The following is a 57671-nucleotide window of genomic DNA, read 5'->3' as shown; positions in this document are numbered from 1 at the left end:
GAACTATTGCGTTGATAAAAATGTTCCGTTGGTGTATGCTTCTTCCGCTGCAACATACGGCGGCGGCGAATTTGGCTACGATGACAATCACGAATTACCGTTCAAGCTAAAGCCGCTGAATCCTTATGGCATATCCAAAAATGAGTTTGACAAATGGGCGATTCAGCAATCGGCACAGCCTCCATTTTGGGCGGGACTTAAATTTTTCAACGTTTACGGACCAAACGAATATCATAAAGCGAGAATGGCAAGCGTAATATTCCATTCCTTCAATCAAATAAAGAAAGATGGAATGGTGAAGCTGTTCAGGTCGCACAGGCCCGACTTTAAAGATGGTCAGCAGCTTCGTGACTTTGTGTACGTTAAAGATGTTATCAAAGTTTGTTATTGGCTTATGCAAAACAAACCTGCATCAGGAATATATAACCTCGGTACAGGGAAAGCAAGAGCATTCGAAGATCTGGTAAAAGCAACATTTGCAGGCATCGACACAAAGCCAGATATTCAGTTCATCGATATGCCTGAAGATATTCGCGACAAATACCAATATTTCACAGAAGCGAATATGCAAAAGCTTTTCGATGCAGGTTACACAGATAAATTTTATTCATTAGAAGAGGGAGTGCAGGATTATGTGAGAAATTATTTATCGCAGGCAAAGTTTTACTAATTTCGCAATCTGAACAAAAACATAGAAAAAGCCATTTCACTAATTTAGTGATGGCTTTTTCTATTATATAAAACCGACACCATGTACAATAAGATAGCAATAATAGGCGGAGGAAACCTGGGCACAGCGATAGCAGAAGGATTATTGAAAAGCGAGTTCTCCAAACCTGCCGACATTACCATCACTCGCAGAAATCTCGCAGAACTGGAAGTCTTAAAAAATAAAGGAGTAAACATTACTTCAGACAACATCGAAGCAGTAAAAAACAGCGATGTTGTAATACTTGCCGTAAAACCTTTCCAAATAAAAGATGTGCTGGACGGCTTTAAAGCAGAATTGGATCCACAAAAACATATATTGGTATCCGTTATCACCGGAATTTTTATAGAGGATATGCAGAATGCCGTTCAGAAAAATGTTCCCCTATTTCGCGCAATGCCGAATACCGCGATCGCGATCCAGGAGAGTATGACATGCATTAGTCATAAGGGGGCAAATAATACCCAGGTTGATTTTATCAAAAACCTTTTTGAGAAATTGGGCAAAGTCGCAATGATCGACGAAAAGCTAATGGATGCCGCTACCGTGCTGGGTGCCTGTGGTACTGCTTTTGCAATGAGATATATTCGCGCCAATATCCAGGGAGGCATAGAAATTGGTTTTAGTGCAGCAACAGCCAGTCTTATTGCAGCACAAACTGTAAAAGGAGCGGCGGATCTTCTTCTTTTGAAAGGAGCCCATCCTGAACAGGAAATTGACAAGGTAACCACTCCAAAAGGATGTACGATAGCAGGGTTAAATGAAATGGAGCACCAGGGATTCAGCTCATCGCTCATTAGGGGAATCGTTACCAGTTACAATAAAATATTGAATAGTTAACGAACAATTAGTGGTATAAGTTGTTGATATGTAAAATACTATGAAGGAAGCCTTCTTTTTGTTTAAAAAGAAGCCATAATTTTGATTTTAGGATTTTAATGAATACTTTAGTGTGATAGGGAATCCTTGTCCTGTCTAAAACGATTTGCTGGCCGATTGTAGAATTATAAATTCCCTTTGTATGCAAAAAAGAAACTTACCGGCCTTACTTCTATTGGGTGAATTAGTTCTGATTACTGTGATGCACGTCGTAAAGCATAATCAGCAAAGTAATAAAGATCGTTCTACTATGATTTTCGAACAAAACGAAAATCCTTCCTCCTCCGTACAAATAAATCAAAACGTAGTTTATCGCTTAAATCGCGAATAGTGGTGGGTGAAAGCCTAATGACTACTGTTTCCCGTTAATGTTAGTTTTGCTTTTTCTGGTATTGCTGCTACTTTTTTCAAATTGTAGTCGTAGCCTACAATGCCCGTTTTAGCAATGGCAACAACAATATTTTTGCCCTGGTGTTCTTTTTCTATTTTATAAAAGATGTCGAATGATACTCTTGTGAATTCATCTGCGCAAACCTGGATATTCAACCTGTCGCCGTAGAAGCCCTCGGCTTTGTATTCAATCGCTACATCGCCCATAATAATGCCGATTCCTTCAAGATTAAGTTCGGAATATCCGTAGTGTTGTAAGAAGCGAACCCTCGCTTCGTGTAGTAATGAAAGTATGGTGTCGTTGCCAACATGGCCACCATAATTGAGATCTGAAATACGTATGTCTATAGACGTGGAGAAAGTAAATGTCTTTGGTAAATCAATTTTAATTCGCGCCATAGATTCAAAGGTAGTGAATAGCGCTTTTTAATTTTCTTTTATCAGGTCCTTGAGATTTAAAATATCCATCCCGTTGAATGCATTGGGTGCATAACCTGCTTGAACAACTTTGGTTCTCCATTCACTAAACTTCTTTTCCATTACTGTATTCTCAATAATCGTATTTTGTCCATCAGAGTTCGACGCTACTGCATAGTTGTGACTATGCATTGCATTGAAAATTTTCAAGGACATTTTTCTCAGTTCACCATTTGGTCCAAGCACTGTAATGTAGTTCCCGTTCAGAACAAATTTAGAAGCCAGTTCTGACAAAGAGTTCTTAATGTTTGAGGATGTTATCTGGACTGTAGGTTTTGAAGCTACAAAGTCGACATCAGCAGTCTCAGCGTTTTTATTCTGAATGTTTGAAGTGTGTACTGATCGCAACAATTTATTCAATGCAAGATGCTTAACAGATTTTTCATTGTCATCATCGGAGCTATCATCCGCTTCGACGATTGGTGGATTATTTGTTATTTGCTGATGAGGAACAGTGGGAAGATTATTGCTTTTGGTAGCAGTAGCCAGGCTTGTTTCTTTTTTGTTAGCGTTAAAGAAAAGAATGCCCAATGTAGATACGACGATCAAAATAGCCGCTGCTGCTGACCACCTGAATGTTGTATTAATTTTTCTAACAGGAACTTCTTTTTGAGGAAGATCTCTTTCAAGGCCTGCAACTATTTTGTTGAAGATGCCAGGCGGGGGAGTGACTTCGTAACCGGATAATTTTTCTGATGTGTTTTTATAAGAGGTGGATTCATCAAGATCCGCAGCGATCCTGTCCCACAATCCTTTTGGGGGAGTGGCTTCAAATTGCTGCATTTTATTTCTTAGTAGGTCAGACATGTTTTTTTAATCAAGCTTTTTTTCTTCCAGAAGGCCCTTCACTCTCTTTTGTAACAGCATTTTTGCTCTTGCCAACTGAGATTTACTTGTGCCCTCACTAATTTGTAACAAATCACCAATTTCCTTGTGCGAGAATCCTTCAACCACATATAGGTTAAAAACAGTCCGGTAACCTGGTGATAATTCTTGAATAAGCTGAACAATATCTTTTTCGGCTAAATTATCCAATGCATTTGCAGAATAATCCTCTATTGTTCTTTCCTCATTTTCGGTAATACTGTTCAGATATACCTTTTTTCGGAAATGTTCAATGCATGTGTTTACAAAAACCCTTCGCATCCATCCCTCAAACGACCCTTCTCCTCTGAATTTTTGTAAATTCTTAAATACTTTAATAAATCCTTCCTGCAAAAGATCGGCTGCGTCGTCGGCATTTGAGGCGTATCGGAGACAAATGGCGTACATCTTTGGAGAGAATTTTTGATACAAAGCCTCCTGTGAACGCCTATTATCCATAAGACACCCCTGAATTAAGTCGTATTCTGATATATTTTGGTTGCTTTCCGACAAATCTTTTTTATTTTCCAGGATAAAAATTTGTAATTATTTGTAATTCAGTAGTAAAACTATCTAATATTCAGTTTGTTTAAAAATAAAACTAATTTTTCTGTCGCTTTTTTGCGATGGCTGAATGCATTCTTTTCCTCCATTGACATTTCTGCAAAAGTTCGGGTTGCGCCAGTTGGTACAAACACAGAATCATAGCCAAATCCATTGCTACCCGTTGGCGAAAAAATAATCTCGCCCTCGCATATTCCTTCAAAAAGATGTTGTTCTTTGTTGATTATTAAAGAAATAACGGTTCGGAATTGCGCTTTTCTGTTGTTTTCATTACCGAGCTTGAAAAGAAGCTTCTCAATATTCTTGTTAAAATCCTTTACATCACCCGCATACCTTGCACTCTTGACACCGGGTTCGCCGTTCAATGCTTCTACCTCAAGACCAGTGTCCTCACTAAAACAATCTGTATTTGTTAATTTGTAAATCGTGGAAGATTTTTCAACGGCATTTTCCTCTAAAGTATCATGCGGTTCCGGGATGTCTATATCAATGCCCGCTTGTTTAAGTGAAATAACATCGAACTCGTTACCTATAATATATTGAATTTCATCAACTTTATGCTGATTGTTAGTAGCAAAAATAAGCTTCATATCAATGTTGATTAGATATTTAAGAGTTGTTTCAGGCTGTTCCAAAGTCTGCCTTTAAGCACTTTTCCATCAGGAGTATTTTGGTTCAGCAGCTCAAGTTTTGGCGCATTGATCAGATTTATGCCATTTTTATTGGTTATTTCAAAAAAAGCAGAAGTTCTAAAATCAGCGTGGATCTGAGATTCTTCACCAAAAGTAATAATGTACTTCGGCTGAAGCTGCCCGATATTACTGAAATTAACCTCCTGGGAATTACAGTTCACTATGGCAACATCTCCAAGATTTAACTGGCAGGCTTTCAAAATGTTTCCCAGAAACTCAAGTTGCGCTTCCGGTAGGTAGACCTCGTTTGCATAGCAAGCCAGTATTAGAAATTGCTTGAGATTTTTGCCTAAAAATTGAATGGGTTTGTCAATTATTGGAGCCGGTTCGGATGGTTGGGCAATTTTGGGAATGGCCGAATAATCTTCCACCAAGTGCCTTCTGTAAAGGTCTGCGACTAAAAATCCCGGTAATTGTACGTTGTTAAAACTCATTGTCTTGTATTTTGGCAACCCCAAACTTTGTTCGTTTCTTTGCACAAATGTAAATGAATATGATTGCCGCACATACAATACCGGTTACAAAAGTTGACGCGAGTAAATTACCTGGTGTAAAGCTTGAAAATGTTCCATTTGGCAAGTATTCCACGGATTATATGTTGGAAGCTGATTACGTCGATGGCGAATGGAAAAATGTGGAAATTAAACCATATCAACCATTACTGATTGGCCCGGCAAACATGGCTCTACATTACGGTCAGGCAATTTTTGAAGGTATTAAGGCTTACAAAAGCGATAATGGCGAAGTTTTCATATTCCGTCCGTACGACAATTTCAGACGTTTTAACCTTTCAGCTGAGCGTCTTTGTATGCCTGCTGTGCCGGAAGAGATTTTCATTGACGGAATGCGTCAGTTGATAGATCTTGAAAAAGGCTGGATTCCTGCAATGGAAAATCACTCCCTTTACATTCGTCCGTTTATGTTCAGTACTGACGAATCCTTAGGCGTAAAAGCTTCGGAAACATATAAATTCATGATCATTTTAAGCCCAACAGGTCCTTATTATGGCAAACCAATGAAAATTTATGTGGAAGAAAAATATACAAGAGCCGCTCCGGGTGGGGTAGGGTTCTCAAAAAATGCCGGAAACTATGCCGGTAGCCTGTATCCGGCTAAAGTAGCAAAGGATAAAGGTTATGACCAGGTGCTGTGGACAGACGCTTTTGAGCACAAATGGCTGCAGGAAGTGGGAACGATGAACGTTTTCTTTGTAATTGGTGACACGGCTGTGACTCCTTCTCTGGAAGAGGGGACCATTTTGGCCGGCGTTACGCGTGACAGTGTAATTGCCATTTTGAAGGAAATTGGCCTGAAAGTAGAAGAAAGACCAATCAGTATAGACGAGTTGATAAAAGAATACGATGCTGGAAATGTGAAGGATGTGTTTGGAACAGGTACCGCTGCGACTATTTCTCCGATTAAAGAACTGAGATATAAGGACAAGGTAATGACGTTTGACACAGAAAAATGGACAGTTACACCAGAAGTTAAGAAAAGACTGGATGCTATCAGAAGCGGCCAGGCAGAAGACCGTTATAACTGGTTGCTAACTGTTTAATTTCCACATGTTTTCAACACCCAGAAAAATATTTTTAGAAAACAACATTTTTAAATTTGGTATTTAAGGTAATCACTGTTACCTTTGCCGTCCCAAATAAAAAAGGTTATAATGCCTACGATACAACAATTAGTTAGAAAAGGTAGAGAAATTATTAAAGCAAAGAGCAAATCCAGAGCGCTGGATGCATGTCCTCAACGTCGTGGTGTTTGTACACGTGTGTACACTACTACGCCTAAGAAGCCAAACTCAGCTTTACGTAAAGTAGCTAAAGTGCGTTTGACGAATAAAGTAGAAGTTATCGCATATATTCCAGGTGAAGGACACAACCTGCAAGAGCACTCCATCGTGTTGATCCGTGGTGGTCGTGTGAAAGATTTGCCAGGTGTTCGTTACCATATCGTTCGTGGTAGCTTGGATACTGCAGGTGTGAAAGACAGGAAGAAGAGCCGTTCTAAATACGGTACTAAGAAAGAAAAAGCGAAAAAATAATTAATTAATCAAGCTGTTTAAATAGATTTTCCAATGAGGAAAGCGCAAGCCAAAAAATTACCTCTAGCTCCTGATGCTAAGTATAACGACAAACTAGTTACACGTTTTGTTAACAACATCATGTGGCAAGGTAAAAAAAGTGTAGCATTCGAAATTTTTTATGATGCACTTGATAAAGTAGCTAAAATCACTAACGAAGATGGCTACGAAATTTGGAAAAAAGCGTTGTCAAACGTAACTCCAGGGGTTGAAGTAAGAAGCCGTCGTATCGGTGGTGCTACTTTCCAAATTCCTTCTGAGGTTCGTCCTGACAGAAAGATTTCTTTAAGCATCAAATGGCTGGTACGCTTTAGCCGTGAAAGAAACGGTCGTAGCATGGCAGACAAATTGGCTAACGAAATCGTAGCTGCAGCAAAAGGTGAAGGTGGAGCTTTCAAAAAGAAAGAAGATACTCACCGTATGGCTGAAGCTAACAAAGCTTTTTCTCACTTCAAGGTATAAGTTGTATACAAAGCCTTTATATATTGGACCATCGCTTAGAAATAAGCGATGGTTTTTTTGTTTGCCGTATGGCAAGGCTTAGGCACACGGATGACACGTATAGGACTGATTTACACGGATTTTCGTTTGAATTAATGAATAATTGAGTGTCAGGAAAATAGCGAGCTGTCGCTTCCTTGAAAAAAATCAGCGCAAATCAGCCTAATCAGCGTCATCTGCGTGCTAAAAATAAAAAAGCGCCATCGCATTTATCAATGTCTTGGCGCTTTGTGTATTGTCTACAAAATATGTTTAGAAGAGATTAAGCCTCGTCTTCGTTGTCATCATTTGGCATTTCAGGAACGTCAAATGAATCTGGGCCGCTTTCGTCGCTATCATGGGAGATAGGCGTACTAGTTGGTTCCTCCATTGGTGCTGGCGTTGCAATTGGTTCCTCCATTGGTGCCGGAGAAGGTTGAACTTTAGCCGGGACTACTTTTTTAACGGCTTTCTTTGCTGCTTTTTTAGGAGCTGCTTTTTTAACTGGAGCTGCTTTTTTTACCGGCGCTTTTTTCAAAGGCGCTTTTTTAGCCGCTTTTTTTGGAGCTGGAGCTGCTTTTTTAGGCGCCGCTTTTTTCACAACTTTCTTAGGAGCTGCTTTTTTTGCCGCTTTTTTCGGGGCCGCTTTCTTTGCAGCCGCTTTTTTAACTACTTTTTTGATTGCTTTCTTAGGAGCTGCTTTTTTAACTGCCTTTTTAGGAGCCGCTTTCTTCGCAGCTTTTTTTAGAGCTTTTTTAGGTGCGGCTTTTTTGGCAACCTTTTTCGCTGCTTTTTTAGGCGCGGCCTTTTTTGGAGCGGCCTTTTTGGCAACTGCTTTTTTTGCCGGTGCTTTTTTTGCTACCTTTTTTTTAGTGGCCATATTTGTTCGTGATTTTTAGGTGATTTTGATTGACAAAATAAATTTACATTACCCTTTACTAATAACAAATAAATATCTTCAACATTTTCAGGAATTTATAAAAAAAATATCCCTAGTTAATCCACATCTTAAAACTCTGTGCCAATAAATTCATGTGAATTGTATATATAACTTGTGGGGAGCTGTTTTTTTTTACTTCTAAAGCTTTACCTTTGCGCCTCAAATTCGGTTTATTGTTCTTATTTGAAAGTGACGGTAAATCAATAAAAAGACTCAAACTTTTTAACATACAAAAATGGCAGACTTAAGATTTCAAAGAAACTTTGGTATTGCGGCTCACATTGACGCCGGAAAGACCACTACTACAGAGCGTATCTTACGCTACACAGGGATGATCCACAAAATTGGTGAAGTTCACGACGGTGGTGCTACTACCGACTGGATGGAGCAAGAAAAAGAAAGAGGTATCACAATTACCTCTGCTGCGGTAAGTTGCCAGTGGAATTTCCCAACTGATAAAGGTAAAGCTGACGCTAACACTAAAAAATATTACTTCAACATTATCGATACTCCGGGTCACGTGGACTTTACTATAGAAGTTGAGCGTTCCATGCGTGTATTGGATGGTTTGATCGCGTTGTTCAGTGCGGTTGATGGTGTAGAACCTCAATCTGAAACTGTTTGGCGCCAGGCTAACCGTTACAAAGTTCCCCGTATCGGTTTCGTAAATAAAATGGATCGTTCTGGTGCTGACTTCCTTAACGTGGTAAAACAAGTTAAAGAAATGTTGGGTGCTAAAGCTGTTCCATTACAGTTACCAATCGGCGCTGAAGATAATTTCACAGGCGTTGTGGATTTGATTACAATGAAAGGTGTGGTTTGGCACATGGAAACAGAAGGTATGACTTTCGACGAAATCCCTGTACCTGCTGACATGGTTGACGAAGCTAACGAATACAGAGCTGCGCTTGTTGAAGCAGTTGCTGAATACGATGATACTTTGATGGAGAAATTCTTCGAAGATCCAAACTCAATTTCTGAAGCAGAATTGCATGAAGCTATCCGCAAAGCAACGATCGATCTTAGTATCGTTCCTATGATGTGCGGTTCTTCATTCAAAAATAAAGGTGTACAAACTGCATTGGATGCGGTTTGCCGTTACCTGCCAAGCCCGCTTGATATCGACGCTGTAGAAGGTACTAACCCTGACACTGGCGAAGCTATTGTTCGTAGACCAGATGCAAAAGAACCATTTGCTGCATTGGCATTCAAAATCATGACTGACCCATTCGTAGGTCGTCTTGCATTCTTCCGTGCATATAGTGGTCACCTTGATGCAGGTTCTTACGTATTGAACGTACGTAGCGGTAAGAAAGAACGTATCAGCCGTATCATGAAAATGTTTGCTAACAAGCAAAACCCAATCGATTTCATCGAAGCTGGTGATATCGGAGCGGCAGTTGGTTTCAAAGAGATCAAAACTGGTGATACACTTTGTGATGAAGACAACCCAATCGTTCTGGAAAACATGTTCATTCCAGAACCAGTTATCTCCGTAGCTATCGAGCCTAAAACTCAGGCTGACGTTGATAAAATGGGTATGGCTATCGCTAAATTGGTTGAAGAAGATCCAACCTTACGTGTAAGAACAGACGAAGAAACAGGTCAAACAATTTTGAGTGGTATGGGTGAGCTTCACCTTGAGATCATCATTGACCGTATGCGTCGTGAGTTCAAAGTAGAAGTAAACCAGGGTAACCCTCAGGTAGCTTATAAAGAGGCGTTCAAAGCAACTATTGAGCACCGTGAAACATTGAAAAAACAAACCGGTGGTCGTGGTAAATTCGCTGACATCGTGTTTGCTATCGGACCTGCTGATGAAGAGTGGTTAAAAGAAAACCCAGGAAAATCTTACCAGTTCGTAAACGATATCTTTGGTGGATCTATTCCTCGTGAGTTTGTACCAGCTATTCAGAAAGGTTTCGAATCAGCAATGTCTAATGGTGTATTGGCTAACTATCCTGTTGTGGACATGAAAATCCGCGTATTTGATGGTAGCTTCCACCAGGTTGACTCTGATGCTATGTCATTCGAGCTTTGTGCTAAACAAGGTTTCCGTGAAGCAGCAAGAAAAGCAAAACCAACTTTGCTTGAGCCAATCATGAGAGTAGAGGTTGTAACTCCTGACCAATACATGGGTGATGTTACAGGTGACTTGAACCGCCGTCGTGGTATGTTGGAAGGTATGGATAGCCGTAATAACGCACAGGTTATTAAAGCTAAAGTTCCTTTGAGCGAAATGTTCGGTTACGTAACTCAGTTGCGTTCATTGTCTTCTGGTCGTGCGTCTTCTACAATGGAATTCTCACATTACGCACCAGCGCCTAACAACATCGCAGATGAGGTTATCGCAAAAGTGAAAGGTAAAGTAAACGCATAATTTAGCTTCTTACTTATATAGAGCCGTTCCGGAATTCCGGAGCGGCTTTTTTGTTTTTAGTGCTTGTTCTTTAACCGTTGATCATGCTTTAAGAACGCTTAATTAATGAACCGGGTAATTGCATAATATTTTGCTAACATGCTTTATCTTCCATCAAATTTCTTACACTATGCCCCAGCGTTTATTGTTATTGTTTTGGTGCTTGATTATTACGCTTTGCGTTTCTGCGCAGGAAAAAATTACATGGTCTAAAGAAGGCAATAGCTATTATGTGAATGAAGATAATAGCATTGCGAAATATACGTTGCCAGCGGGATCATCTACGGTGATTGTTGATAAAGGAAAATTAATTCCAGCTGGAAAAACAACGGCATTGCACATACGCAGTTTTATTTTTTCAGCGGATGAGAAGAAAGTATTGATCTATACAAATACAAAGAAAGTTTGGAGACAAGATACGAGAGGAGATTACTGGTTGTATGATCTTACAACAGGTTCTTTAAAACAATTGGGAACAGGTTTGCCTGAATCATCTCTAATGTTTGCCAAGTTTTCTCCTGACGGTGGCAAAGTTGCTTACGTAAGCAATTACAATTTGTACGTGGAAGACGCGGTAACAAACAAAGTAAAACAGTTGACACTCGACGGTAGCCGTAAACTGATCAACGGCACATTTGACTGGGCCTATGAAGAAGAGTTTTTCTGCAGAGATGGTTTTCGCTGGGCAGCCGACAGTAAGCAAATTGCTTTCTGGCAAATTAATGCAAAGACGACTTCCGATTATTATATGATCAACAACACGGATTCTATTTATCCGAAAATAGTTCCTGTAGAATATCCGGTTGCAGGTACTCCGCCATCTCCTTACAAAATTGGTGTTGTGAATGTTGAGAATGCACAAACCAAATGGATGGAAATTCCTACTGATACTGTTTTGCAAACTTATGTTCCAAGAATGGAGTGGGCGGCCAACAGTAGTGAATTGATCATTCAGCATTTGAACAGAAAGCAGAATGATAGCAAGTTGTTTATATGCAATGCAACAACTGGAAAATCAAGCTTGATCTACGAGGAAACAGACAAAGCATGGATCGATATTTTGCCTTTGTGGGACGATGATTATGCTTATGGTGGCTGGGATTGGATTAACAGCGGAAAAGAATTTGTGTGGGCCACTGAAAAAGACGGCTGGCGCCACTTGTATCGCATTAGCCGCGATGGCAAAAAGGAAACGCTGATCACTAACGGCAATTATGATGTGATGGATATTGTGCGCATCGATGAAAAAGGAGGTTACGTTTATTTCATGGCATCTCCTGACAATGCCACACAAAAATATTTGTATAGAACCAAGCTGGATGGTAAGGGCAAAGCGGAAAGAGTATCTCCGGCTAATCAACAAGGAACTCATGACTACAACCTTTCTCCTGATGCGAAATTTGCCATGCATAATTTTTCTAACTATTACACAAGGCCTACATCGGAGTGGATCACTTTGCCGGCACATGGAGGCGTCAATGGAAGCAGCGAAGTAAACAATGCTGTTGCTGCAGCAGATAAGAGCCGGTTTCCGTTGCAGTTCTTCAAAATAAAAACTGCGGACAATGTTGAAATGGATGCGTGGATGTTGAAGCCTGAAAACTTCGACAGCACAAAAAAATATCCTGTTGTGTTCCAGGTGTACACAGAACCATGGGGGCAACTTGTGAAGGATGAGTTTGGCACTGGGTACAACTTTTTGTATCGCGGCAATATGGCAAAGGATGGCTACATCTACATTACAATTGACAATAGGGGGACACCCTGTCCAAAAGGGAGAGAATGGAGAAAGTGTGTTTACAGACAAATTGGACAAATCAATATTAACGACCAGGCGATGGCTGCAAAAGAAATTTTGAAATGGCCATTTGTTGATAAAGATCGCGTAGCTGTTTGGGGTTGGAGCGGTGGTGGCTCTGCAACGCTGAACCTGATGTTCCAGCATCCTGAGATTTACAAAACCGGGATAGCCATTGCAGCAGTAGGAAATCAGCTTACATATGACAACATTTACCAGGAACGCTACATGGGGTTGCCACAAGAAAATCGCGAAGATTTCGTGAAAGGTTCACCCATCACATATGCTAAAAATTTGAAAGGAAATTTACTGTACATACATGGAACAGGTGATGATAACGTGCATTACGATAATGCTGAGATGTTGTTGAATGAATTGATCAAATACAATAAGCAATTTCAGTTTATGCCTTATCCAAACCGTACGCACAGTATATCAGAAGGCGAAGGAACCAATCTGCATTTAAGTACATTGTACACGAACTATTTAAGAACAAATTGCCCTCCGGGAGGGAGATAGGAGGTCGAATTTTTAAAGTCCCTGCAGTTATGCGGGGATTTTTTTATGCATGAATAAGTATTTTAAAAATAAAATTTAAAAAAGAATGATTGTTCTTTTATATTTGTATTCCCAATGCGTCTAAAAGATCTAAATAAGGAGTTGCTTATACGGCAGAAGACAGTCGAGCTTGTTGTAAAAGATGGGTTTGATGGTTTGAGTATGCATAAGGTGGCGAAGGCTGCTGGCGTATCAGTTAACACTATTTACCTGAATTTTGAAAATAGGGAAGACCTTATTGTGCAAGTTTACCTTGGTATAGTAAATGAGATGGATGACATGCTGTTGAAGGGTTTTAATGTGGATATGAACTATGCTGAAGGACTGAAACTGCAATGGAAAAACAGATTGGCTTATTGTTTGAAATACCCATTGGAAGCTCAGTTCGCAGAACAATTGCGTAGCACTCCGTTATATCTGAAAGTTATGGACCTACAGGGCAGGAGATTGTCGACAGTTATGCAAAAGTTCTGCGCGAACGCAATTAAGAAAGGGAAGTTGAAGGAGCTGTCAACGGAAGTGTATTGGGCTATAGCTTTTGGTCCATTGTATCAATTAATAAAATTTCACCAGCAAAAGAAAAGCATGAGTGGTAAAAAATTTGCGCTTACTCAGGAAAAATTGGATGAAGCTTTCGATCAGGTGATGATTGCTTTAACACCATAAAATTTTTTTAACCAATAAAAGAATGATTGTTCTTTTATAAATATATCATAATGAAACTGAATCACATTAATCTCACGGTGCCTGATGTAAAAGCCACTGCGGATTTTTTTGAGACATTTTTCTCCTTTACTTGTTTAGAAAAAAAAGGAGATAATGCATTAGCGGTTTTGAAAGGAGAGGACGGATTTGTCCTGGTGATTACTTCTCATTCGTTCAACAGAAACGATATTCACAGCTATCCGGATGCATTTCACGTGGGTTTCCTGGTAAATAGCAAACAAGAGGTTGATTTAAAATATGACCAGTTGCTTTCTTCTGGTTATGCAACGGGGCACGCGCCGAGGAATATGCATGGGTCTTATGGATTTTACTTTAATGCACCGGGGAGTATTCTTGTGGAAATTAGTATGGAGAATAAATAGTAAGCGTATGAAAATAGCTTTGTTTGGCGCAACAGGGCAAGTTGGTAGGGAACTTGCGAAGTTACTTTTAGCAAAAGAAGATTGCTTAAAAGCATTGGTGCGTGATAGCGGCAGAATCGAAGCTGCTAAGAATTTACAATTGATTGAAGGAGATGTTTTGAATGCAGTGGCTGTTGAAGAATGTATCAAAGGGTGTGACGTTGTTTATATTTTGCTAGGCACTCGAGGAAATAAAGCGACCACTGTTTATTCTTCAGGCACGATAAATATTGTCATGGCGATGGAAAAGTTTGGTGTCCGGAGAGTTATTTGCTTGTCTTCTGCAGGAGTGCTTGGCTACGATGGTGGTTTCTTTGGTCGGATAGTTGCGCCGTTAACGCTTTGGCGGCCTTTTAGAGACAAGAGAAGACAGCTTGAAATTTTGTCTGTGACGGCTCTTGATTGGACAATTGTACGACCTACAGAGATCAAGGATAAGCCTGCCGGCGTGCTTGAAGTGAATTATCATAAAATGGGAAAGCCTTCTATTTCCATGAAATCACTTGTGCAATTTTTATATGATCAGATTTTTGCAAAAGACAATATTCACAAGATGCCAATAATTGGAGATTGAAAATTGGAAAGCTAAACTTCATTTTCAATTTTCAACTTTCCGTTTTCAATTAAATTTATCTTTGCGGCTCACCAATTCTCTTTTATGGAAAAGATTTTTTCCTATGCTCATTTGTTGAATTTTACAGAAGCAATATTCAGGCAGATTGGTTGCAGTTCCGACGATGCAACTATTGCAGCAAAAACTTTGTTGAGTGCGGATTTACGTGGAGTTGATTCACATGGTGTGGCGCGTTTGACAGGCTATGTGCGCTTGTGGGAGGCTAAGAGGGTGAATGCAGCACCTGCAATGAAAGTGATTCATGAAACGCCATCCACGGCTGTTGTTGATGGGGATAGCGGTTTGGGACTTGTTGTAGCACCTTATGCGATGAAAGTGGCAATTGAAAAAGCGAAGAATGTGGGAACAGGCTGGGTGAGTGTGCAGAACTCGAATCACTTTGGTATTGCAGGATTTCACGCAATGATGGCGCTGGAGAATGATATGATTGGCATTGCAATGACCAATGCCAGTGCTTTGGTAGCGCCAACCTTTTCAACCGAGCGCATGCTAGGTACAAACCCTATTTGCGTGGCGATTCCTGCGGGAAAAGAGCCTGCATTTGTGGCGGATTTAGCAACTACGACGGCCGCTAACGGTAAGCTCGAAATTTTACAAAGAAAAAATCTGGATGCGCCGACGGGGTGGATCCAGGATAAAGAAGGCAATATTTCTACAGATGCACATGCCTTGAAAAATGGCGGTGCTTTGCTGCCACTCGGCGGTGATCGCGAGCATGGAAGTCATAAAGGCTATGCGCTTGGGGCGGTGGTGGATATTTTCTCGGCCATATTGAGCGGCGCAAACTACGGCCCCTGGGTACCTCCGTTTCCTGCTTATGTGCCAATGCCTGAAAATATGCCGGGTAAAGGGATCGGGCACTTTTTAGGAGCGATGCGCATCGACGCCTTCCGTAAAGCGGACGAATTTAAAGAGCACATGGATAACTGGATACAGCGCTTTAGGAACGCCAAAACAGTGGTGGGTGAACAAAGCGTTTTGATTCCCGGCGATCCGGAAAGAGAGATGGAAAAAGAGCGTTTGGAAACCGGAATTCCATTGTTGCAAGTTGTTGTGGAGGATTTACAAAATTTGGGTAAAAAATTGGGCGTGGAGCTTTAACTTCGCAAACCCGGAGGGAAAGGCAAAAATTAAAAGTAAAAATTAAAAAGTGATCCCCGTCAGTGCGGCTACTTTTTTGACTTTCTAATTTTGACTTTTGACTTCCGACCTCCTGAGAAGAAGCAACAATTTTTTCAACAATATTTTTCACTAAAAAATGGCTAAACTAGCTTTTAGCTTGTTACTAAGAAAATGAAAGTAATGAAATTCGGGGGCACCAGTGTTGGAAAGCCCGAGCGTATGTACCAGGTTGCGGATCTGATCACCCGTGACAATGAATCTAAAATTGTTGTATTGAGTGCTTTGAGCGGAACTACCAACGCATTGGTTGGTATTGGCGATGCTTTGGCCAAGAACAATAAAGAAGATGCGAAGACGCAGATCGACAAGCTGGAAGCTCACTATCATACTTTCATTGCAGAACTGGTGAAAACTCCTGCAGCGCTTGCAAAGGCAAAAGCTATTGTTGGCGAGCATTTCGAGTTTTTGAACATCATCACTAAAATTTCTTTCAACGAAGCGTTGAATAAAGATATCCTTGCGCAGGGTGAATTGTTGAGCACAAAATTGTTCAGCACTTATCTTGAAGAAAAAGGAATTGATCACTATCTGTTGCCGGCGCTCGATTTCATGAGCATTGATGCAAATGATGAGCCGCAACTTTCCGCGATTAAAACAAAGCTGTCTCAGCTGTTGAAAAATCATAGCGATAAGAAAATGTTCATCACGCAAGGTTATATCTGCCGCAACTCGAAAGGAGAGGTAGATAACCTGAAAAGAGGCGGAAGTGATTACACTGCATCTTTGATTGCTGCTGCAATTAAAGCTACTGTCTGTGAAATTTGGACAGACATCGATGGTATGCATAACAACGACCCACGTATCGTAAAGAAAACGGTTGCCATCGAGCAATTGAGCTTTGATGAAGCTGCTGAGCTTGCATATTTTGGCGCGAAGATTTTGCACCCAACTTGTATCTGGCCAGCTCAACACGAAAATGTTCCTGTTAAGTTGTTGAACACTATGCAGCCTGATGCTGCCGGTACAGTAATCCGCGACGAAGCAGGTAGCGAAGGCGTAAAAGCGATTGCTGCGAAAGATGGTATTATCGCAATCAAAATCAAGAGCAGCCGCATGTTGCTGGCTTATGGTTTCCTCAGAAAGATCTTCGAAGTGTTCGAGAAATACCGCACACCAATTGATATGATCACTACTTCTGAAGTGGCGGTTTCTGTTACGATTGATACAGATGCTAATCTTGCTGCGATCGTGAAAGAATTGGAACCTTTCGGAACAATTGAGGTAGATAAAAATCAAACCATAGTTTCCATTGTTGGTAACAAAATCGGTAGCTCTGCTGATGTGTTAAGCAAATTGTTTGATACATTAAAACCGGTGCCTGTTAGCATGGTTAGCTATGGTGGAAGTCCTCACAATATTTCTTTACTTGTTGCTGATCAATATAAGATTCAGACTCTGCAGTTGCTGAATAGCGGACTGTTTGGTTTAGAGTAGTGGTCGTTATTTGCAAAAAAATATATAAAAGAGCTTATGCAAACTTGCATAGGCTCTTTTTGCTTGAAAAGCAATGCGTTCCGTAGAAATTGTATACTTCAATTCTTTACTTATTTTTGTAAAAATGATTGATAATGATACCCGAAAAAGACTTAAAGATATCGTTTCAGGAAATGTCCTTGAAGGGACAAAAGAGAATTGCACGTCAATCAGAAATCTCCTATGCTCAAGCTTTAGAACAAGTACAACGGTTAAAAAAGAATTCGAAAGTCAATCAATCGTCAAAGAAGAGCAGGTAAAGCTGTTGAGATCGTTTTGTGACACAAATGACCTTTGGGTAAAAGAATTACCTGAAGAAAAACATTATTTGACGAGAGGAGGGGAAGCTTTGGTTTATCTTGAGTCAAATAGTCAAAGCGTAATAAAGCTAAACGATGCTATTTACTATACGACTTGGCTTGAGTTTTTTAATAGCGTCGTCATTCACAATTTACTTTTTAGGGACACAACTTATACTTGCCTGGGATTTACAGAACGAGATGGAACTTTGTTTGCTGTTTTAAAACAGCCATTTATATAATCAGACGCGCAAGCTGAATTGCCAGACATAAAAAAATTCCTGGCATTTAACGGGTTTGAAAATACACGGCGAAACGACTACTTCAATAAAGAGTTAGGGTTGATTTTGGAAGGCATGCACGATGAAAATATCCTTGTCAACTCCAATACCTTATTTTTTATTGATACAGTTTTTTATACGGTGTCACTTGCTTAAAATTTTTTAGTTTAAATTTCAGGCATTTAAAAGTTTCAAATAAATCTTTTCAATCTCTCTCGTCATTTTATCTGCACTGAAACGTTCGCTGATAGTGGCTCGCGCAGCATCTCCCAGTTTTTTTCTTTTGTCAGGGTCGTTCGCTAAATCAACAATCGCGGCGGCTAAATTATCTTCTACATTTTCCATTGGTAACAAAATGCCATTGTTGTTGTGTTGGATCACTTCACGAGTGCCATCCGCAGCAGTAGCTATGATTGCTTTTCCCATTGCCATTGCTTCGAGTAACGCGATTGGCAGGCCTTCCCAAAGAGAGGGTAACACGTAAATATCTCCGGCTGCTAAAACCTCCGGAACGTCTTGGCGAAACTGTTGGAAAATGACTTGTTGTTCGATTCCTAACGTTTTTACAAGTTGTAGTGCTTCATCTTTTTGATCGCCATCTCCCACTAATAAAAGCTTTAAAGAAGGTTTTTGCTGTAAAGCTTTGGCGAACGCTCTGATCAACACCAGCGGTTGTTTTTGATGGATAAAACGGGCAACAAAAACAACAAGCGTATCTGAAGGTGGAACATGTAATTCTTCCCGGACATCTTGCAATGCTCTGTCTGGATTGAATTTTTGCTGATTGATTCCATTGTTGATCACAACAGATTCAAAGTCTTTAAAGTATTGCTTTCCCGTTGCCTGGTTAGAGGCAGCAACAGAAATGTTGATGTCCGATTTTTTTGTGAGCACTTTTTCCCCCAACACTCTTATCTTCTTGACTATCGGGTTCTGATCATCGTGGAAGCTCCAGCCGTGAATCGTATAAACGAGTGGGAGGTTCAATTTTTTTGCGGCCCAATAAACGTTTGAATTTGCTCTGGTGCCGTGTGCATGCACAAGCTGAATGTTTTCACTTTCCACAAACGTCTTTACCTGTTTCCATTTGCTCATATCAAACGGCTTTTCAGTATAGATCACATGTGTTTGAATGCCCATTTCCTTAAGCCTGTCTATCATTGGGCCGGGAGTAAAGGAGAGGACAACGGGCTCAAATATAGATTTATCAAGGTTTTCAACGAGGCTCAATAAATGGCTCTCACCGCCGCCGATCTGTCCCTGGCGGATGGTTTCGAGAATGCGGTACTTTTTGGTCACAGGTGTTGCAATTGAAAATTGAAAGTTGAAAATTGAAAATGATGTTGCTTCTCTTTTGTGGAGCCAGACAATTTTCAATTATTTTAATTTGGAACTAAAATAGTTGTTCCGGAAAGCAAATGCAAATACGGGCAAAAAAAATCACCGCATGATAACATGCGGTGATTTTTAAGTTTTTATGATGGCAGTGAATTTACGATTCACCTTTTCATGATTATAACACCAACATAGCATCTCCATAGCTGAAGAAGCGGTATTTGTCTTTGATTGCTTTTTTGTAAGCTTCTGTTGCCAATTCATAACCGGCGAATGCGCAAGTCATGATCAATAAGCTTGTTTTTGGCAAATGGAAGTTGGTGATCAAAGAGTCTGCAATAGAGAACTCATAAGGAGGGTGGATGAAATGGTTTGTCCAACCTTCAGATGGTTTCAGCAATTTTTCTGCAGTAAAAGATGACTCGATGGCTCTCATGGTTGTTGTACCAACAGAGCAGATTCTTTTACCGTCAGTTTTTGCTTTGTTTACAATTTTGCAGGCTGTGTCATCGATCTGGTAGTACTCGGCATCCATTTTATGTTTGCTGAGATCTTCTACTTCGATGGGGCGGAAAGTTCCCAATCCTGTGTGCAAAGTAACTTCTGCGAAACGGATACCTTTAATTTCAAGACGTTTGATCAGTTCTTTACTGAAGTGCAGGCCAGCTGTTGGAGCAGCAACGGCACCTTCGTGTTTTGCATACACTGTTTGGAAACGCTCTTTATCTTCTTCTTCCGGTTTGCGCTTGATGTATTTTGGAAGAGGAGTTTCACCCAGATGCTCAAGCATTTGGCGGAACTCATCGTCTGTGCCATCCCACAAGAAGCGGATGGTACGACCACGGGATGTAGTGTTATCAATTACTTCAGCTACCAGTTCGTCAGACTCTCCGAAATATAATTTGTTGCCGACACGGATTTTACGTGCAGGGTCAACGATTACATCCCAAAGGCGATTTGGTTTGTTCAATTCGCGTAGAAGAAAAACCTCAATTTTAGCGCCGGTCTTTTCTTTACGGCCATACATACGAGCTGGGAAAACCTTTGTATTATTTACGATGAAAACATCTTTGTCGTCAAAATAATCCAGAACATCACGGAAGTGTTTGTTTTCCATTTGTCCGGTTTTGCGGTGCACCACCATCATGCGACTGTCTTCTCTCTTTTTCGAAGGGTGCTGAGCGATAAGGTTTAGAGGCAGATCAAACTTAAACTGAGATAACTTCATGGGCAATAAATATTTTTTAATTGCAATTGCCACATGATATAAACCGGATGCGAAAGGGAGGAGCATTGAATCTTTCGTATCAAACCCGATCTTACGGTACCAGGTTGTATCATGTTACGGCATGATTTTAAAGTGGGCAAAGGTAATGAATTAATGTAAATTTTGTGAAATACGCAAGAAATATTTGGTTTTTTTGTAAAAACTTATTAATCATCGTTTTAATTTGACTTTGGGAAATGATTTTGGACAATTCAGCCACAAAAAAATCATACCTCAGCGGATAGGCATAATCAAAGTTTACAACAGCGGTAATAAACATTTGTTCAAACGACATTCTATAGAATTTTTTGAAAGGAGCTATCTGGGTATTTTTCATTTTTATCTGGTAGAATTGAATAGCTTTGCGCACTTTAAATTTTCGTTAAGTTTATGTTACGTGCCCCCAATCGTTACTCAATTCTATTAGGTTTTTGGACACTGTTTATCGCACTTTCATTTTTGGTGCGGACGGTGCTTCTTATTATATCGTGGAAAAACGCCGCTATTTCCATAGGGTCATTGTTTTCTATCTACTTTAAGGGATTTGTGTTTGACCTTGGTGTTGCTTCATTTTTTACGGTTCTGTATGCTATTTATTTATTGCTGATTCGACAAAAGTGGAACCAGTCGAGGCTCAACAAAACGGTTACGTACGTTGGATTCTTTTTAACGGTGTTGATCGTGATGTTCTCATTTTTCGCCGAATTTACCTTCTGGGGAGAGTTTGAAAGCCGCTTCAATTTCATTGCCGTTGATTATCTTATCTACACTTTTGAGGTGGTAAATAATATCAATCAATCTTACCCACTTCCGTATTTGATTGGTGGAATGGTGCTGGTTACTTCTTTAATTACGTGGTGGTTTTATAAAAGAGGAATTTTTGCTGCAAGTTTCAATTCAGCCATGACATTCAGAAGTCGTTCAATTGTGACGGTTGCTTTGCTGCTGGTCCCGGTATTCTACATATTCAATGTAAAAAATAACTGGGCTGAAAGAACTGATAATCGCTATAGAGCCGAATTGTCAAAAGCAGGTATTTACTCTTTCTTTTCTGCATTTAAGAACAATGAGCTTAGCTACAGCGAGTTTTACAAAAAGGACCCGGATGCGGAAGTGTTTGCTCGCATGCGCAATTTGCTGACAGATTCCAGCACAAAGTTTACCGGAAATGAAAATGAGATTTACAGGCAAATAACGAGCAACGATACGCTTGTTGCCCGCCCGAACGTAATAATGATAACGATCGAAAGTTTCAGTGCCGACTTTATGACGCGTTTTGGTAATACAGAGGGACTAACTCCGGTGCTTGATTCTCTTTCGAAGCAGAGTGTGTTGTTTACAAACATGTATGCAACGGGAACGCGTACGGTGCGTGGCATGGAGGCGCTTACGCTCGCGGTTCCGCCTACGCCGGGAAGCAGCATTGTTCGCAGGGATGATAACGCAAACTTATTTACCGTTGGCTCGATATTTAAAGATGCCGGTTACAAACGCACTTTCTTTTACGGTGGTGATGGATATTTTGACAACATGAATAAATTTTTTAGTGGCAATGGCTTTGATATTGTCGATCATCCAAATACTACGGTTGTGAATGACAATCTGGTTACTACGAGAACCGCTATAGCAAAGAAAGATATCCAATTTGAAAATGCGTGGGGCATTTGCGATGAGGACATTTACAAAGCGGTAATTCGCGATGCGGATGCCGATTATAAAGAAGGAAAGAAGTTCTTCAATTTTGTAATGACTACTTCAAACCACAGGCCTTATACATATCCTGCTAACAAAATAAGTATTCCGCAAGGAAGCAGGGAAGGTGCCGTTCGTTACACAGATTTTGCAATTGGTAAATTGCTGGAAGAAGCAAAAACAAAGCCCTGGTTTGCCAATACAGTTTTCATATTTGTGGCTGACCACTGTGCAAGTAGTGCGGGCAAAAATGAGATCAATGTTTCTAAATACCACATTCCATGCCTTGTATATAATTTGCCAAACGCCAAGCCGGTTGAGCTTTCTCCGATTTGCTCGCAAATTGATTTATACCCAACATTGTTTAGTTATTTGAACTGGAGTTACAAGTCGAATTTGTTTGGCGAAAATATTAACGCAGCGAAATACCAGCCAAGAGCGTTGATGGGAACTTATCAAAAACTGGGTTATCTCAAGAATGATACGTTGATCGTTTTAGGGCCTCAGCAAAAAGCAGATTGCTACTTCTACAAAAAACAATCCGAGGAACAAAAGCAAGTGCCCATGAACGACCATCTTTTGCATGAAGCGATTGCGAACTATCAATCTGCGTATCAGTTGTATAAGAATGGGGGGATGAGGGAGAAGTAATTAGGAATTAGGAATTAGGAGTTAGGAATTGAGGAGTGTGATTGCTGTAGTTAATAACTAGTAAAGAATAATAGCAGAGGGCAGCATTTAAAAAAATGCTGCCCTCTGCTATTTTGATAACCTCTTAATACTTGTGAATACTGTGGAGACTTCCATATGAAGAATTTCTAACTCCTAATTTCTAACTCCTAATTCCTAACTCCTAACTCCTAATTCTTAGTTGTCCTCCTCCAAATCATTCATCACTTGTTTCAACTCCCTCAAATACCGACCATACTGCCAGTTAATATGCATTTTGGAAAGATAGTAACTGAGCAACTGCGCAAAGATTATTATGATGCCGGTAATAAGTAATGGTTTTATTTGCACAATTGATCCGGCATAGAATGTTTGTTTGAGTAATTGGCCGACTCTGTCTGTATTTAGATATGCTACACAAGTCAGGATGCCGATGGGCATTGAACAAAATGAGTATGTTTTATACCGCTCAATGTTGAGCTCCAGATCATAAGCAATCTTGCGAATGTTTTTGCGCAAACTCAAATCAGATCTTTCTAACTGTTTGTAAAAAATATAGCAGTGGTAACAGAAGTAAATGGTTTGCATTAACAAAATAAGACAAGCTGTTCCTCCAATTAAAAAAGATAAATAAGGCTTGGACAAAATGAAAAAGGCCAGGAATATAAAAAAGTAAGACAGTCCAAGACCGAAAAATTCTCTTCTCATATTTATTTTCAGCCTGTCGATGGTAGACCTTGTTTTGTCAAGCGGCACTTTCTTTGTGTCAAGCGGAACATCTTTTGAAATGTCGTCCGCCCATTCATTTTTTAAGTCATCAAAATTCATAACCCAATGTTTTAATGATGTATTTAATTTTTTCTTTGGTACGGTTCAGGCGCACTCGAACGTTTACTGATGAAATGCCCAATATGCCTGCAATCTCATCACCTGACTGTCCCTGCATGTAAAGGAAAATAAGCGCCTTCTCTACTTTGTTCAACTGTTGAACTGCTTTGTAAAAAACAGCAAGTTGTTCTTCTTTTTCTTTTACGGTGCGCAGCTCATCCGGAAGATCGTGATACGGGTCAAGGCTTGAAGTGTAGTGTTGTTTTTCTTTTCTAAAATAACTGATGGCGGTATTAAAAGCCACGCGGTACATCCATGAGCTAAACTGACTTTCGCCGCGAAATGAATCGTACGATCGCCATAATTGTAAAATCATTTCCTGAAGCAGATCTTGCTGGTCCTCTTTTTTATCCTGATAGATGCGGCATATCTTATAAAGAATGCCTTTGTGTGTTTCTATCAGTTGAAGAAAGCAGGTCTGTTTATCGTTGCGGGTATTCAATTAAAGGATTGAAAGGTTAAGGAAAATGGCTAGCGGTTGTGAAGATTACTTGCTTCAAACTCGTCAATCTTTGTTTGCCAAAAGGTGTATTGTTCGTCATCGCTATTTTCGTTTATCCATTCGCCCTCCAGTGTTTTAAACAATATACATTTTTTGCACTGGTCAATAATTACAACATAGCCTTTTCGTTTTTCCGTGTGCCACCATTTTCCGGACAATATATTACGAAGGCTAAGAAACTGCTTTTCTTTTACTATTCCGAAACGAACATCAGCAAAAACATTGTTTGGTAAGTTAATTACAAAGTGCCCCATGTTCCTTGTTTTATTGGTAAGTAGGAGGCAGGAAATATTTGTTACAGGAAATAACAGAATTTTTTTGAACGGAGAGCTTAAACATGAAAGACCCGACAGGCTCGAACGAACCAATCAGGTCTTTGCAAATATGCTGGCATTTATTCCTTGTTATAAAGTCGCTCAGTTGCTAATGCCTCCAATTTCCGAAACAGAAATTACGACAGAAGCTATTCCGCCATCTTCCACATTCCACAGGACAGAACTTACAGACCATTCCTTGGCACGGACATCATCATGTAAACGGTCCTCGATGTTTTTGATCCCTTTGAAAGATACACGATCGCCTTGTGAGGGAATGATGTTCAGCAGCGCTTTTATTACCTGGCTATTGGGAAAACGAAATTCAACGTTCATGGCATTTGTTTTATTCAGGTCTGTAAAACACGTGCCAACGCAAATAGTTGAGGTAGAAATGGAGAGCACTGTTAAGAAGGAGCGCCTTTATTTGGCAATAACGTAAGTTATTTTTTGGGAAGTTTCCTGCCCATTAATAGTGGTGTGTATTAATAAAGGGAAGCCATTTTGATTCATTTCGTAAACCACTTCGCCGGTTTCCACGTAAGTTTCTTTGCGGCCGCTTTCTTCGGAAACTGTTTTCCGGTTAAAACCCGAAATATTCTTAATGATGTAGGAAACAAACAGAGGCTTCGATTCCAGGAACCACAAAGGGGCGTTTACACACCTGAGCATAGCGCTGTCCATTGTATATGTAGAGCGGGTCGTTATCGATTGACTAAAGGAGCTGTTTACAAAGGAGGAACCGATTTGATTTCCATAGTTGTCGTATGTGTATTCGGTTTCTCCGTCTGCATCTTCAGCTTTCGCTAAGTGTTTGTTGCCGTTCAATGTAAGCGTGGTTACAGACTTATTGGCAGGGTTGTGCTTTAGCCATGTGGTTGTTTCGGTAATAGTGCGGTCGTTATAACTGTATACCGATTCGTAGCTTTCGCCTCCAAATGGGGATGATGCCATTATTAGCCTGTTGTTGTCATCGTAGGTGTATGTGATTGTGTCTCCATGAATCACTCCGAGGTAATCTTTGTAGAATTTCTTACATGAAATAATTCTGTTGAGGTTATCATATTCAATTTTTATGGAGTCGTTTGACACTGAGTTATCAACGATTGAAGAAGGAAGTAATCGCGTGCTATCCAGAGTTGGAATTTTGTCGAAGAAAAGCTCTTTCTGACAGGAGGAAAAAGTGATAATAGTAGCAATGCCAATAAACAATAATAACCTCATCATTTTACACGGGTTGGGGTAGTACAATAGAAAATACTCGGAATTTTTCAGATAAGGAGGTATCAAGTTCTTAACAGGAACTAGAGAGTCTCTTGGTTTAGGTCTTCAAGATAGAAAGATTTTTCACAATTTTTGTTAAAGCTCCGACAACAAAAGAGCCTGAAACTTAATATTCGATCAAATTTCGGGCTTCGTTTAAGTTTACAGATTCGTGGCGAAGCCGAAGCTGCTAGAGTTTTACACCAACACCTAGCGCATATCCAAAATTTGTATATCGTCTGGGATCGTTGTCTCCTTTATTTTCAAAGGCAATATTTGAATTGTATTGCAGGCAAGATGCATGCACAAAAATGCCATTTGTATTGCAGAGTTTAAACATTGCGCCGAGTGACAGATCCAGGAAAGCGCCGGATTTGTGATCTGTTGGAACGTCTGCTTTGCCGACGTAGGCCGTAGTTCCTATCTTGCCGGACACATAGGCATTGACTTTATTTTTTGTCTCAATGTAACAAAGCTCAAAGAATACCGGCATGTTGCCAGAACCGTAAGAAACTGGTTTAAAATATCCTGTGCCGATCCCAATGCCGGCGCCGTTTTTAAATTTGCCGCCAAATGAACCGAATATGCCAGTATTTATATCTGTCTTGGCAAACTTCATTACTTGCGGGTTGACAGTAGCATAAAATTTTATTGGTGACTGGGCTTTGACGAAACAAAATGAGATTAGAGCTAGTGCTGCGAGGGTTAGTTTTTTCATATGGTCATTTTTAGGGTAACTTTGAATAAGCCACATCGCCTTGAAAACGATTCTAAATCCTTGTTTGTTTACAAAGTTTGCTCATTTGTTGGCAGATTGAAAGCATGAATCTCTATGTACAGCATTAAAAAAGAGGCCGAAGCCTCTTCATTTTATAATTTATACTTTTTTACCATCCAGCGTCAAAAGATTTAATGCAAGTTCCTTTCATAACTATGTTTTTTGGTAAGGGTAAATCGCTATGTTTTATTAATAACGAATGTAGAATAAAAATGTTGTAAATATCATTCCGCGGCCCATTTTTGGGCCAATTTTGTGAAGTGCTCCCAGCTTGTCGGGGTCTTATTTAGCTTTCGCTTGTATTCAATGAAAAAGTTGTAATCATGATAATAGCTGATGATCAATGATTTAAAGAATTTTTTACTAAAGCATTCATCAATTATGCCTTGATCTATTCCAATGGCTAAGCATTCAAAATAATTAAAAATAGACACCAGGGCGAATCTGCCTATTTCATCTTTTTCAAGAAGATCAAAGAACTCCTGGGCTTTATTTTGATTGATTAAATGCTGATGTGTTTCAAACAGGGCCTTTGTTCCCTTCAAATTTTCAACCATTTGCGGCTTATTAAATTCGCACGCAACATTAAAGGAGAGAGAATCTTTTGATGATTTCATGTCTCTATGATTCTTCCTATACGTATTTTCATAATTCAAAATATTATAGAAAATCCCAATAAAAATTGATCCTCCCGTAACAACCAAAGAGAAGTTTTTCAACTTATCTACTTCATTAGATTGTTTCCAAACAATTAAGCCTATAATCACGCTTGTACAAAGCATAAGCATCACCACAACAAGGCGATAATAAAATACAAATTGGATTACCGCATTTACTTTGGGTTCTACCTTGGGTACCTGGTAGGGTAAAGAATTTTGCATTCGTTATGTGTTTGATTGGGTCTATTTGGGTTAGTTTTTATCTTGAAAATGATGTAATATTTGGACTACGATAGCTGCTAAAGTTATCGATTCAGCTATCATTTGCAGCTTCACTCTGAAGCAGGGAGAAGATTATTTAGGTGCCCAAAACGCTGTAGACGATTTGAATTTATCCTTTTTTGTGTCGGTTATTGATTTGACTTCTTTAATAAAAAACTCATTGTCCAGATAGAATTCCTGATCGCTAAATGACTCAGTAAAAGACATCACTAGATAGTTTCTGAATTTAAGAGGAGAGTTATCATATGAATAATTGCCAACCTTTGGCGCTGTCTGTGTTTTCGGAACTATTGTGTAGATGTGGCTTGTTATTGACGCTTTTGGCGGAACAACGCCAATTCGTTCTTTACGAATAGATTTTGATTTTCCAGAAGCCGTGCTAAATCCGTAATAATAAGAGGACGTGCCTGTCGAAACAGTATTTGTTTCGTCTTTCCAATAACTCATCATTTTATTATTTGGTAGAAAGGCGGATTTTTTCCAATCAAAGTATAGAGGCTTATTTGTGTTATTGATGATCTCAAAATTCATTCCGCCGCCGCTGGCCCAGAAATCATATTTCACACTCACAGTATCATTGGAAAAAATGAAAGTGTTATTTTTATTGGCAACATTGGTTGAATCAACCGTAACTAATTTGATTCTTGTACATGCACTGAATACGAGGACAACTACAAGCAATGAAATTGCACTTTTTTTCATACGATTTATTTGAGGGGTTAAAATTGATTTTAGGAAGGTTATTCTAAGTTCCTATTTGGGTTATCTGCAAAGGCAACTATCCTTCAGGAGTATCATGATCTTTTTATCTCGGTGATTTTGCTCTCTCAATTCCAATGAAGAAAGGGCTACACCGGCAAAAAATATTGCTTTTTTCATATGGTGTGTTCGATGTTCTATTACGAATTGTAAGGGTTATAGGCTATTCATCTTTCAATATAAAAATATTTTGCTAATTCGTGTTGTTATCAAGCCTGATATAATAAAAAAGCCTGAAATTCAATACATGATCAAATTTCAGGCTTTGTAGCGAGGAGCGGACTTGAACCGCCGACCTTCGGGTTATGAATCCGATGCTCTAACCAGCTGAGCTACCTCGCCAAGTGGGCGGCAAAAATAGAGAAACGAAACTAAACAGAAAAACTATTTTAAAATATTTTTTAAAAAAATACCCTCTGTAGAAACAGAGGGCCTTCAACGATTGCTTGCCATATGAAAAAATTGTAAGCTCGTTAGTTTTGGTTGTGAAACTAGTTGTATTAAATAAATAATATATTTATGGTTTACTTCTTCTTTCTTGATGCAATTTAAATGAAAAGCATTTAAAATAACGTATATTATTTATCTTAATGTTAAGTGTCGAATTCTTTAAAATATTAAATAATTGATTTTCAATATTTTAATTTCAATGTTAATTTAATGTTACCTGTTTTGAGTATTCTTCCAGCGCTTTTTCTAAGCAGTCCATCGCCGCGTTTATATCATCAACATTCAAAACATAGGCCAAACGAACCTCTTGCTGACCCAAACCTGGCGTTTCATAAAATCCGGAACCTGGGGCAAGCATTAAGGTTTTATTGTTATATGAAAACGATTCTAACAACCACTGGCAAAATTTATCTGCATTGTCAATCGGCAGTTTTGCCATCGCATAAAATGCGCCACCGGGATTTGGGCAAACCACACCAGGCATTTTATTGAGTCGGCTCACCAGAGCATCTCTTCTTTTCTGGTACTCGTTTTTTGTAGCATCGAAATAATTTTCCGGAAGGTCCATCAACGCCTCTGCACCAATTTGTCCGAAACCGGGAGGGCTTAGTCTTGCCTGTGCAAATTTCATAGCCGCATCCAATACTTGCTGGTTGCGGGTGATGAATGCCCCCAGTCTTGCGCCGCAAGCGCTGTATCTTTTGCTGATGGAGTCCAGCAGGATAACATGCTCTTCCATGCCGGTAAGATTCATGGCGCTGAAATGTTTACCAGAGTAGCAAAATTCGCGGTATGCTTCATCGGAGAAAAGGAACAAGTTATGTTTAAGGCAAATGGATTTTAATGTTTCCATTTCTTCTTTGCTGTATAAATAGCCTGTCGGGTTATTTGGATTGCAAATAAGAATAGCCTTTGTTTTTGGAGTGATCGCATTTTCAAAAGCTTCCATTGACGGCAGTGCGAAGCTGTTCTCAATATGCGATGTAATTGGCTTTACCACTACGTTTGCTGCGATAGCAAATCCGTAATAGTTTGCATAGAATGGCTCTGGCATGATGATTTCATCGCCCGCATCCAGGCAACACATGATGCCAAAGAATATCGCTTCAGATGCACCGGTTGTAATGATGATCTGGTTGTAATCGATGTCAATATTTACACGCTTATAATACGCCGCCATTTTTTTGCGATAGCTTTCGTTGCCTGCACTATGGCTGTATTCCAACACCTTGAAATGCGCATTGCGTATGGCTTCCATCATTACCGGCGGTGTTTCGATATCCGGCTGACCGATGTTAAGGTGGTAGATATGTGTGCCCTTTGCTTTTGCAGCTTCTGCATACGGTACAAGTTTGCGTATGGGAGAAGCAGGCATGTTCTGGCCGCGATCGCTAATTGTAAGCATATTGTTGATTGTTATGTGCCCTTGCTCTTCAGAAAGGAATTTTTGTAACATTTGGTTATTGTTTTTCACCACTAAGACACTAAGAACACTAAGCCTCACTAAGAAGGCTTTAAGTGTTTAAAGGCTTATGATAGTTTATAAAGAAGCTTAGTGTTACTTAGTGCACTTAGTGCCTTAGTGGTAACCTTCGCGTTCTATCTTTTTTCAAGAAACTCCACCAGTTCTTTATAATCCGGTTTCATCTTCACTGTTTTCTTAGGTCCGTTTGCGGGAACATCCATGTTGATTTTTTCGCCGGTTATTTTTTCCACGCTGTCGCTGAATTTAACAGGGTGAGCGGTTTCAAGAATAAATCCTTTATCAGATGAATGTTGTTGCAAATAATGTTCTAATGATATATAGCCAACGGCACCATGCGGATCAAGTAAGTATTTGTCTGTTGCATACACTTTTTTAATCGTTGCTACTGTGTCATCATCGTTGATGCTGGTGCTGCTGATCTTCTCTTTCAGGTCAGTAAACTTGTGTTGGAACAATTCCAGTATTCTTACAAAGTTACTTGGACTTCCCACATCCATTGCGTTTGATAAAGTTGCAACGGCCTGGCGCGGCTCGTATTTTTCTGTTTGCAGGAATCTTGTCACCACATCATTTGCATTGCATGCCGCGATAAAATGTTTAACGGGCAAGCCTGATTTATGTGCCAGTAAGCCTGCACAAATGTTGCCAAAGTTTCCGCTCGGAACGCTGATCACCGGCGGATTCTTTTTATCTGCCCATTGTTTCCACGCAAAGAAATAATAGAATTGTTGTGGCAGCCATCTTGCAACGTTGATTGAGTTTGCAGAAGTTAAAAATAATTTTTTAGTAAGATCATCATCTGCGAAAGCTTGTTTAACCAAAGCCTGGCAATCATCAAAGTTGCCACTGATTTCCAGTGCATGGATGTTTTTACCAAGTGTTGTCATTTGTTTTTCCTGCACCTCACTCACTTTGCCGGAAGGGTATAGAATCACGACTTCAACGCCCGGAACATCATAAAATCCATTCGCTACTGCACCTCCGGTATCGCCTGATGTAGCAACGAGAACGGTTACTTTTTCAGAACGCTCTTTGGAAAAATATCCAAGACAGCGGCTCATGAATCTTGCGCCGATGTCTTTGAATGCAAGTGTAGGGCCGTGGAATAATTCCAATGAAGAAATGTTGCTGTTGATATTTACCAACGGCAAAGGAAAATCAATTGTTTCCTTTACAATTCTTCTCAACTCATTTTCCTGAATGGTATTGCCCACATAAGGCGCGATTACTTTGTAAGCAATTTCTTCATTGCTTATGTTCTCGATATTGTTGAAGAAATCTGCATCCAGTACAGGAATTCTTTCAGGAAAATACAATCCTTTGTCTGGCGCCTGCCCCAGTATGGTAGCGGTTTTAAAATCTACGTTTGGGGCTTTTTTATTGAGAGAAAAATAGTTCATTTCAATTAAGAATTAGGAATTAAGAATTAAGAATTCGGCAAGACGAATTAATAATTAATAATTAATAATTAAGAGGTTCTGCACTTTTATGAATTGTAAACAAGCTTTGAGTGTGGCCCTGTTAATTATTAATTATTAATTATTAATTCCCAATAGCTTTCACTCCCTCGTTGTTTATCGTCGTCACATACGTATAGTACTCAATGCCGATTTTTTCATAAATGTCTTTCATTACGACTTCTACGGCTTTGGCTTCTGCTTCGTTTTTGCTGAGCATGAAGATGGAAGGGCCGGAGCCGGAGATTCCACCCCCTAAAGCGCCCGCTTCTTTGCTTTGTGCCTTTACATCATCAAAGCCTGGAATTAGAATACTGCGCACAGGTTCGATAATTACATCTTCCAAAGAACGGCCGATCAATTCATAATCGCTTTTGATGAAGCCAGCAACCAGTCCGGCTATATTTCCCCACTGTTTGATGGCGTCTTTTAAAAGAACTTGTTTCTTTAAAATTTGCCTCGCATCAGAAGTTTTTACTTCTATCTGCGGATGCACCAATGTTACGTACATCGGTGGCGCAGGAATGGAAATGATATCCAGCGGATGAATGGCGCGGATCAATGTAATGCCGCCATAAATGCAAGGTGCAATGTTGTCTGCGTGCTTTACGCCAGACGCTAACTTTTCACCAAACATGGCCATCTGTACAAGATCTTCATTGCTGAAATAATTGCCAAGCAATTTATTGGCTGCAACTACGGGGCCGGCTGCACTGGCGGCGCTGGAGCCTATGCCGCTGCCGGGTTTTATGTGTTTTGTAACCGTCAGTTCGAATCCGAATTTGTTGTCCAGTTTGTCCATCATAGCAAGGAGTGCTACGCCGCAAACATTCTTTTCGGGTTCAAGTGGCAGGTTGTAGTTGTCTTTGTGATGAATGATCACTTTGGGTTCTTCAATGATCTTTATCTCCATTTCATCACAAGGCTCATTCAGTGCAAGACCAAGAATATCGAAGCCGCAAACAAGGTTGGCTACAGTGCCCGGTGCATGCACTTTAATACTGTCGCCGGGTTTCGCTGTTGCTTGTTTTGTTTCGTTGTTAGTGGACATGTTGTATGTTGATCGTTTATGTGTCGTTTAAAATTGAATCTTTCTTTATGGTCGTTATGTACGGTGTGTGAAATTCGTTAGAGTGTAACAATATAGTGTATATCGTACATTGTACTTCTAACATCGTACATCTTTCTACACGGCTCTCAATATATCTGCAAACACACCAGACGCCGTTACTTCCGCACCTGCGCCGGCACCTTTTACAACCAGTGGTTGAGAAGGGTAGCGGTTGGTGTAAAATAATACGATGTTGTCCTTGCCGTATAAATGATAGAGATCGTGTTGCTCGTTTATATGTTGCAAACCAACAGAAGCTTTGCCGTTTTCAAACTTCGCAACGAATTTCAGTTTGCATTTTTGTGCAGCCGCTTCGTCGTACAATTTTTTGAAATGCGCTTCATGTTTTTTCAACTCTTCATAGAAAGCAGGAACATCGCCTTCCATGCAGGATGCAGGCAAGAACACGTCGTTGCTGATGTCTTCCATTTCTATTTTCTCGCCAGATTCGCGTGCCAAGATCATGATCTTACGCATTACATCGGTGCCGCTTAAATCAAGGCGTGGATCTGGTTCTGTGTAGCCCTCGTCCTGCGCTTGTTTTACCACCTCTGCAAAGGGACGTGAGCCATCATAATTGTTAAACACAAAGTTCAAAGTACCGCTCAATACAGCTTCTATTTTTTTGATGGTATCGCCACTTCTTCTTAGATCATTTAGCGTGCCAATTACCGGAAGACCCGCGCCAACGTTGGTTTCGAACAGGAAGGAAACATTGTATTCCCTTGCAAGGTCTTTTAATTTTTTATAATTCTGGTAGCGTGATGAACAAGCTATTTTGTTACAGGCAACAACAGATACACTGCTTTGTAACAATTGATCGTACACTGTAGCCACAGTTTCATTGGCAGTGATATCAACGAATATAGAGTTGCGCAGGTTGTTGTTTTTTATCTGGTCAACAAATTGCTGCAGATTGCTTTTTTCTCCTTCGCTTAAAAGTTCCTGCCAGTTGCCAAGGTCAATGCCTTCTGAGCGAACAAGCATTTTTTTGCTGGTAGCCAAACCTGCTACTTTCAGTTGAACACGTAAATGTTCCTGCAAGAATGCAGCTTGTTGTTGTAATTGAGCGAGCAATTTACCGCCAACATTTCCTGTGCCTGCTATAAATAAGTTGATTTGTTTGTAAGTGGTTTCAAAGAAATCTTCGTGCAATACGTTGATTGCTTTGCGAACATCTTTCGCGGCAATAACAGCAGAGATATTTCTTTCTGAAGAGCCTTGGGCGATTGCTCTCACGCTCACACCGTTACGGCCAAGTGTTCCAAACATTTTTCCACTGATGCCCGGATGGCTGCGCATGTGATCGCCCACCACTGCAACGATTGCTAAATCTTTTTCGACAGTAACAGGTTCGAGTACTCTTAATTTTATTTCATAATCAAATTGTCTGTCAACAGCTTCTTTTGCTTTGTCAGCATCAAAAGTGTTGAGCGCAACGCTTATTGAATGTTCAGATGAACTTTGAGTGATGAGGATGACGTTGATCTTTTCATTTGACAACGACTCGAACAAACGTTTTGAAAAGCCCGGTATTCCTATCATTCCGCTGCCTTCGAGGCTTAGCAATGCAATGTTGTTCATGCTTGAGATACCACGTATCAGGCTTCCGTTTTCAAGCGGAGCTGTTTCTATCAATGTCCCGAAATCTTCAGGCGCGAAAGTGTTTTTTACCCATGTTGGAATTTGCTTAGTCATCACTGGCTGTATGGTTGGCGGGTAAATAACTTTTGCTCCAAAATGGGAAAGTTCCATTGCCTCCTGGTAGGAGATGTGCGGAATGTTTTTCGCATTGGCAACAAGGCGTGGATCAGCTGTCATCATACCGCTAACGTCTGTCCATATTTGTAACGCGTCCGCGCTTAGCGCAGCAGCAAAGATTGCCGCAGTATAGTCGGAGCCGCCGCGACCAAGTGTGGTGCCGGCACCGTGTTTATTAGAGGAGATGAAACCGGGTGTTACAAATAGTTTAGCAAGGTTGTCTTTGCTGTTGAAAAATTTGTGTACGCGGTTGTTTGTTTCTTCGAAATCAACTTTTGCAGAACCGAAGTTGTCGTCGGTAACAATCAGCTCGCGACTGTCTTTCCATGTGCAGAAAGTATGTTGCTGAAAAGCGTGAGCAATGATCTGTGAAGAAAGCAATTCTCCAAAGCTTACTATTTTATCCTTAGTGCGTGAAGACAATTCGCCAAGCAGGAAAACGCCAGTGCAAACATCTTCCAGCTCATTGCAGGTTTTTTTAACAAGGCTCAGAATGCTGCTTTGTTGCGTAACGGGAATCAGTGACTTCACTGTTTCGAGGTGACGTGTTTCAATTTTTTGCAACACTTCTTTGTAGCCTTCGTCACCGTTGGCAGCTTTCGCACCGCAATCCAGCAAAGTGTCCGTAATACCACCCAAAGCTGAAACTACCACAATTGTTGAATCTTGTTTACCGGCCTGTAATACGATTGATATGACCTTTTGTATGTTTACGGCGTTTGCTACGGAGGAGCCACCGAATTTTAAAACCTGCATAAGTTTAGTAATGATATTTTGGGAAAATAGATTAGAACAGAATGATTGAGCTTTTCAAGCGAGATACAGCATGTGCCCATTGGATAATATGAATATGTACAACCCTTAACGGGTTGCAATAATGGCAATAGTAGTGGCCGCTGCAGTTGCAGTCAGCGCAGAAGATGTAATATGTAAATTTAATTGTGCCATTTTCAATGAGATCGCTAAGGTAATTTACAAATCTGAAATAACAAGCGTTAGTTTTAGCTTTTTTTTTGATTTTCCTAAGTAAACTTGAATTTGGTCTAAAAAAAGCAATTAATAATTAATAATTAAGAATTAATAGGGCATGCCGCAAAAAGATGGCTTAACACACTAAATTCTTGCGGGAGAAAAATTCATTCAATAAGATTATGCTAATTTAATTCAGCGATTTTAGCCAACAGAAAAGAATCTAGCGAGCATAGAAAGAGTGCTACATAAATCGCGCTGCCACACCCTATTAATTCTTAATTATTAATTATTAATTGTCGCATGAACATGCCAGTTATACAACGCAAAACCTAACGCCCGTTAGCTCCTTAACACAAACTTCATTGTAAAAAAATTTGGATTTTCAAATTACGGTTATATCTTTGTGTCATATTAGTAAAGCAATTCAAATAGCAAATACAAAACGCTAAGCTTTACATACACACTGTCCTCTTTCGATTTTTTCCTTTGCCATCACGGTTGTTTGCTTTTCTTTAATGTTATTGCTTGCACATTACAATTCAGCTTGTTATACTTTTCTTTTGTTTGCTCGCCTATGGAATCAACGTAGTTTTTTTTATTCACTATTAATATTACAATTATGAAAGCAAACAAAATCACATTCGGAACACTGTTGTTAGGCGCATTTTTAACTGTTAGCGTTGTAACTCCAGCACAATTGTTTGCTGCCAATGAAAAACCGGTTGTAAAATCTGAAAAAGAGAAAAAACAATCGGCGGATGTAAAAGTTACTTACCTGGGTACTAAAGACGATTATCTGTATTTTGATATCGAAGTATCTCAGCCCGATTTGCAAAAAGCCACTATTTATATCAAAGACGGTTACGGTGTTGATCTTTACACTGATGCAGTAAATGCAGGCACTTACAACAAAAAAGTGAAGATCTACAAAGATGAAGTGAGCAAATTACAGTTTGTATTGGCTTCTAAAAATGAAACTGTAAAAAAATACTTTGACATCGACGTAGCTTACGCGATCAATGTAACAGAAACTGCGAAATTGTAATTCTTACATTTAGCAGATACAAAAAGGCCGCACATTGTGCGGCTTTTTTATTGGGGAGTTGTTAGTTGATGGTTGTTAGTTGTTAGACTTCAGTTTTGACTAGTCGTCATTTAATGCCTAACAACTATAAACTAACAACTAACAACTTTCTTGCTATTTCACCAGCTTTATCAACAACACGGCAATTCCATAAATCAACGTACTGATGAAAATTCCTTTGGCGGTTTTGTCTTTTTGTGTATTTACATAAACCGTAAAGAAAATAGCATTCGCGATGAGGCTGATGCTGCTTACTCCGGTTAAAAGGGATTTGTTTGTTTTTAAGTAATAGAAATATTCCGAAAGGTTAATTTGCTTTGAAAGCATAATGGCGTAATAGATGTACATCGCTGCAAGTGGAGCGATGGCGCCAAGGATAAGGCCCAGTTTTATATTGTCTTTTCTAAACATTACTATTTTTGTTTCCACGATTTTTCAAGTTTGCTCTTTAGAACGTAATTGGTCAGATCAAATTGTACAGGGACCACACTTACGTAATTATTTTCCAGCGCCCACACGTCCGTATCGCGACCTTTATCGAAGTTTTGGAACTCGCCGGTGAGCCAGTAATACTTCCTGGAATGCGGATCCATTCTTTCAAGGAAGCTTTCTTCGTATTTCGCGTACGCCTGGCGGCAAATTTTCATTCCCTTGATCAGCGACTCCGGAACGGCCGGGATGTTTACGTTTAAAAGAGAATGTTTGTCCAGTTTCTTTTTTAGCATCAACTCTGTAATGATCCGGACATATTTTTTTGCGCCTGCAAAATCTGCTTCGATGCTATAATCCAGCAGGGAAAAACCTGCGGAAGGAATGCTTTCAATAGCCGCTTCCATGGCCGCACTCATGGTACCAGAGTAGATCACATTGATAGAGTGATTGGCTCCGTGGTTGATGCCGCTCAAACAAAGGTCAGGCTTGCGATGCAGGATTTTATCCACCGCCAGTTTTACGCAATCAACCGGTGTGCCTGTACACTGATAAGCCTCTATTCCTTCGAAGATATTGACAGCACTTAAACGAAGTGGGTGACCAATTGTAATGGCGTGTCCCATTCCACTCTGCGCTTTGTCCGGCGCCACAACAACGATATGTCCAAGGTCTTTAACTGATTCTATAAGGTTTCTGATACCCGGCGCTGTAACTCCATCATCATTGGTGATAAGTATGATAGGTTTGTCTTTTTTCTTAGCTGCTTTGACTGCTTTCTTAGCTACTTTAACTGCTTTAGCCATACTGAAATGATTCATTGTTTAGGCGAAAGAAATTCAGGGATAAGTGTGACGAAAAGGTGATTTTTCTGATGCCCGGAATTTCTTTCGGCAATTGTGTATTGTAAAAATCACGAATATTATAACGTTGGCAAAATTTAGATTAGTGTGCGCTTATGTGAAAATGTACGAAGTACGATGTACGTGTACGAAAGTCGTTCGGATGCGTATTGCTAAAGTATTTCGTACTCCATACTTCGTGCCTCGTAAATAAAGCCGGGCTTCGAACGTGCATGTAGGAGAGGAAATTTGAATTTCGAAGTGCAAAAAATCCTATTATAAAATTTCATTTTGTTAAAAAGTTTAGTATTTTAGCTGCTAAAATTATTAGTCATGTCGTTTGCGGGAAAAAATTTAAAGTACCTACGTAAGCTACGGGGCTGGACACAGGAAGAATTCGCGTTAAAACTTAAGATCAAAAGGTCTTTGCTCGGTGCATACGAAGAAGAGCGTGCAGAGCCACGTATAGAAGTGCTTGAACTCGTTAGTAATATTTTCAAGACATCACTTGATGAATTATTGCTGAAAGATCTGGGCGATACCAAGGGCAGTTATATTGCCAAGCGCCGTGCTCAAAAGCTTTCAATGCCTACGCAGGATATTGCGTTTGTACCTGTAAAAGCAGTTGCCGGCTACCTTGCGGGTTATGGTGATCCTGAGTTTATCGACGAGTTAAATACTTTCACTTTACCAATGCTTGCTCCCGGTAAGTACAGGGCATTTGAAATTGTAGGTGATTCTATGTTGCCAACGCCAAGCGGTTCGGTGATTGTAGGGGAGAAGATCGAAGATCTCGACGACGTTAAAAACAGCAATACTTACATCGTTATTTCACGACAGGAAGGAGTGGTGTATAAAAGGATCATGCGCAGCAATCGCAACAAAGCTAAAATGACGTTGATCAGCGATAATCCAACGTACCAACCATACAATGTGAATGCGGAAGATATTCTTGAAGTATGGCAGGCGCAAATGATCATCTCCAAAGCCAACACACAACAACGTTGGGATGTGAATCAACTGGCATCTTTGGTGAACAATCTGCAAGAGCAGGTAAGTACGTTGAAGAAGAAGATCAATTAAGCACGCTGTTGAACGCAGAACGCAGAACGCCTAACGCCTAACGCAAAACGCAGAGTGCTTCATTAAGCGTTAGGCGTTCTGCGTTTAGCTTTCCACGTTGGTCAATTATTCAATAATTATTTAAACCTTTCCTAATGGTCGCATATATTTCAGTGAGTCTGCATAAAAGAAGTCTTCTAAAAAACCAGTTGTCTGCAATTAGTGAAACACTGACGACGTTTGGCATCGAGCCGTTGATATTTGTCGATAAATACAAGTTCGATTTATCCAGGGAAAAAGATATGATGGCGCAGGCAATGACAGACATTGATAATGCTGATATTCTTATTGCAGAAGCATCCACAAAAGCAATTGGCGTGGGTGTTGAAGTGGGATATGCAAAAGCAAAAAATAAACCGGTGATCTATATCAGGCATCATGATGCAGATCATTCAACAACTATTTCCGGCATGAGTGATTTTAACATTGTATATGTGAATACCGAGGATTTGCAGAAGAAGCTGATGGAGGTGGTGAGTGAGAATTTTGTGATAGCTTGAAATAATAACTGAATAACTGAATAAACTGAATAACTGAGTGGTTCATATACTTAGTTCACAATAACGTTCAACCACTCAGTTATTCGGTTAATCAGTTATTCAGTTTCTTGTCACAGCTCAAACGTCAATTGCTCCTCTCTGTTCTTTTCCGGTATCGCCCGGATAAAATTATCATAGCCTTCTTCATCGTCATGACTGCTATACACGCCATAGGCATCGAGGCTGTAGCCTATCAATCCGTCTTTCGCTTCAATAATGTATAGAATAGATGAATCAGCAGGGTCTGTTGAACCCTCAAAACGATAAGTCTTAATAATCTGTAATTCATCCGGTTGATAATTCTTTCCCTTTCCGGAATGAAAACCTTCCGGGCTCCAGCGGAACTCATTGTCCCATTTTTTCAATCTCAATTTTTCCAATATATAGCTGAGTGTGATCATTTCGTTTGGTGCTTCCATGGTGAGGTTTTGGATATGGGTGCAAATGTTGTACCGCGCAGGAATTAATAATTAATAATTAGTAATTAATAGTGTGACATTTCATTACTTGGTGTTACGCTTTAAGATTCAATTGGCGTGTAATCCGCATTCAGTTAGGGTACGCCCTATTAATTACTAATTATTAATTATTAATTCCGCTCCGCGGAACGATTTTTTCATCCGCGTCCTAAATTCCCCACCATGGACCAAATAAAGCTTCCTTTGTACGTTAAACTAAGCCTTGTATCTCTATTGCTCGCACTGTGGTTGTATGGATTATTTATTGGGCAGTATTTGTTACTGCCTTTGGGTTTTGCAGTGCTGATCTCCATTCTGTTGCGCCCGGTTGAGGCGCGTTTGATGAAATGGAAAGTTCCAAGAGTGCCTGCAATTCTTTTAAGCATATTGATTGCGATCATTGTGCTGGGTGGTGTGATGTTTTTTATTTCATCGCAAGTGCAAAACTTTATCCAGGATCTTCCTACCATTAAGAAGAACATCAACACGCTTGTAACGCAGGTACAGCAATGGGTACGTCAGCAGCTGCATGTGTCACAACATCAGCAACAACAGGTAGTGGCACAGGCAAAAGAGAAAGCAACAGGAGAGATAGGAACCGTAGCCGGTGGGGCTTTGAGCATCATTGGTTCATCGTTGAGCAACATCACACTCATACCAATTTATACTTTTCTCTTCATGTATTACAGGGAATTGTTGCGCACATTTGTGATAAGATTGTTTCACAAAAAGCATAATGATAAAGTGGTTGAAGTGATCAGCGAAGTGCGATTTATTATTCAACATTATATTGCAGGATTATTGCTGGAGAACTCGTGTGTAGCGGTTTTGAACGCAATTGGTTTGTTTATTATCGGTGCACCATATGCTATATTGCTTTCCATTGTTGGCGCGATTTTAAATTTGATTCCTTACATCGGAGGGTTGATTGCTGTGTTCCTCATTTCATTCATAACGTATACAAACACAGGTGAAGTTTCGAAGCTTATTTGGTCAGTTGTGATATTTTTAGTCGTTCAATTTATCGACAACAATTTCATTTATCCGCGAATTATAGGATCGAAAGTAAAACTCAATGCACTCGTTTGCATAGTGGGTGTAATCGTTGCCGGATCGCTTGCAGGCATAGGTGGAATGTTCCTGAGTATCCCTTTTATTGCGATTTGTAAAACAATTTTTGATCGGGTAGATGAGCTGAAACCGTGGGGAATGTTGCTGGGAGACGATTTCGCGGCTTTGCACGAACCAAGGAAAAGAAGGAAAATTGAAGAGCAGGATAAAAACTAGAAAATTAGATTTGGCAAATTCATTTTCTTTTTTATAAGTTTGTTAACAGAACGAAACAATAACTGCTTGCTTAAATATTCCAACGATACACTTGTCGCCCTTTGGAACGACTTCCGTAATGGTAGTTCCACTGCCTTCAGTTCTATTATCAAATGGTACTATAAAGATCTATTCAGATATGGTTGCAAATTTACCCAGGATGAGCATCTGGTAAAGGATTGCATCCAAAACGTTTTTCTTTCTCTCTGGAAAAATCATGCTACAATTGGTGAAACTGAACATGTAAAATTTTATCTGCTTACATGTCTTCGTCGCGACATTGCGAAGGAGTTGAAGAAAGGCAAAACAGAAATCTCTTACGATAATTTTTCTTCAGAAAGCTTTTTTGATCTTGGCCTTAACGCAGAAAATCGTTTGGTTGACCGAGAAAAATCTGTAGAGCTTGCCAAAAAGATAAAAGAAACTTTAAAGTCTCTTTCCAAAAGACAACAGGAAATTATTTACCTCCGTTTTTACATGAATGCCGATGCAGACAAGATCGCAGAAATTATGGAAATCAACCATCAGTCTGTGTACAATCTCCTGCACGATGCATTGAAAAAATTAAAAACAGTGTCAGAAAAGTTCATTATTTGTCTGATGTTTTTATTGACAATCAGTGGTTTATAACTGGCTTTAACTTTTTTTTAAAATTCTCTCAAAAAGTTCAGTAGAAAATTCCCCTTCACTCGCTTTATGTAAGTGTGTAATGAATGTAAACACACAATGGCTGCAATGCGAAACAACCCTTACAAGACAATAGGAGATTTTATAGCTGATACATCTTTCAGAGATTGGATATTGCATACAGATCCTGCAGCTGAAGTTTTTTGGCACAACTGGTCACACATGAATCCCACAAAACAGGATTTGATGGAAAACGCCAAAGAATTGTTGTACATTCTCAAAACCAGCGGAAAAAGTATTTCTGACGAAGAGATTGAGATTGAAATTGAAAAGATACTTTCTGCCATTAAGGAGGACCCTTCTTTAGCCGACAACCAAACCTCAATCAGTCCAAACAGGACCGTTATTTTTTTCAAGCGCAATTGGTGGAAAGTGGCTGCAGCAGCGGTTGTTGCAGTTGTTGGAGTGTGGACCATGAATGTGTCGCACAAAGTTGCTGCTGTTAAAGAAAGCAGTTATGAAACTTTTACTGTTGCGGTAAAAAAAACGGCTGATGAATTTGTGAACACTACAGATTCCACGCAAAGAATCAAACTGTCAGACGGCTCAACGGTAATGCTTTCGCCCAAAAGCAAATTTGTTTACTCAGGTACCACGTCTGAAAAAAGAGAAATCTATCTGGATGGCGAGGCTATTTTTGATGTAGCTAAAAACCCCTCAAGACCTTTTATCGTTTATACGAACGACTTAGTAACAAAAGTATTGGGAACTACTTTTTGGGTGAAGGCTTACGCCTATAAGAAGTTCACGCTTGTTTCAGTAAAGACTGGAAAGGTGTCTGTGTTTAAGAAAAATTTATTTTCTGAGAAACATGACGCAACGCCTTATGAGCTGGGGGGATTGGTGGTTACGCCGAACCAAATGGTAATACTGGACGAAGAAAAAATTCTGCGTAAAAAAATTACAGATAAGCCAGATGTTTTACCGGCTCCTAAAACAATCACTTTCCAATTTGATTCGACTCCTATAAAACAGGTTTTTGCAGCCATGCAGGAAGCATACGGCATCAATATCGTGTTTGACGAAGAAACAGTTGCCAACTGTTCTTTATCTGCAAACATGGGTAGTGAAACATTTTATGAAAAGCTAAATCTTATTTGTCGCTCCATTAACGCAACCTACGAGATCATTGATGGTAGCGTGGTTATAAATACAGGTGGTTGCCACTAGTTATGAGTTTTGAGTTGTGTTGATTACTTAATTCCAGACTTGGTAAATCGTTACACATTTCAATTTTGAAACACTTTATAGATAGAGAATAGACAGGATTTAATTCACGTTAAGGCCCGGGTTAGAAGCAAGACATTTTCAGTAAAAAGTCATATGAAAAACAAAAGCCGGTAATGTTGCGAGCACTACCAGCTTTGTCAAAATAATTCCCTTGAAAGGTTTTTAAGCAGACTTTAAAGGGATGTTTACCTATTAAATAACAGTTAAACGGTTGCAATTTATGAAAAAATTGACTCATCCAATTGCTTTAGCCATTATGAGAATCTCCCTTATTCAGTTTTTTTTGGTGGTCGGCGTATTTTGTAGTTACGCCAAGACTTCAGAAGGGCAGAATGTTCTTGATAAAAAGGTGTCTTTGCACCTGAAAAATGAAAAAATCAAGAATGTGCTTTCAGAACTGGAGAAGATTTCGGATGTAAAATTTGTTTACAGTCCGGAAATTATCCGTTCTTCCACGAAAGTGAATGTAGACGCCAGCGGCAAAAAGCTGGACCTGGTGCTACAGGAGCTCCTTAACCCTTTGGAAGTAAAATACGAACTCCAAAAAATGCAAAACAGCTACATCGTACTTAGCAAAGTAATGACTGTAGGCGGCAATGTGAAATACATTGTTGAAAATAAGCCCGTTATTGACACTTCCATTCACGCTACCGGCGTTGTAAGAGACCCTAGTGGCACACCTTTGCAAGGTGTTACAGTTTCAGTGAAAGGTACTAACATCGCAACAATGACAAATGCGACTGGTGCTTTTTCCTTGCATGTTCCCCAGAAAAGTGCAGTTCTGCGTTTTAGCTATGCGGGCATGGAGCCATTCGAAATGGCCGCTGGTAGCGGATTAAGTGTCGGTTTAAAACAAAGTACCAAAACCATCGACGAAGTAGTGGTGGTTGGTTACGGCCAACAAAGGAAGGGCCTGGTAACCGGCGCTATTTCACAGGTTAAAAGCGAGCAGATCGCTACCGTTTCATCTACACGTATTGAGCAAGCTTTACAAGGTAGAACTCCGGGCGTAAACGTCCTGCCTGCATCTGGTTCTCCGGGTAATGCCATGAAAGTGCGTATCCGTGGTACAGGTTCCAACCTCGCTGCAGATCCTCTTTACATTGTTGACGGAATGCGTGCTGGCGGGTTAGAATATCTTGATCCAACAGAAATCTCTTCTTTCGATATCTTGAAGGATGCAGCATCGGCCGCTATTTACGGAGCCGAAGGTGCTAATGGCGTAATAGTGGTAACAACTAAAACAGGTAAAAGGAGCGGTCCTCCGGAAGTGAATTTTGCAATGCAGTACGGCCAGCAATCACTAGGCAATAAAATGCAAATGATGAATTCTGCGCAATATGCTGATTACATGAAAACATCCGGAACTAATATGGGTAACCCGTTGCCAACTACCCCGGGTCCAAGCACTGACTGGCTGGATCAAATATTTCAAACAGCCCCAATACAGCGTTATGGTTTGAACATGAGCGGAGGTACAGAAAAAACCACTTACTGGGTTGGCGGTACATACTTCAATCAGCTGGGTATTGTAGGTGGTAACAAAGCAAGCTTTGACCGCTATACTTTCAGGATAAATACCGATAGCAGGTTGAAAAAATGGTTGAACATAGGCGAACGCGTTTCTTACTCAAACTTTACAAGAAAGGGTGTAACGGAAGACTCTGAATTTGGATCAGTAATTGACAATGCCATCATGCTGGACCCAATTACTCCCGTTGTGTATAACAGCGAGGCCGATTATACAGATTATTTCAAAACAACACTTACTCAAAGTACTCCTTCCGGCACGCCGATAGTGGACTTGCTGAGAAAGGATCCTTCGGGAAAATACTACGGCATTTCTCCATATGTAAAAGGAGAAATAGGTAATCCGATGGCGCAGATGGATATCACACATACGCAGACAAATCAAAATAAAATTGTAGGTAGTGCATTTGTTGATATCGAGCCATTCGCAGGATTTAAGTTTACTTCACGTTTTGGTATCGACGCTGCGTTCCAAAGAATTCATGCATGGGCACCTACTTTCTGGTGGTCATCTGAAAGATTAAATGAATCTCCTACTACTGCAGACAGAACTGACCAATGGTTCAACTGGCAGTGGGAAAACTTTGCTACTTATACCAGAAAAATCGGTGATCATAATTTAAGCGTATTGGCAGGTACTTCTGCACTGAAAAGAAAATATGATTATCTGGCAGGAACAACTTCAGGAATGTTCAGAGAAACAGATGAATTCAGCTATCCGGACAATATTCCTGATGACCAGGATAAAGTAAATGGTTTCGAAACTATCAGCACATTATCTTCTTATTACGGAAGATTGTCTTACGACTACAAAAACAAATACCTGTTAACAGCTGCATTTCGTCGTGACGGTTCTTCTATGTTGGCTCCGGGACACCAATGGGGTAACTTTCCATCTGTTTCCGCAGGTTGGGTTATTTCTAATGAAGACTTTTACAACGGCGCATTGTCAGATCACCTGAACTATGCTAAACTTCGCGGAAGCTGGGGCAGAAACGGTAGTTTATCAAACCTTTCTCCGGGACAGTGGCTTGGCGCTATCTCAACTACAGATGTAACAGGCGCTGGTATTCAGTATCCTGATGCCACAGGACATTTCCTTATCGGAGCTGCACCTACAACAAACTCAAATCCTGAGCTTACCTGGGAAACCAGTGAGCAAACTGATATCGGGTTGGATCTTAGCTTCCTTAACAGTCGCTTGAATTTTAGCGTGGATTATTATAAGAAGAAAACAAAGAATCTGATTATGCCTGGCCAGGGTGCAATACCAACGGTGTTGGGCGCACCGGTTCAGTTTATCAACAGTGGTAACATTGAGAACCGTGGATGGGAATTCGATTTAGGTGTGAAAAGCAGAAATGATCAGGCTTTGAAATGGGAAGTAAATGCAAACTTCTCTACACTTCACAATGAAGTAACCGAGGTGAACCCTAATTTCAGCATCATACAGGGAACAGGTGTGGGTACAGGTTGGACAGCTACAATGTTCCAGAAAGGACAGCCTGTATGGTATTTTAGTGGATATAAAACAGATGGCATATTCCAGAACCAGAGCCAGATAGATGCGTATTTGCAGAAAACAGGGATTACAGGTTATAAACCAAAACCGGGCGATCCTATTGTAGTGGATGTAAATGCAGACAAACAAATCAGCCAGGCTGATCAAACATACATTGGAACGCCGCATCCTAAATTCATGTATGGTTTCCGTCTCAATCTTAATTACAAAGGATTTGACTTCATCGGATTTATTCAGGGTCAGAATGGAAACAACATCCTGATGGGCTTTAACCGTTTCGACCGTCCGACAGCCAATAAACCTGAATTTTTCTACACTGATCGTTGGACAAAAGACGGCAGCACCAACTCATGGTTTGCTCCGAATACTTCTAACGATAAGATATACAACAGTGACAAAATGATCTTCAATGGTTCTTATGCACGTATTCGTCAATTACAATTGGGTTACACACTGCCTCAAAACGTATTGGAAAAAATGCATTTCAAGAACCTGAGAGTATATGTGTCTCTTGATGACTTTTTCACTTTCACAAAATATCCTGGTCTTGATCCGGAAGCTGGTAGTAACAATAATAATAGTCTTGGTATAGACAGAGGTGTTTATCCAATACCAAGAAAAGTACTAGGAGGCTTATCGCTTACTTTTTAATTATTTAACCTACCAAAACATTACGCAATGAAAAATACATTTTTAAAATATACATTGATAGCGGGAACCGCTGTAATGCTGACCGCTGGTTGTTCTAAAAGCTTTTTAGATCAGCCAATAAATGGAAAACTTTCTGAGGACCAGTTTTATACTACAGAAAAGGATGCGACCATGGCTGTAACCGGCGTGTATAATGCGATGCAATATGAGTATTATACTGCATGGACAAGTATGTACATGCTCAAGACTTTACCTTCGGACGAAAGCAATGCGGCAGGTAGCGGATCCGGCGACCAGGCACAATATCAGCAAATTGACCAGTTTACGCTGGATGCCCAAAACTCTGGTGTGCTTGCCGGCTGGAGAACCTGCTATTATACCATCTTCAGGGCCAATAAGGTGATCAATAAAACAAAACCCACCAGCGCTAATCTTAAGCAATTGGTTGCAGAAGCTAAAACCATAAGAGCCTACTGCTATCTTGACCTCGTGACATTGTGGGGTGATGTGCCTTTGATTACAGCAGACGTTAGTGTGTCTGATATTCCTAATCTTAAAAGAGCGCCTAAAGCTGATATATATGCGTTAATACAAAAGGATTTGAATGAAGCAATTCCTGATATCAAAGCAAAGAGTGCTTATCCGGCTTCGGACAAATTCAGGGTGTCGAAAGGAACAGCGCAGGCAATATTGGGTAAAGCTTTGTTATACCAACAAAAATGGGCAGACGCTGCAACTCAGTTCGACAACGTTATCAATTCAGGTGAATATGATTTGGGTAACTCCCTACAAGAAGTTTTTTCCAAACAAGGCGAATTTGGTACTGAATCAATTTTTGAAGTATCATTCAGCTCTGGTAAAAACTACGACTGGGGTAATTTCCCCTGGGGCAACATACCACAAGCCAATATCCATGTTCAGCTAATGGGACCTCGTAGTGATTACTATACGAAAGCACCAACTGACTCCTTGTTGGGTGGTTGGGGGTTCAACTCTCCTAAAAAAGGAATGAACGATGCGTTTGTTGCGGCTGGTGACGTGCAAAGAAGAAAAGCAACGCTGATGAGCGAAGCTGAATTGACCACTGCCGGTGGCAAATGGACAGCCCCAACTGCTTATGAATACGAAGGCTTCTTTCAAAGAAAATACGGAACCTACAGTGCGCAGACCGTTTCATCTGGCATAGCTGAACTTAACTACGGTACAAACTGGCGCTATATCCGTTTTGCCGACGTTCTGTTAATGGACGCAGAAGCATACAACAAAGCAGGTAACGACGGTGCAGCAAAAACTGCATTGAACAGACTTCGCGTAAAAAGAGGTTTGCCTGCTGTCGCAACTTCGGGGGATGCATTGTTTCAGGACATTGTAAAAGAAAGGCAATTGGAACTCGCATTTGAAGGCTTTAGATTTATAGACCTGGTGAGATGGGGTATGGCGGATAAAGTTCTTGGACCTTTAGGTTTCGTAAAGGGAAAGCATGAGTTAATGCCAATTCCTGACGCTGACGTAAAGACAGCAAAACTTGGTCAAAATCCTAATTACTAAGTTTTATAACATTACTCATAACAAACAGGATAAAAAAGGAAGGGCTTGCAGCAATGCAGGCCTTTTTCAATTCAGATTTGGATTTGTTTGATTAAGAGATTATTGGATTTTATTCTTGTGCTTTGACATCCGTGATTATTTCAATACTCACCTTCTGTTTAAAGGAATCGCTTTCAACATCATCTACAAATAATCCAATAATCTCTTAATCAAACAAATCCAAATCTTGGTTTGATTTTTATAAATTTACATTATGAGCAAATCAGAAACAGTTCAGGAGTTTTATAAAAGAATAGGAGATGAGAAAGCCACTGAACGGTCGATTATAAACAAAGATGCAGGACGCTTCAATGTTTACCGCCGAAATGATTATTTGTGCAAATCATACACACCATACAACAGGAGGGATTTTTATAAAATTTCACTTATCATTGGTAAAGGCACATTGTATTATGCTAACAAAGGAATTGAAATAAACAGCGACGCATTGGTGTTTTCAAACCCGAATGTACCCTATGCATGGGAAGCTTTATCGCCAGATCAGTTTGGATACTTTTGTCTTTTTACAGATAGTTTTATTGATACGCCACAACGCATACACGATTCGCCATTTTTTAGAATAGGAGGTGATCCTGTGTATTTTTTAAGCAGCAAGCAAGTTGAAGAAGTAAGTGCCATATTTGAGAAAATGCTTTGCGAAATAGAATCCGAATACATTTATAAATACGATCTGCTGCGCAATTACATCAACCTGCTTATTCATGAAGCGCTGAAACTGCAGCCGGCAGATTCATATTTCAGGCACAGCAACGCTTCTGAGCGCATTGTGTCGCTATTCATGGAATTGCTCGAGCGACAATTTCCCATCGATTCCCCAGAACATATCTTGCAGCTCAAAACGGCTGCTGATTACGCAACCAGGTTGTCTGTGCATGTTAATCACCTGAACCGCACTGTAAAAAAAATAACCGGCAAAACCACCACCGAACACATTGCCGACCGTATCGTCCGCGAAGCAAAAGCCCTGCTTAAACATACCGACTGGAACATTTCCGAAATAGCCTACTCCCTCGGTTTCGAATACCCAGCCTATTTTAATAACTTCTTCAAAAAACGGACTGCCGAAAAACCGAGGGCTTTTCGGTAATTTGAAAATTTGAAAATATGAGAATTTGAAAATGCACTCTGTGCGCCGGGTTGATTTTTTTTGTGGCATTCTTTTGGTGTGAAACTTTTATTAATAATTAATGAATTAAAAACTTTTTGCCAACCAGCGTGTTTCTCCTTTCACTGGTTGATAAACCTGATGCATTTTCAAATTTTCAAATCATCAAATTTTCAAATTACATGGCTCTGTTGAAAATGTTTGAAAATTGCAATTTTCTGTTTGAAATCTATTAACACCCACCCCTTCCTGTAGAATACATTTGTACTCGTAAAATTTATATTTATGCAATACAGGAATCTTGGAAAAACATCAGAAAAATTATCGGCGATAGGCTTGGGTTGCATGGGAATGAGCTTTGCCTATGGTCCCGTAGACGACGAAGAGTCAATTGCTACATTACACAAAGCACTTGAGCTGGGCATTAATTTTTGGGATACGGCAGACATGTATGCCTTTGGAAAAAATGAAGAACTTATATCAAAAGTATTGGTGCCAAATCGTGATAAAGTTTTCATTGCCACAAAATTCGGTTTCCGCTTGAAAGATGATGGAAAAGGCACCTATTTCGACGGATCACCTGCTTACCTCAAAACAACGGTAGAGGCCAGCTTGAAACGTTTAAAAATCGACACCATTGATTTGTACTATGCGCACCGCATCGATCCTAATGTGCCGGTAGAAGACATGGTGGGAGCAATGGCAGATCTCGTAAAAGAAGGCAAAGTAAAATACCTCGGACTTTCCGAAGCCTCTGCGGCTTCACTGCGCAAGGCACATGCCGTGCATCCCATCGCAGCATTGCAGAGCGAATACTCTTTGCTCACCCGAGATGTAGAAAATGAAATATTGCCAACCTGCCGCGAACTGGGCATTTCGTTTATTCCTTACAGTCCGCTGGCAAGAGGTCTGGTGACTGCAACAGTCAATGATTTCTCCAAACTGGATGCAACAGATTTTCGCAGAACGCTTCCACGCTTTAGTGATGAACATGCGGACAACAATGTGCAGTTGGTAAATGAGTTTGCAGACTTTGCAAAAAATAAAAACTGCACGCCTGCACAACTGGCGCTTGCATGGGTACTTGCACAAGGCGATGATATCATACCCATTCCGGGAACAAAGAAGAGAAAGTATTTGCAGGAAAATGCCGGCGCTGTGGATATTCAATTGTCAGCCGAAGATCTGCAGGCAATTGAGGCATTGCTAAACAAATATCCGGATGTGGGGCAGAGGTATAGTGATGCAAGCATGAAGCTGGTGAACCATTAGACGAATTAATAATTAATAATTAAGAATTAATAGGTGTTGCACTCTAAATGAAAGCCAGCATTCGATAAGTTTTAAAAACATACGGCAGCATTCAGTCATGAATGCTGCCGTACTAATAATTAATTATTAATTATTAATTCGCTATTGCGCTGGTTTATCATAATTCAACAACCAATGTATTCCAAACTTATCCGTCAGCATACCAAAGTATGCACCCCAGAAAGTGTCCTGTAAAGGCATTGTTATTTTTGCGCCGTCAGTAAGGCCTTTAAAGAAAGCGTCTGTTTCTTCTTTGCTGCTGCATTGAAGTGAAACAGAAACAGATGAACCGAATGTTACTTTGTTATCTCCCATGCCGTCAGAAGCCATCAAGGTAACACCATCTTTCACTAACTGACTGTGCATTACAAGGTCCTTGTCATCTCCAGATGAATTGCCACCGGGAGCTTCTCCATAAGTCATGATTTTCAATTCGCCACCAAATGCTTTTTGGTAAAACTCCATAGCCTCACGGCAATTGCCGTTGAATGCTAAATATGGATCAAATGCTTTCATGTTTAAATGGTTTTTGTTTGGTGTCAAAAATAGCTAATTTGAAAATTTGAAGATTTGAAAATTTGAAAATGCTTTGGACGTAATATTCTTTACTCAACCTAAACAGCAGGAGTTCCAAGAATAGATGAACTCTAATTTGGGATTAGCACCGGATCATTTTCAAATCTTCAAATTTTCAAATTGTCTGCTCAAATGCTCTTATACACTCCGCCATCTGCCCGCAACGCTGCGCCATTCGTTGCACTTGAAAGAGGGCTCGCAACATACACGACAAGATTCGCTATTTCATCAGGTGTAGTAAAGCGCTGCAAAATAGAACTTGGTCTTGCGGACTTGAAGAATTCTTTTTCCATATCAGCCTTTGTCATATTTTTTGATTGCGCAAGCTGATCAACAAAATCACTTACACCTTCGGAACTTGTTGGTCCGGGCAATATGGAGTTGACCGTAACATTTGTGCCTCTTGTGGCTTCAGCAATGCCGCGGCTGATGGCCAGTTGCGCCGTTTTTGTCATGCCATAGTGAACCATTTCTTCCGGAATGTTTAATGCTGATTCGCTCGAAATGAAAATGATCCTGCCCCAGTTTTTTGACAACATTTTAGGTAAATAAAAACGAGACAAACGAACACCACTCATGATGTTGATGTCAAAAAAGCGTTGCCATTCTTCATCAGGAATATCAACAAAATCCTGTGGATTGAAAACCCCAACGTTGTTGATCAGTATATCAACTTCAGGCAATTGTTTTGTAAGATTAGTGATGTCTTCTACCTTTTGAAAATCTACAACAATGCCCGACACATTCGCAGCCGGAATTTCTTTTTTAATATTTGCGATCGCTTCATCAATTCTTTTTTGCGTGCGCCCGTTGATCGTAACAATCGCTCCTTCTGCTGCAAGATGTTTTGCAATAGCGAAACCAATGCCTGCAGTAGAGCCTGTTATCAGTGCTTTTTTATTTGTCAGTTGTAAATCCATTTTTTATATTTTTTATGATTTTTCAAAATCCATTCTGAGAATACAAAATTCACGAAGTCATTGTTCTAAAATTTGTACTGCACAAGGTTTAATTGGTACAAATCCGAGGAATTAGAAATTAGGAATCAGGAATTAGAAGTTTAGGCGCATCAAGTGTTATTGAGAACGAATTTCAGGAATGATAAAAATAAATTTACCCTGTTAAACTTGCAGGTGGCCCAGGCAACCGGAAAAAGATAGTCTCCAACAAAAGTGCATCTTAACCAAACCATAAATTTGTTATTTTGTGTGCCGTTCCTTTTTTTGAGGAGAAGTTCTGAATGCCCTAAATCAATCTTTATGAGCAAAATTGTATTGTCAATATTTGTTTGTTTTTTTCTGTTGAGCAAAGCGCATAGTCAAAGCTGGGGGGATAGTACTGTGTTGAAACATGATATCTTTTACGCAGTGGAAGTGTCTCCAAAATTCTCTTCTGGATCAAATGATCTTTTTAAATTCATGGCAGAAACTCTTCATGTTCCTGCAAATCAAACTTTTTCGCTAATGCACAATATTGTTGTCGTGAAACTTATAGTGAGCCCTACGGGAGAAGTCTCTTATGCAAAGATAGAAAAAGGGGTTAACGATGAATGCAATAAGGCCGTGTTAGATATGATTAGCAAGATGCCATGCTGGACTCCGGGCATCCAAAACGGTTATAAGGTCTATTGCAATGTAACTCTGCCAGTTATATTGTTTTGACCGGAGATATTTGGTTCTATTCATTAAGTTGATAACAATAGCTATTTAATCGGCGTGTAACTAATCCCAAAGCCTTTTGCATAATCTTCCAAAGGCTGCAGCCCAATAGCCGCCCTTCTTTTGTTCACATTTGCTTCATCTTCGATGGGATAGAATTCATATTTGTTTGTATTGGGAATCTGCCGCAACTGGCTTCCATAAATCTGCGCTTTGCCGTTTCTCGTTAGTACCCTGTCTTCCAAAAGAGCCAGGTCTCCGGCTCTGGCTTTCCCGGTTTTTACGGCGTCACGCACCATCGGTAAATACTTTTCTTGTGTGGCCAGGTCGGCGTGTTGAATTACCAGGAATATTGCAAGATTTCCTTCAAAGCCCACTACATCAGAACCGGGCCAGCCGTATGTATCAATGATCTGTTTTACTTTGATCAAATTTATGGAATCATAGTAAGTTATTCTTTTGTTCAGTGAGTCCAGTTGTTTTGATTGTGGTCCATACAAATCCATAATGGTTTGCACATTCATTCTGTCGTGTTGGTCATCCGTGAGAATGCTGTCGAGCGTGATCGCTAAAGACAAATTAAACGCGGGATTATTTTTGGCGATCGCCTGTGCCATCATGCCGCGATATTTTGCATGCTCCGGGCGATGTGATTGCCTGATCAATGAATTCAAAGTGTAATTACCATAAAATCCAATGGACACAGAATCGGGCCATCCATGCTTGTCCAGAAGTTGGATAACTCTTTGAAGATCTGCTGAATCTTTGTTGTGTATCTGTTTGTTTAGGAGCAAAACATTTTCATTCCTCGCTTTGGCCAGTGCAAGCATTTTTCGGTTTTGCTCAGCTTCTGTATGAATGCTATCTAAGGCATTGTAAAATTCCACGTTTATTTCAGGGTAGTATTTTTCTTTGTTTGCTTGAAACGACGATGCGATTTCGCTAAATCTATATAAGCGGGTGAAACTTTTAAAAGCAGGATCGTCAGCAAAACGTTGATAGTTCCAGTACCTGGACTTGGTCGCCAAATGTTCAAGCAAAGCGAATGCGGAATCTTTGCTTCCAGCGTAACCCCATGCACGCGCCGCGTTGTAGCGGTCATCTGGCAGAGCCCGTCCTCCAAACGCTTTGATCGCTTTTGTATAGTACTCCGTAGCGGCCTTATAATTTTTTTGATTAGATAGCGAATCTGCAATTTCAATATTTCTAAAATAATCTTGAGGAGGAGTTACTCCTTGTGCATGTGCAAAAACATTCAGGAAATGAGAAGCGAAAAAAACAAAGGATAAGGTTCTAATGGTTTGCTTAGGACAAAGGTTTCTTAATAGGTTCATCGAGACGAAGGGTTAAGTGCGCCGAAAAATAATTCTGATTTTGGGATATTCATAGTAGTTAGAGGACTCTAACAAAAAATTAAGAATTAAGAATTAGGAATTAAGAATTAAGAATTAAGAATTAAGAATTCATTCTGTGCGTTATTGTCTATTGAACCTTAAAGTGTTGAGCGTAAAACAACCTAATCTATTGAATTGAATGACCGACCTGAACAATTCTTAATTCTTAATTCCTAATTCTTAATTGTCCTACAGGACATAGTATCCCTTCGCCTTCACCTGCGCCGGCATATCCTGTTCTGTTTGCATCATTTGTTTAAGGTTACGTTCGATTGTTCTCGCGATGGATGACATTGGCGTATCGGTCGGTTTGTTCTCAAACGGATCCTGCAAATGCACCGCCATTTTTTCAATCAATAAGAAAAAAGTAGCAAGAATAGTAACCAGCGGAATCTCTATAATGCCGATGTATTCAATGACGCCAAAAGGCAGCAATAGCAGAAAGAAATACAAAGCAATGTGGAGATAAAAGCTATACGTCACCGGGAAGACAGTGTTTTTAATACGCTCACATTTTCCCATGGAATCACAGAATCTTGTCAGCGTGTGATCAAGTTCCACTTGCTGAAATTCGTTGATCCAGCCTTCTTCCAGCATATTCTTAATGTCTTTGCCATGCAGGTTAATAAGTGCGTTTGGAACATTATCGTGCGACGAAACATAATGCAGTTCTTTCCTGGAGATCAATCTTTCCAATCCATCAGTGGCATTCAATCCACGTAGTGATTGCCCCAGACTATAGGTCCATGCAATTTGCCGGTTCACCATTCTTTGCTGAAAGGCTTTCTTTACATCATTCGCATAATCCGGTTCCACAAAACATTGTATCTGTCGCGTAAATGTTCGTGAATCATTTACAATCGCTCCCCAAATGATCCTTGCTTCCCACCATCTGTCATAAGCCTGGTTGGAACGAAACGCCAGCAACAATGAAATGACAGTTCCAAGTATAGCCGGCACTCCCAATGGAATGGAAGTGTGATGCAGATTAAATTCTTTCACAGCAAACCATATGGCTGTTGTATACAGGCTGATAAACAGTATTTCAAACTTGATCTTATTCAGTATATATTTTACGGGAATCTTTCCTTTTAGTAGCATGTTTGGAGCTTTAGTATGTATAAATTGACAGCAGCTATTAGGAATTAATAATTAATAATTAAGAATTAATAGGTGCAGCACTGAGAGTGAGTGTAGACTCGCTGTATGGTTGAGCAGAGGGCAATCCATATTTCGATTTCACTGCAACACGACATTAATTATTAATTATTAATTATTAATTCGACAAAAGTGAATCTCCTATTTCAAAACCATATACACACATCCTGATCGCTCAAGCATCTTCTGCACCGCTTGTTCTTTTAAAAAGTAGCGCGACATCGTGCTCATGGTTGTAGAAAAAACATGTTTGCCTGTGACCTGATTTTCCCATTCGTTGAGCATGTCATTTACTGCGGAATATTGGTAAATAACGGTTTTGGGAAGCTTTGCCGTTCTTTTATCACCAGCTGTTTGTAGTACCGGCGCTGTTGCCAGCTCAGGCTCGTTCTTCCAGAAATTTTCTTTTGTGTCCAGTTGTGGTAATGATTTGACAAAAGTATTTGTCGGAAAAACATAAAGTAATTCGCAACCTGATCTGCAAAGCATCTTGAAAATTCCAGTGCGTTTTCTTTTGTTAGTTAGATCCCATTGAGCAGTGTCAAACACCACCATGTCAACATTTTTGTGTTGTGCATAATGACGGAAGGCGGGATCAGAATCTCCATAAATGTAGTCTGCCGTAACCGTAACACGTTCGCCGTAGAGCTTTTTAGAGGCAGCGGCAAAATGATAAAACGTATTGCTTGCTTTCTCTGTTTCAAAGGGCGATTTGCTCAGGAAGAAAAGATCATTGTAGTTGTCGGGCAATGCTTTGATCGCCAGGAAAATGCAATGGATATTGCCATTGCCAACAACAGAAACAACAGCTTCAGTAAGACCGTACAAATTTGTGCTTTCGCTAAAAGGTATTATTATAGTTTTCATCGTGATGTTTTTTTAAGTGATAAAACAATTACGATGACAAAACTATTTGTCAGCTATTAGCAGGGTATAATAGAGAGATTAGAATGAGATTAGAATGTTGTTATAGGGTTTCTAATTTGCAGTTAATGTTGGGGAATTAATAATTAATAATTAATAATTAATAGGGCAGCATTCGGTATAGAATATTGCTCTATGCTTACTTGAAATTAACAAGTGCCACGCTTAGACATTCTGTAGCACCTATTAATTCTTAATTATTAATTATTAATTGCTGATCTCCACAAACGGCAAACTAACCCTTACCTCAGTTCCTTCATTTACTTTCGATGAAAATTCAAGAATGCCTCTGTGGAGCCTTATAATTTTTTGTGCAAGCGGAAGCCCAACGCCGTAGCCCTTGTATGAAGAAGTGTTGGAGGCGCGAAAGAATGGATCGAAGATATATTTCAATTCATTTTCCGGAATACCGATGCCATGATCATTCACAGTGATAATGCAGTGTGTATCGTCGGTGTGAATGGACACATCAACCTGGCGCATTTCCGAGTATTTGCAGGCGTTTTGGATGATGTTGGCAAAGGCAAGTTTCAGCAGATTTGTGTTGCCAGATACAACAAGTTTGTACTCCGCTTCCGGCAAGCCTTCCATATTCATTTGCACATGATTGCCAGGTTCTGTAAAATCTATCAATCGCTTAACAGAAAAGAGCAGTTCATCGATTCTCAGATCGGTCATGAAAGCCTCCTTGCTGCTGTATCCTGCCTGTGCCAGCTCGAGCAGGCTGCTGGTGAGGTGTTCGAGTTGTTCCGCCTCCCTGGCAATAATTTTTAAAGCCCTTGTGTAGTCTTCGCTGCCACGCGGTTTTTCAAGAGCAAGTTCTGCCTCGCCAATGATAGCTGTAAGCGGTGTACGCAGTTCGTGCGCTGCTTTGTTCAGGAAATTATTTTGTGTTTCAAATGAGGTCTCCAGCCGGTCGAGCATATCATTAAATGTCTGCGTAAGTGCTGCCGTTTCACCTCTGCTATTTTTTGATATTAATCGAAGGTGCAAATTAGATGCAGTTATCTTTCGTAC

Annotated in this window: 53 protein-coding genes, 1 tRNA gene and 1 pseudogene (2 of these 55 running past the window's edge); 25 read left to right on the top strand and 30 right to left on the bottom strand. The window is 40.0% G+C overall.

What is annotated here, in order from left to right:
• Both rfaD and proC read left to right on the top strand, forming a co-directional pair.
• On the top strand, window positions 1-670 hold the 3' portion of the coding sequence (gene rfaD / locus KTO63_RS14140) for an ADP-glyceromanno-heptose 6-epimerase (protein WP_217791976.1). The gene continues 308 nt to the left of window position 1, outside the view; the window shows 670 of its 978 coding nt (coding positions 309-978); its start codon lies off the left edge, out of view; the stop codon is at window positions 668-670.
• Window positions 671-751: 81 nt separating this feature from the next.
• The gene (proC, locus tag KTO63_RS14135; protein ID WP_217791975.1) at window positions 752-1549 is read left to right on the top strand and encodes a pyrroline-5-carboxylate reductase; all 798 of its coding nucleotides are present in this window, start codon (window positions 752-754) and stop codon (window positions 1547-1549) included.
• Window positions 1550-1933: 384 nt separating this feature from the next.
• Here proC and KTO63_RS14130 read toward each other — a convergent pair whose 3' ends face one another.
• The 5 genes from KTO63_RS14130 to KTO63_RS14110 all read right to left on the bottom strand — a co-directional run bounded on the left by KTO63_RS14130 (window position 1934) and on the right by KTO63_RS14110 (window position 5009).
• The gene (locus KTO63_RS14130) at window positions 1934-2377 is read right to left on the bottom strand and encodes an acyl-CoA thioesterase (RefSeq protein ID WP_217791974.1); all 444 of its coding nucleotides are present in this window, start codon (window positions 2375-2377) and stop codon (window positions 1934-1936) included.
• Between the two features lie 27 nt (window positions 2378-2404).
• Window positions 2405-3262, bottom strand: a complete 858-nt coding sequence (locus tag KTO63_RS14125) for a hypothetical protein (protein WP_217791973.1) — start codon at window positions 3260-3262, stop codon at window positions 2405-2407.
• A gap of 6 nt (window positions 3263-3268) precedes the next feature.
• A complete protein-coding gene (locus KTO63_RS14120) occupies window positions 3269-3778 on the bottom strand; it encodes an RNA polymerase sigma factor (RefSeq protein ID WP_217791972.1) in 510 nt (169 codons plus the stop codon).
• Between the two features lie 110 nt (window positions 3779-3888).
• Complete coding sequence (gene rdgB / locus KTO63_RS14115; RefSeq protein WP_232373179.1) at window positions 3889-4518, bottom strand: RdgB/HAM1 family non-canonical purine NTP pyrophosphatase; 630 nt, start codon at window positions 4516-4518, stop codon at window positions 3889-3891.
• Entirely contained in the window at window positions 4485-5009 is a 525-nt protein-coding gene (locus KTO63_RS14110; RefSeq protein WP_217791971.1) for a hypothetical protein, read from the bottom strand. Before KTO63_RS14110 ends, rdgB begins: the two co-directional genes overlap by 34 nt.
• Window positions 5010-5062: 53 nt before the next feature.
• On the opposite strand from KTO63_RS14110, the gene KTO63_RS14105 reads away from it, so the two are divergent.
• The 3 genes from KTO63_RS14105 to rpsG all read left to right on the top strand — a co-directional run bounded on the left by KTO63_RS14105 (window position 5063) and on the right by rpsG (window position 7126).
• Window positions 5063-6133 (top strand): branched-chain amino acid aminotransferase, encoded by a 1071-nt coding sequence (locus KTO63_RS14105; protein ID WP_232373178.1) that lies wholly within the window; start codon window positions 5063-5065, stop codon window positions 6131-6133.
• 111 nt (window positions 6134-6244) lie between these two features.
• Window positions 6245-6625, top strand: coding sequence for a 30S ribosomal protein S12 (gene rpsL / locus KTO63_RS14100; protein WP_217791970.1), 381 nt, complete (start codon window positions 6245-6247; stop codon window positions 6623-6625).
• A 33-nt stretch (window positions 6626-6658) separates the two neighbouring features.
• Complete coding sequence (gene rpsG / locus KTO63_RS14095) at window positions 6659-7126, top strand: 30S ribosomal protein S7 (RefSeq protein WP_217791969.1); 468 nt, start codon at window positions 6659-6661, stop codon at window positions 7124-7126.
• A gap of 301 nt (window positions 7127-7427) precedes the next feature.
• On the opposite strand, the gene KTO63_RS14090 is transcribed toward rpsG, so the two are convergent.
• Window positions 7428-8024: a hypothetical protein gene (locus KTO63_RS14090; RefSeq protein WP_217791968.1), complete on the bottom strand. Its 597-nt coding sequence runs from the start codon at window positions 8022-8024 to the stop codon at window positions 7428-7430.
• Between the two features lie 295 nt (window positions 8025-8319).
• Here KTO63_RS14090 and fusA point away from each other — a divergent pair, with 295 nt between their 5' ends.
• The 8 genes and pseudogenes from fusA to KTO63_RS14050 all read left to right on the top strand — a co-directional run bounded on the left by fusA (window position 8320) and on the right by KTO63_RS14050 (window position 18011).
• A complete protein-coding gene (fusA, locus tag KTO63_RS14085; RefSeq protein ID WP_217791967.1) occupies window positions 8320-10464 on the top strand; it encodes an elongation factor G in 2145 nt (714 codons plus the stop codon).
• Window positions 10465-10633: 169 nt separating this feature from the next.
• Window positions 10634-12820, top strand: coding sequence for a S9 family peptidase (locus tag KTO63_RS14080; RefSeq protein WP_217791966.1), 2187 nt, complete (start codon window positions 10634-10636; stop codon window positions 12818-12820).
• A gap of 114 nt (window positions 12821-12934) precedes the next feature.
• Entirely contained in the window at window positions 12935-13525 is a 591-nt protein-coding gene (locus KTO63_RS14075; RefSeq protein WP_217791965.1) for a TetR/AcrR family transcriptional regulator, read from the top strand.
• A gap of 50 nt (window positions 13526-13575) precedes the next feature.
• The gene (locus KTO63_RS14070) at window positions 13576-13947 is read left to right on the top strand and encodes a VOC family protein (RefSeq protein WP_217791964.1); all 372 of its coding nucleotides are present in this window, start codon (window positions 13576-13578) and stop codon (window positions 13945-13947) included.
• Between the two features lie 7 nt (window positions 13948-13954).
• Window positions 13955-14560, top strand: coding sequence for an NAD(P)-dependent oxidoreductase (locus KTO63_RS14065; protein ID WP_217791963.1), 606 nt, complete (start codon window positions 13955-13957; stop codon window positions 14558-14560).
• An 84-nt stretch (window positions 14561-14644) separates the two neighbouring features.
• On the top strand, window positions 14645-15721 hold the full coding sequence (locus KTO63_RS14060) for an Ldh family oxidoreductase (RefSeq protein WP_217791962.1): 1077 nt from the start codon (window positions 14645-14647) through the stop codon (window positions 15719-15721).
• Between the two features lie 201 nt (window positions 15722-15922).
• The gene (locus tag KTO63_RS14055; RefSeq protein ID WP_232373177.1) at window positions 15923-17236 is read left to right on the top strand and encodes an aspartate kinase; all 1314 of its coding nucleotides are present in this window, start codon (window positions 15923-15925) and stop codon (window positions 17234-17236) included.
• 73 nt (window positions 17237-17309) lie between these two features.
• Window positions 17310-18011 (top strand): annotated as a pseudogene (locus tag KTO63_RS14050) (putative polyvalent protein kinase domain-containing protein).
• 18 nt (window positions 18012-18029) lie between these two features.
• Here KTO63_RS14050 and KTO63_RS14040 read toward each other — a convergent pair.
• Together KTO63_RS14040 and queA are read right to left on the bottom strand one after the other, a co-directional pair.
• Complete coding sequence (locus tag KTO63_RS14040; protein ID WP_217791958.1) at window positions 18030-19154, bottom strand: glycosyltransferase family 4 protein; 1125 nt, start codon at window positions 19152-19154, stop codon at window positions 18030-18032.
• 214 nt (window positions 19155-19368) lie between these two features.
• Window positions 19369-20418, bottom strand: a complete 1050-nt coding sequence (queA, locus tag KTO63_RS14035) for a tRNA preQ1(34) S-adenosylmethionine ribosyltransferase-isomerase QueA (RefSeq protein ID WP_217791957.1) — start codon at window positions 20416-20418, stop codon at window positions 19369-19371.
• 429 nt (window positions 20419-20847) lie between these two features.
• Between queA and KTO63_RS14030 the strand changes: the two genes are divergently transcribed.
• Complete coding sequence (locus tag KTO63_RS14030) at window positions 20848-22800, top strand: LTA synthase family protein (RefSeq protein ID WP_217791956.1); 1953 nt, start codon at window positions 20848-20850, stop codon at window positions 22798-22800.
• 216 nt (window positions 22801-23016) lie between these two features.
• Here KTO63_RS14030 and KTO63_RS14025 read toward each other — a convergent pair whose 3' ends face one another.
• From KTO63_RS14025 to thrA, 13 genes are all read right to left on the bottom strand, one after another.
• A complete protein-coding gene (locus tag KTO63_RS14025) occupies window positions 23017-23646 on the bottom strand; it encodes a hypothetical protein (RefSeq protein ID WP_217791955.1) in 630 nt (209 codons plus the stop codon).
• Window positions 23636-24148 (bottom strand): RNA polymerase sigma factor, encoded by a 513-nt coding sequence (locus KTO63_RS14020; RefSeq protein ID WP_217791954.1) that lies wholly within the window; start codon window positions 24146-24148, stop codon window positions 23636-23638. Before KTO63_RS14020 ends, KTO63_RS14025 begins: the two co-directional genes overlap by 11 nt.
• Before the next feature lie 29 nt (window positions 24149-24177).
• Complete coding sequence (locus KTO63_RS14015; RefSeq protein ID WP_217791953.1) at window positions 24178-24462, bottom strand: hypothetical protein; 285 nt, start codon at window positions 24460-24462, stop codon at window positions 24178-24180.
• A 162-nt stretch (window positions 24463-24624) separates the two neighbouring features.
• Window positions 24625-24858 carry a hypothetical protein gene (locus KTO63_RS14010; RefSeq protein ID WP_217791952.1) on the bottom strand — a complete coding sequence of 78 codons (234 nt, stop codon included), beginning with the start codon at window positions 24856-24858 and terminating at the stop codon, window positions 24625-24627.
• A gap of 87 nt (window positions 24859-24945) precedes the next feature.
• A complete protein-coding gene (locus tag KTO63_RS14005; RefSeq protein ID WP_217791951.1) occupies window positions 24946-25749 on the bottom strand; it encodes a hypothetical protein in 804 nt (267 codons plus the stop codon).
• A gap of 226 nt (window positions 25750-25975) precedes the next feature.
• Window positions 25976-26404, bottom strand: coding sequence for a hypothetical protein (locus tag KTO63_RS14000; protein ID WP_217791950.1), 429 nt, complete (start codon window positions 26402-26404; stop codon window positions 25976-25978).
• Window positions 26405-26787: 383 nt separating this feature from the next.
• Window positions 26788-27444: a DUF4760 domain-containing protein gene (locus tag KTO63_RS13995; RefSeq protein ID WP_217791949.1), complete on the bottom strand. Its 657-nt coding sequence runs from the start codon at window positions 27442-27444 to the stop codon at window positions 26788-26790.
• 132 nt (window positions 27445-27576) lie between these two features.
• Window positions 27577-28206 carry a hypothetical protein gene (locus tag KTO63_RS13990; RefSeq protein ID WP_217791948.1) on the bottom strand — a complete coding sequence of 210 codons (630 nt, stop codon included), beginning with the start codon at window positions 28204-28206 and terminating at the stop codon, window positions 27577-27579.
• 325 nt (window positions 28207-28531) lie between these two features.
• Window positions 28532-28605: transfer RNA gene (locus KTO63_RS13985), tRNA-Met, on the bottom strand.
• Between the two features lie 310 nt (window positions 28606-28915).
• A complete protein-coding gene (locus KTO63_RS13980) occupies window positions 28916-30169 on the bottom strand; it encodes a pyridoxal phosphate-dependent aminotransferase (protein ID WP_232373176.1) in 1254 nt (417 codons plus the stop codon).
• Window positions 30170-30312: 143 nt separating this feature from the next.
• Window positions 30313-31599 (bottom strand): threonine synthase, encoded by a 1287-nt coding sequence (thrC, locus tag KTO63_RS13975; RefSeq protein WP_217791947.1) that lies wholly within the window; start codon window positions 31597-31599, stop codon window positions 30313-30315.
• 142 nt (window positions 31600-31741) lie between these two features.
• Window positions 31742-32707, bottom strand: coding sequence for a homoserine kinase (locus tag KTO63_RS13970; RefSeq protein WP_217791946.1), 966 nt, complete (start codon window positions 32705-32707; stop codon window positions 31742-31744).
• 135 nt (window positions 32708-32842) lie between these two features.
• On the bottom strand, window positions 32843-35284 hold the full coding sequence (thrA, locus tag KTO63_RS13965) for a bifunctional aspartate kinase/homoserine dehydrogenase I (RefSeq protein WP_217791945.1): 2442 nt from the start codon (window positions 35282-35284) through the stop codon (window positions 32843-32845).
• 835 nt (window positions 35285-36119) lie between these two features.
• Here thrA and KTO63_RS13960 point away from each other — a divergent pair.
• Window positions 36120-36545 carry a hypothetical protein gene (locus KTO63_RS13960; RefSeq protein WP_217791944.1) on the top strand — a complete coding sequence of 142 codons (426 nt, stop codon included), beginning with the start codon at window positions 36120-36122 and terminating at the stop codon, window positions 36543-36545.
• A gap of 153 nt (window positions 36546-36698) precedes the next feature.
• Here KTO63_RS13960 and KTO63_RS13955 read toward each other — a convergent pair whose 3' ends face one another.
• Both KTO63_RS13955 and surE read right to left on the bottom strand, forming a co-directional pair.
• Window positions 36699-37013, bottom strand: coding sequence for a hypothetical protein (locus KTO63_RS13955; RefSeq protein WP_217791943.1), 315 nt, complete (start codon window positions 37011-37013; stop codon window positions 36699-36701).
• A complete protein-coding gene (surE, locus tag KTO63_RS13950) occupies window positions 36998-37819 on the bottom strand; it encodes a 5'/3'-nucleotidase SurE (protein ID WP_217791942.1) in 822 nt (273 codons plus the stop codon). Before surE ends, KTO63_RS13955 begins: the two co-directional genes overlap by 16 nt.
• A gap of 369 nt (window positions 37820-38188) precedes the next feature.
• Here surE and KTO63_RS13945 point away from each other — a divergent pair, with 369 nt between their 5' ends.
• Window positions 38189-38938, top strand: a complete 750-nt coding sequence (locus tag KTO63_RS13945) for an XRE family transcriptional regulator (RefSeq protein ID WP_217791941.1) — start codon at window positions 38189-38191, stop codon at window positions 38936-38938.
• A gap of 134 nt (window positions 38939-39072) precedes the next feature.
• On the top strand, window positions 39073-39477 hold the full coding sequence (locus KTO63_RS13940) for a nucleoside 2-deoxyribosyltransferase (protein ID WP_217791940.1): 405 nt from the start codon (window positions 39073-39075) through the stop codon (window positions 39475-39477).
• A gap of 110 nt (window positions 39478-39587) precedes the next feature.
• On the opposite strand, the gene KTO63_RS13935 is transcribed toward KTO63_RS13940, so the two are convergent.
• Window positions 39588-39935: a hypothetical protein gene (locus tag KTO63_RS13935; protein ID WP_217791939.1), complete on the bottom strand. Its 348-nt coding sequence runs from the start codon at window positions 39933-39935 to the stop codon at window positions 39588-39590.
• Between the two features lie 222 nt (window positions 39936-40157).
• On the opposite strand from KTO63_RS13935, the gene KTO63_RS13930 reads away from it, so the two are divergent.
• From KTO63_RS13930 to KTO63_RS13900, 7 genes are all read left to right on the top strand, one after another.
• A complete protein-coding gene (locus KTO63_RS13930; RefSeq protein ID WP_217791938.1) occupies window positions 40158-41261 on the top strand; it encodes an AI-2E family transporter in 1104 nt (367 codons plus the stop codon).
• A 66-nt stretch (window positions 41262-41327) separates the two neighbouring features.
• Window positions 41328-41930, top strand: coding sequence for an RNA polymerase sigma factor (locus KTO63_RS13925; RefSeq protein WP_217791937.1), 603 nt, complete (start codon window positions 41328-41330; stop codon window positions 41928-41930).
• Between the two features lie 105 nt (window positions 41931-42035).
• Complete coding sequence (locus tag KTO63_RS13920; protein ID WP_217791936.1) at window positions 42036-43157, top strand: FecR family protein; 1122 nt, start codon at window positions 42036-42038, stop codon at window positions 43155-43157.
• 280 nt (window positions 43158-43437) lie between these two features.
• The gene (locus tag KTO63_RS13915; protein ID WP_217791935.1) at window positions 43438-46920 is read left to right on the top strand and encodes a SusC/RagA family TonB-linked outer membrane protein; all 3483 of its coding nucleotides are present in this window, start codon (window positions 43438-43440) and stop codon (window positions 46918-46920) included.
• A 27-nt stretch (window positions 46921-46947) separates the two neighbouring features.
• Complete coding sequence (locus KTO63_RS13910) at window positions 46948-48468, top strand: RagB/SusD family nutrient uptake outer membrane protein (RefSeq protein ID WP_217791934.1); 1521 nt, start codon at window positions 46948-46950, stop codon at window positions 48466-48468.
• Window positions 48469-48721: 253 nt separating this feature from the next.
• Entirely contained in the window at window positions 48722-49615 is an 894-nt protein-coding gene (locus KTO63_RS13905; RefSeq protein WP_217791933.1) for an AraC family transcriptional regulator, read from the top strand.
• A 303-nt stretch (window positions 49616-49918) separates the two neighbouring features.
• Window positions 49919-50905 carry an aldo/keto reductase gene (locus KTO63_RS13900; RefSeq protein ID WP_217791932.1) on the top strand — a complete coding sequence of 329 codons (987 nt, stop codon included), beginning with the start codon at window positions 49919-49921 and terminating at the stop codon, window positions 50903-50905.
• 141 nt (window positions 50906-51046) lie between these two features.
• Here KTO63_RS13900 and KTO63_RS13895 read toward each other — a convergent pair whose 3' ends face one another.
• Entirely contained in the window at window positions 51047-51460 is a 414-nt protein-coding gene (locus KTO63_RS13895) for a VOC family protein (protein WP_217791931.1), read from the bottom strand.
• Window positions 51461-51648: 188 nt separating this feature from the next.
• The gene (locus tag KTO63_RS13890; RefSeq protein WP_217791930.1) at window positions 51649-52440 is read right to left on the bottom strand and encodes an SDR family NAD(P)-dependent oxidoreductase; all 792 of its coding nucleotides are present in this window, start codon (window positions 52438-52440) and stop codon (window positions 51649-51651) included.
• A 339-nt stretch (window positions 52441-52779) separates the two neighbouring features.
• On the opposite strand from KTO63_RS13890, the gene KTO63_RS13885 reads away from it, so the two are divergent.
• Window positions 52780-53181 carry an energy transducer TonB gene (locus KTO63_RS13885; RefSeq protein WP_217791929.1) on the top strand — a complete coding sequence of 134 codons (402 nt, stop codon included), beginning with the start codon at window positions 52780-52782 and terminating at the stop codon, window positions 53179-53181.
• Window positions 53182-53222: 41 nt separating this feature from the next.
• Here the strand turns inward: KTO63_RS13885 and KTO63_RS13880 are convergent, their stop codons facing one another.
• The 4 genes from KTO63_RS13880 to KTO63_RS13865 form a co-directional block, all read right to left on the bottom strand.
• Window positions 53223-54512 carry a DUF6624 domain-containing protein gene (locus KTO63_RS13880; RefSeq protein ID WP_217791928.1) on the bottom strand — a complete coding sequence of 430 codons (1290 nt, stop codon included), beginning with the start codon at window positions 54510-54512 and terminating at the stop codon, window positions 53223-53225.
• A gap of 249 nt (window positions 54513-54761) precedes the next feature.
• Window positions 54762-55673, bottom strand: coding sequence for a bestrophin family protein (locus tag KTO63_RS13875; RefSeq protein WP_217791927.1), 912 nt, complete (start codon window positions 55671-55673; stop codon window positions 54762-54764).
• Between the two features lie 198 nt (window positions 55674-55871).
• Window positions 55872-56597 (bottom strand): hypothetical protein, encoded by a 726-nt coding sequence (locus KTO63_RS13870; protein ID WP_217791926.1) that lies wholly within the window; start codon window positions 56595-56597, stop codon window positions 55872-55874.
• A 264-nt stretch (window positions 56598-56861) separates the two neighbouring features.
• Window positions 56862-57671, bottom strand: partial view of a sensor histidine kinase gene (locus KTO63_RS13865; RefSeq protein WP_217791925.1) — the 3' portion only. It continues 564 nt past the right edge of the window; 810 of the gene's 1374 nt are visible here — the last part of the coding sequence; its start codon lies beyond the right edge, outside the window; its stop codon occupies window positions 56862-56864.

Source organism: Pinibacter aurantiacus, from assembly GCF_019130065.1.
Lineage (GTDB): Bacteria > Bacteroidota > Bacteroidia > Chitinophagales > Chitinophagaceae > Pinibacter > Pinibacter aurantiacus.
This window is presented reverse-complemented; position numbering and strand designations above follow the sequence as displayed.

Excerpts from the sequence above, each read along its gene's own strand:
- KTO63_RS13875 (WP_217791927.1), bottom strand. The coding sequence starts at position 55,673 with ATGCTACTAAAAGGAAAGATTCCCGTAAAATATATACTGAATAAGATC.
- KTO63_RS14055 (WP_232373177.1), top strand. The coding sequence starts at position 15,923 with ATGAAATTCGGGGGCACCAGTGTTGGAAAGCCCGAGCGTATGTACCAG.
- KTO63_RS13885 (WP_217791929.1), top strand. The coding sequence starts at position 52,780 with ATGAGCAAAATTGTATTGTCAATATTTGTTTGTTTTTTTCTGTTGAGC.
- KTO63_RS14015 (WP_217791953.1), bottom strand. The coding sequence starts at position 24,462 with ATGGGGCACTTTGTAATTAACTTACCAAACAATGTTTTTGCTGATGTT.
- KTO63_RS13880 (WP_217791928.1), bottom strand. The coding sequence starts at position 54,512 with ATGAACCTATTAAGAAACCTTTGTCCTAAGCAAACCATTAGAACCTTA.
- KTO63_RS13915 (WP_217791935.1), top strand. The coding sequence starts at position 43,438 with ATGAAAAAATTGACTCATCCAATTGCTTTAGCCATTATGAGAATCTCC.
- KTO63_RS13960 (WP_217791944.1), top strand. The coding sequence starts at position 36,120 with ATGAAAGCAAACAAAATCACATTCGGAACACTGTTGTTAGGCGCATTT.
- thrC (WP_217791947.1), bottom strand. The coding sequence starts at position 31,599 with ATGAACTATTTTTCTCTCAATAAAAAAGCCCCAAACGTAGATTTTAAA.
- fusA (WP_217791967.1), top strand. The coding sequence starts at position 8,320 with ATGGCAGACTTAAGATTTCAAAGAAACTTTGGTATTGCGGCTCACATT.
- KTO63_RS13935 (WP_217791939.1), bottom strand. The coding sequence starts at position 39,935 with ATGGAAGCACCAAACGAAATGATCACACTCAGCTATATATTGGAAAAA.
- proC (WP_217791975.1), top strand. The coding sequence starts at position 752 with ATGTACAATAAGATAGCAATAATAGGCGGAGGAAACCTGGGCACAGCG.
- KTO63_RS14070 (WP_217791964.1), top strand. The coding sequence starts at position 13,576 with ATGAAACTGAATCACATTAATCTCACGGTGCCTGATGTAAAAGCCACT.
- KTO63_RS14090 (WP_217791968.1), bottom strand. The coding sequence starts at position 8,024 with ATGGCCACTAAAAAAAAGGTAGCAAAAAAAGCACCGGCAAAAAAAGCA.
- KTO63_RS14110 (WP_217791971.1), bottom strand. The coding sequence starts at position 5,009 with ATGAGTTTTAACAACGTACAATTACCGGGATTTTTAGTCGCAGACCTT.
- KTO63_RS14030 (WP_217791956.1), top strand. The coding sequence starts at position 20,848 with ATGTTACGTGCCCCCAATCGTTACTCAATTCTATTAGGTTTTTGGACA.
- KTO63_RS13890 (WP_217791930.1), bottom strand. The coding sequence starts at position 52,440 with ATGGATTTACAACTGACAAATAAAAAAGCACTGATAACAGGCTCTACT.
- KTO63_RS13980 (WP_232373176.1), bottom strand. The coding sequence starts at position 30,169 with ATGTTACAAAAATTCCTTTCTGAAGAGCAAGGGCACATAACAATCAAC.
- KTO63_RS13945 (WP_217791941.1), top strand. The coding sequence starts at position 38,189 with ATGTCGTTTGCGGGAAAAAATTTAAAGTACCTACGTAAGCTACGGGGC.
- KTO63_RS13905 (WP_217791933.1), top strand. The coding sequence starts at position 48,722 with ATGAGCAAATCAGAAACAGTTCAGGAGTTTTATAAAAGAATAGGAGAT.
- KTO63_RS13895 (WP_217791931.1), bottom strand. The coding sequence starts at position 51,460 with ATGAAAGCATTTGATCCATATTTAGCATTCAACGGCAATTGCCGTGAG.
- KTO63_RS13940 (WP_217791940.1), top strand. The coding sequence starts at position 39,073 with ATGGTCGCATATATTTCAGTGAGTCTGCATAAAAGAAGTCTTCTAAAA.
- KTO63_RS14005 (WP_217791951.1), bottom strand. The coding sequence starts at position 25,749 with ATGATGAGGTTATTATTGTTTATTGGCATTGCTACTATTATCACTTTT.
- KTO63_RS13870 (WP_217791926.1), bottom strand. The coding sequence starts at position 56,597 with ATGAAAACTATAATAATACCTTTTAGCGAAAGCACAAATTTGTACGGT.
- KTO63_RS14105 (WP_232373178.1), top strand. The coding sequence starts at position 5,063 with ATGAATATGATTGCCGCACATACAATACCGGTTACAAAAGTTGACGCG.
- KTO63_RS14130 (WP_217791974.1), bottom strand. The coding sequence starts at position 2,377 with ATGGCGCGAATTAAAATTGATTTACCAAAGACATTTACTTTCTCCACG.
- KTO63_RS13900 (WP_217791932.1), top strand. The coding sequence starts at position 49,919 with ATGCAATACAGGAATCTTGGAAAAACATCAGAAAAATTATCGGCGATA.
- KTO63_RS14120 (WP_217791972.1), bottom strand. The coding sequence starts at position 3,778 with ATGGATAATAGGCGTTCACAGGAGGCTTTGTATCAAAAATTCTCTCCA.
- rpsG (WP_217791969.1), top strand. The coding sequence starts at position 6,659 with ATGAGGAAAGCGCAAGCCAAAAAATTACCTCTAGCTCCTGATGCTAAG.
- rpsL (WP_217791970.1), top strand. The coding sequence starts at position 6,245 with ATGCCTACGATACAACAATTAGTTAGAAAAGGTAGAGAAATTATTAAA.
- KTO63_RS14060 (WP_217791962.1), top strand. The coding sequence starts at position 14,645 with ATGGAAAAGATTTTTTCCTATGCTCATTTGTTGAATTTTACAGAAGCA.
- KTO63_RS14080 (WP_217791966.1), top strand. The coding sequence starts at position 10,634 with ATGCCCCAGCGTTTATTGTTATTGTTTTGGTGCTTGATTATTACGCTT.
- KTO63_RS13920 (WP_217791936.1), top strand. The coding sequence starts at position 42,036 with ATGCGAAACAACCCTTACAAGACAATAGGAGATTTTATAGCTGATACA.
- KTO63_RS13990 (WP_217791948.1), bottom strand. The coding sequence starts at position 28,206 with ATGAAAAAAAGTGCAATTTCATTGCTTGTAGTTGTCCTCGTATTCAGT.
- KTO63_RS14000 (WP_217791950.1), bottom strand. The coding sequence starts at position 26,404 with ATGAAGTTTGCCAAGACAGATATAAATACTGGCATATTCGGTTCATTT.
- KTO63_RS14010 (WP_217791952.1), bottom strand. The coding sequence starts at position 24,858 with ATGAACGTTGAATTTCGTTTTCCCAATAGCCAGGTAATAAAAGCGCTG.
- KTO63_RS14125 (WP_217791973.1), bottom strand. The coding sequence starts at position 3,262 with ATGTCTGACCTACTAAGAAATAAAATGCAGCAATTTGAAGCCACTCCC.
- KTO63_RS13930 (WP_217791938.1), top strand. The coding sequence starts at position 40,158 with ATGGACCAAATAAAGCTTCCTTTGTACGTTAAACTAAGCCTTGTATCT.
- thrA (WP_217791945.1), bottom strand. The coding sequence starts at position 35,284 with ATGCAGGTTTTAAAATTCGGTGGCTCCTCCGTAGCAAACGCCGTAAAC.
- KTO63_RS14065 (WP_217791963.1), top strand. The coding sequence starts at position 13,955 with ATGAAAATAGCTTTGTTTGGCGCAACAGGGCAAGTTGGTAGGGAACTT.
- KTO63_RS13995 (WP_217791949.1), bottom strand. The coding sequence starts at position 27,444 with ATGCAAAATTCTTTACCCTACCAGGTACCCAAGGTAGAACCCAAAGTA.
- KTO63_RS14025 (WP_217791955.1), bottom strand. The coding sequence starts at position 23,646 with ATGAATTTTGATGACTTAAAAAATGAATGGGCGGACGACATTTCAAAA.
- KTO63_RS14075 (WP_217791965.1), top strand. The coding sequence starts at position 12,935 with ATGCGTCTAAAAGATCTAAATAAGGAGTTGCTTATACGGCAGAAGACA.
- KTO63_RS13910 (WP_217791934.1), top strand. The coding sequence starts at position 46,948 with ATGAAAAATACATTTTTAAAATATACATTGATAGCGGGAACCGCTGTA.
- KTO63_RS13970 (WP_217791946.1), bottom strand. The coding sequence starts at position 32,707 with ATGTCCACTAACAACGAAACAAAACAAGCAACAGCGAAACCCGGCGAC.
- queA (WP_217791957.1), bottom strand. The coding sequence starts at position 20,418 with ATGAAGTTATCTCAGTTTAAGTTTGATCTGCCTCTAAACCTTATCGCT.
- surE (WP_217791942.1), bottom strand. The coding sequence starts at position 37,819 with ATGGCTAAAGCAGTTAAAGTAGCTAAGAAAGCAGTCAAAGCAGCTAAG.